This is a genomic window from Streptomyces sp. NPDC090045, from assembly GCF_044747975.1.
Classification (GTDB): domain Bacteria; phylum Actinomycetota; class Actinomycetes; order Streptomycetales; family Streptomycetaceae; genus Streptomyces.
The window spans coordinates 61,161-117,506 of the sequence record NZ_JBIVFA010000010.1 but is presented as its reverse complement, the minus strand read 5'-3'; the positions used below and the strand labels follow the sequence as shown (position 1 = coordinate 117,506).

The following is a 56,346-nucleotide window of genomic DNA, read 5'->3' as shown; positions in this document are numbered from 1 at the left end:
GTGTGCGCAGCCATCCGACCGCCCGGCATCCCCGGTGTCCAGCCTGTATCGGCATCCGGATGTCCCACGGCGCCGTCGCCCCACCCCGCCCGACCCCGGCGAGACATCCCGTCTCGCCACGCCCTTCGGGGTATGCCCGCAGGTCAGCCCGGCGTGGCGGACGTCCACCGCTCGGATAAGTGGTCGGAACCCCGCCGATCCTTTGCTATTGTTGTCCATGTCGCCGCGGGAAACCGGGGCCGACCACCTGGTCCGGGTGGCGGAATGGCAGACGCGCTAGCTTGAGGTGCTAGTGCCCTTTATCGGGCGTGGGGGTTCAAGTCCCCCCTCGGACACAAGCGAGAACCCCACTTCGGTGGGGTTTTTGTCGTTCCAGGGAGTGATACGCCGAGCTGAAGGCCACTCGGTGTGACGGAAGGGTCGGATAGCCTCCGGGTGTCCCGCACCCGCCCGTTCCGTGGAGGAACCGCACGCCATGGCCAAGCTGCTCTACAGCGACACGACGCTCGCTGTGTCCCACCTCGTGAACGACGTCGAGCGCGGAACCATAGCCCTGCCCGAGCTGCAGCGCCCGTACGTCTGGCCGGCGGCGAAGGCGCGTGACCTGTTCGACTCCATGTACAAGGGCTTCCCCGTCGGCTCCCTGCTGTTCTGGAAGACCGGAGCCGAACCGGGCGCCCGCCAGATCGGCACCGAGACCAAGCAGGCCGTGCCGCAGCACCTCATCGTCGACGGGCAGCAGCGGCTCACCTCCCTCTACGCCGTGATCACCGGTGCCGAAGTGCTCCGGGACGACTTCACCACGCGCCGGATCCGCCTCGCGTTCCGGCCGACCGACGCCACGTTCGCCGTCACGGACGCCGCCGTCGAGAAGGATCCGGAGTACCTGCACGACATCAGCACCCTCTGGGCGCCGAACAACCGGAAGAAGGTCGTCCGGTCCTTCCTGGAGCGCCTCGCGGAGAAGCGGGAGCTGGACGAGGAGGAGAAGGACCGCCTGGACACGGCGCTCGACGACCTCCACGGCCTCGGCAACTACCAGTTCAAGATCGTCGAACTGTCCGAGACCATCGACGAGGAGGAAGTCGCCGAGATCTTCGTCCGGATCAACAGCAACGGCGTCACCCTCAACCAGGCGGACTTCATCCTCACCCTGCTGTCCGTGTTCTGGGAGGAGGGCCGGCGCGCCCTGGAGGACTTCTGCCGCGAGGCCCACCAGCCGAGCCTCGACGAATCCTCTCCCTTCAACTGGCACATCCAGCCCGAGCCTTCCCAGATGCTCCGCGTCACCACGGCGCTCGCCCTGCGCCGCGCCGTCCTCAAGCAGGTCTACGTGGTCCTCCGCGGCAGGGACCTCGACACCGGCAAGCCCTCCGCCGACCTCCGCGAGGAGCAGTTCGGCCGCCTCCAGGCAGCACAGAAGCAGGCACTGGACCTGACGAACTGGCACGAGTTCCTGCAGTGCCTGGAGCGTGCGGGCTTCCGCGGAAGCAAGATGATCAGCTCCGCCAACGCCGTGATCTACACCTACGCCCTCTGGCTGGTCGGCCGCGTCGACTACCAAGTGCCGCTCGACCGGCTCCGCGAGACCATCGCGCGCTGGTTCTTCATGGCGCACACCACCAGCCGCTACTCCGGCTCGTTCGAGACCCGGGTGGAGCAGGACCTCGCCCGCCTGTCCGGCGTGGCCGCCGGCGACGCCGATGCCTACCTCGCGACGTTGAACAAGGTCGTCGACGACACCCTCACCCAGGACTACTGGGCCATCACGCTGCCCAACAACCTCGAGACCGCTGCCTCGAAGTCCCCGGCGCTCATGGCGTACATCGCGGCGCTCAACATCCTGGACGCCGACGCCCTGTTGTCCACGGGGAAGGTGCGCACCCGTCTCGATCCGGCGATCACCGCCAAGAAGGGCATCGAGCGCCACCACCTCTTCCCGAAGAACCACCTGAAGAACAGCGGCATCACGGAGACCCCGCGGATCAACCAGATCGCCAACATGGCCCTGGTGGAGTGGAGCGACAACATCGCCATCTCCGATCAGCCGCCCGCGGAGTACTGGCCCGCCCAGGTCGCCGCCAAGCAGATCCCCGGCGACCGGCTGGCCCGGCAGCGCCACTGGCACGCGCTCCCGGACGGCTGGGAGCACATGCCGTACGACGAGTTCCTCGCGGCCCGCCGCACCCTGATCGCCTCGGTGGTCCGCGACGCCTTCACCAGGCTGAGCGAATCCACGCGGCAGACCGCTCCGGGGCACTGAGCCGGGCCCGGCCCCGGACCGTTCACGTGCCCAGGACCACCAGGCCCGACGGGGTGGTCAGGCTGCCCGGGGTGACCGAGGTGAAGGTGTGGGGGAGGGAAAGGCGGGGCCGGTCGGTGTGCGGGGCGGCGTCGAAGAGGTAGGCCGCCGCGGTCGTGGTGTCGCTGACCAGATGGGGGCCGCCCGCGGCAGCCGTGGCTCCGGTCAGCGGGGTGCGGAAGAGGCGGCGGAGGTGGCGCAGGGTCTCCGGGGTGACCGGGGCCCTCATCGGCGGGGGCTGCGCCGGGGGCTCGGCCGCGGGAGCGTCCGCGGGAGCCGGGGTGTCCGGGGGGATCGCGCCGGTCAGCAGCAGTGCGAGGAGCACCGGGACGGCCTTGCGGCGCAGGGCCGCGGTGGCCTCGGGCAGCCGGTGGGCATGGGTCGCGGGCAGGGAGAGCGCGAGGCTCCCGGCCGCGCCGCCGGCGGCGATCGGGACCGCCGAGCAGACGACTCCGGGGGAGTACTCGAGCAGGTCGAAGACGGGCGCGCCCGGTGCGACCGCGTCCAGGGCGGAGAACAGGGCCCGGCTGTCGGTGATGGTCTGCGGGGTGAGCCGGGCGGGCCGGTGCCGGGCCACGTGGTCGGCGCGGCGGTCGTGGTCGAGCTGGGTCAGCAGGCACTTGCCGACCGCGCTGGCGTGCGCGGCGGCCCGGAAGTCGACCCACTCCCGCACCGGCGGGGTCGCGGGCCCGTCCGCCATCTGCGTGATCCGCACCTCCCCGCCGGCGTACCGGCTGAGGTACACCGCGGCGCCCGCACTGTCCCGGGCCAGGGCCAGGGTGCGCTGGAGCTGGCCGGCCAGGCCGTGGCAGCCGGGGGCGGCGAGCCGGTCCAGGGCGGGCCCGCGCCCGTACACCCCCGCGCCCGCGCGGTACGCGTACTCCTCCTCGCACAGCATCGACAGGAGCCGGCGCAGCTCCGCCTCGGCGAGGCCCGACTCCCGTGCGAGCCGGGCGGCCCGCACCCCCAACGGGTGCTGCTCCAGGACGCGTACGACGGCCAGCGCGCGGCGGGCCTCCGCCAGGGCCTCGCCCGTCCCGCCCTGGACGACGGTCCCGCGGGCCGCCGCCGTCAGCGCCGGGTGGCGCAGCGGTCCCGCGGACGGCCGGCCCGCGGCCGGCGGGACCGGGGCCGCCGGAGCCGGGACGGTCGCGGTCACGGAGACGGGCGGCGCCAGGAAGGCGCTCAGCACCGCGGACAGCCCCGGCCGCGGCAGTGGCACCGCGCCCAGGTCGGGGTCCTCGAACTGGTCGACGTAGCGCAGCACGGCGGCCTGCGCGCACAGCCGGACCTCCCGCAGGTCCCGCCGGCCGCCCGGCCGGAAGCCGCGGCGGCCCAGCTCGCGCGCCCAGTGCCGGGCGTCGTGGTGCTCACCGCGCCGGGAGTGGTCGAGGAAGAGGCAGTACGCGGCCGCGGCGGTCGGCGGGCTCCCGGAACCGGCGGCGAACTGCCACCAGAAGCGGGCGCCTTCGCGCAGCCCGGCGAGGTGCAGCAGGCAGCCGAAGACGACCGCGCCGGCCAGGTCGGTGCGCCCGCCGGTGCGGAAGGAGTCGAGGTGCGTCCCGGCCTTCGGCGCGCACACGGAGGCCAGGCAGACGGCCTTGAGGTCGCGCCGCGCCCGTTCGACGTCGAGCGGGCAGTCCCGGGCCGGGTCGCTCCAGCCGTAGGCCGACCGGCGACGGGCCCGGTGTCCGGGGACCGGCCCGTGCGGTGTGGCGCGCAGCAGCCGGGCCTCGGCCGCGCCGAGGTCGTAGTACCGGTAGCGGTCGCGGACGCCCGCCCGGGCCAGGAAGTCGGCGAGCGAGCGGGGGGTCGGGTCGCCGTTCTGCCGCTCCTGGGGCTCGTACCGCTTCATGAGCCGGCTGATTCGGCTGATTCGGCTGATGCGGCGGACGTGTCGAGGAGGCGCGCGAGCCGCCGGTGGGCCTGGCCGAGGTGGGAGCGGACCGTGGCCTCGTCGACGCCCATCACCGAGGCGGCCTCACCGGGGGTGCACTGGAGCCCGTACCTCAGGAGGACCGCGTCGCGCTGCCGCTCGGCGAGCCGGGAGACGGCGGAGTAGAAGCGGATGGCGTCGGTCAGCACCTCGTACTGGTCGGCGTGGGCCTCCTTGAGGGCGGCCTCGAAGGCGCTGATGTCCATCGGCTCGGGCTGCTGCTGCCAGGGGTGGCGCCGGTGCTGCCGGTCGACCAGGCAGTGCTTGAGCACGGTCCACGCGTAGGCGTCGAGGCGGTCCATGTGGAGCATGCGGAGCCACTCGCCCATGATCGAGTCGAAGGTGGCGTCCACCGCCTCCTCCGCCGCCGCGTCGGAACCCAGCTGCAGATACGCGAAGCGCATGTACGCGGGCCGCCGATTGGCGTGGAAGGCCCAGTACGACAGGCGCGCCGTCGGACCCCACTGGCTCATGGGAGTCGGCCGCCGACGCCGGCTCGGTAGTCCCACGGCCCCACCGGACTCCTCCGGTCCGCCATCGTTCACCGCTCCACCTCCATCCCCTGTGCGCAGAACAGGAAAGCAGCGCGGGCGCACTCGGAGGGCGCAGAGAAGAAAGCTGGAGGCATTGCGTCGGCAATGATCGAGCCATGATCGATCTTGATCGCGCAGGGCTCCAGCCAGCGCATATGCATATGCCCGCTGCCGGTGCCGCCGGACCTCGGGTCCGGTGCCCTGCCGTCCGCCTGTACCATGGGCCCGATCGCGAGGGCCGTGACGGAGAGGTCACTGCCCTCGCTTTTGCGTTATGTCCCCCATGAACAAATGCGGCGCGTGGCCTTTCGGCGGTTCGATACGATGAACCGCACTCACAGTCCGTCACGTCACGTGGTACCGCACAGAGGAAATGGAGCATCCGAGGATGGCTCGACACCTGATCACCAGCGCGCTTCCGTACATCAACGGGATCAAGCACCTGGGCAACATGGTCGGGTCGATGCTTCCGGCGGATGTGTACTCCCGGTACCTCCGCCAGCGCGGCCACGACGTCCTCTACATCTGCGCCACCGACGAGCACGGCACCCCCGCCGAACTCGCCGCCAAGGAGGCCGGCATCTCGGTCGCCGAGTTCTGCGCGCAGGCCCACGACGCCCAGAAGGCGGTCTACGACGGCTTCGAGCTGTCCTTCGACTACTTCGGCCGCAGCTCCTCCGCGCAGAACCGCGAGATCACCCAGCACTTCGCGCGCAGGCTCCAGGAGAACGGCTTCATCGAGGAGCGCGCGATCCGGCAGGTCTACTCGCCGGTCGACGGCCGCTTCCTGCCGGACCGCTACGTCGAGGGCACCTGCCCGCACTGCGGCTACGACAAGGCCCGCGGCGACCAGTGCGAGAACTGCACCCGCGTCCTGGACCCCACGGACCTGATCGAGCCCCGCTCGGCCATCTCCGGCTCCACCGAGCTGGAGGTCCGCGAGACCAAGCACCTCTTCCTCCTGCAGTCCAAGCTCCAGCACGAGGTCGAGGCCTGGGTCTCCGAGCACGAGGAGGAGTGGCCGCAGCTCGCCTCCTCCATCGCCCGCAAGTGGCTGACCGAGGGCCTGCACGACCGCGCCATCACCCGCGACCTCGACTGGGGCGTCCCGGTCCCGGCCGACACCTGGCCCGACCTGGCCGCCGAGGGCAAGGTCTTCTACGTCTGGTTCGACGCCCCGATCGAGTACATCGGCTCGACCAAGGAGTGGTCGGACCTGGACCCGGCGAACCGCGACTACAAGTCGTGGTGGTACGAGGCCGAGGACGTCCGCTACACGCAGTTCATGGCCAAGGACAACGTCCCGTTCCACACGGTGATGTTCCCCGCCACCGAACTGGCCACCCGCGAGCCGTGGAAGAAGGTCGACTACGTCAAGGCCTTCAACTGGCTGACGTACTACGGCGGCAAGTTCTCCACCTCGCAGAAGCGCGGCGTCTTCACCGACCAGGCGCTGGAGATTCTCCCGGCCGACTTCTGGCGCTACTTCCTCATCGCCAACGCGCCCGAGTCCGACGACTCGTCCTTCACGTGGGAGCACTTCGCCGCCACGGTCAACAAGGACCTCGGCGGCACCCTCGGCAACTTCGTCAACCGCGTCCTGACCTTCTCCCGCAAGAAGTTCGGCGACGAGGTCCCCGCCGGCAGCCCGGCCGGCGAGGCCGAGGCCAAGCTGGGCGAGCAGATCGCCGAACTGCTGGCCGAGTACGAGGGACACATGGAGTCCCTCCAGTACCGCAAGGCGGCGGCCGCGCTGCGCGCCCTGTGGTCGGCCGGCAACGCCTACCTGGACGAGAAGGCCCCCTGGCTGGAGGTCAAGACCGACCTGGACGGCGCGGCCCTCACCCTGCGCACCGCGATGAACCTGATCCACCTCTACTCGGTGGTCTCCGAGCCGTTCATCCCGGCCTCGGCGCGCGCCATGCGCTCCTCCTTCGAGCTCGCCGACGACACGGCCACCTGGGTCACCCCGGAGCAGGCCCGCTCCCTGGACGCGGTCCCGGCCGGTACGCCGTTCACCGTGCCGCCGGTGCTCTTCGCGCGGGTCACCGAGGAGGACCTGGAGTCCTACCGCGAGCGCTTCGGCGGTTCCCCGGAGGCCTGAGCCTTCAAGTGACGACACCGTGAGGGGCGCGGCCTTCGGGCCGCGCCCCTTTCGCGTGCCCGCCGGGCCGGGCACGGTAGGGAAAACCCCACCGCACAGTGTCCACCTGGGCGTGCAGACCCGGTGGGGGCCGCGCGGCTGGAATGGGTCCATGACCCTTTCCCGTACCGCCCGTTGGACCGCGGGCTGGCTGCTCGCGGCCGCCTGGGCGCTGTCCTTCCCGCTCCTGTCCCCGCTGGAACCCCACCGGCTGTGGGGCTGGTGCGCGGCCTGCGGGTACCTCGTCGCCGCCGCGGCCACCGCCCTGGGACGCCGCCGCACCGCCCTCGCCGCCGTCGCCGTACCGCTGCTGTGGCTGGTCCTGACCGGCCGGGGACAGTCGGAAGTGATGGTCATCGAACGGTCCGGGCGGCTCCTGCTGGAGTCCGGCCGGCTCTACGTCGACCGGCCCGGGGCCGTCGGGGAGTACACGCCGTACCTGCCGGGCATGGCCCTGCTCGGCATCCCGCGGGCCCTGCTCGGCGGCGGGGACGGCTGGGCCGTCCGGCTGCTGGGCGATGCCCGGATCTGGTGCGCGGCGGCCCTGTTCACCGGCCTGTGGGCCGGGCGGAGGCTGCTCGGAGCGGCCCGCTCACCGCTGCTTCCCGTGCTCGTGGCCTCGCCCCTGGTGGCCATGCCCCTCGCCGTGAGCGGGGTGGACCTGCCGCTGGCCGGGCTGTGCTGCCTGGCGCTCGCCGCCGCGGCGTCGGGCCGGCCCGTGGTGGCCGGCGCGGCCCTCGCCGGGGCGTGCGCGCTGAAGTGGACGGCGCTGCCCGCGGTGGCCGTCGCGGTGGCCCTGCTCGCCGCCTGCCGGGGCGGTCGGCCGGCGGTGCGCTGCGGACTGACGGCGGCGGTCGGCACGGCCGTGCTGGTGCTGCCCGGTGCGCTGCTGCAGCCGGGCGAGCTGTGGCGGCAGGTGTTCGCCTTCCCCACCGGGCGTGCGGAGGTCGCGACCCCGGCGGGCAGCCCGCTCCCCGGACACCTGCTGGCCGAACTGGGCTCCTGGGGCTGGTACCTGACGACGGCTCTGCTCGTGCTGGGCGGCCTGGCCGTGGCCCTCTCACTGCTGGTCCGGCCCCCGCGCACGCTGGTCGCGGCGGCGGACCGCCTCGCGATCGGCCTCACCACGGCCTTCCTGCTGGCCCCCGCGGGCCGCTTCGGCTACCTGGCGCTCCCGGTGCTGCTGGCCCTCTGGTCCCGCACGGTCGCCGCGCCCGCGCGCCCCACCCGTATCGTGGCGGGCTCCCGGCAGCCGGGAATGCTTCCGGCGGTGGTGCGCGGGTCCGGGGGCGGCTCCCGGCGGTAGCCGGGGAGCGGGATCCGGAGGAGACGGCCTATCCGTCGGCGCCGCGCAGGTGGGCCAGGACCGCGAGGACGCGGCGGTTGCCCTCGGTGGCGTCCAGGTCCAGTTTCGTGAAGATGCTGGACGCGTGCTTGACGACCGCGGCCTCGGTGATGAACAGCCGTGCGGCCAGGGCCTGGTTGTTGAGGCCCGAGGCCATCAGGGTCAGCACCTCGCGCTCGCGCGGGGTCAGCCGGGCCAGTGGCCGGTCCTCGGAACGGCGGCTGAGCAGGACCCGTACCACCTCCGGGTCGATGACGGTCTGGCCGTCCGCGACCCGCTGGAGGGCGTCCAGGAACTCGGCCACCTCGCCGACGCGGTCCTTGAGGAGATAGCCCAGCCCGGCCGCCGAGGCACCGGTGAACAGCTGCGTGGCGTAGGCCGTGGCGATGTACTGGGAGAGCACGAGCACGGGCAACGAGGCGTCCCGGGAGCGGAGTTCGAGCGCCGCCCGCAGGCCTTCGTCGCGGAAGCCGGGCGGCATCCGCACATCGGTGACGACGGCGTCCGGCCGCTCCGCCTCCACCGCCCGTACGAGCTCCTCGGCGCTGCCGACGGCCGCGAGGACCCGGTGGCCGCCACGGGTGAGGAGTTCCGTCAGCCCGGCGCGCAGCAGGACGGAGTCCTCGGCGAGGATCAGCCGGAGCACGGGACCTCCACGCGCAGTTCGGTCGGCCCGCCCACGGGACTGGACACCACCAGTCTGCCCTTCAACATCGCCACCCTGTCCGCGAGTCCTGCCAGGCCCGCCCCCGCGCCGGGGTCGGCGCCGCCGCGGCCGTCGTCGGTGACGGAGAGGGTGAGCCGGTCGCCCTCGACCCTACCCGCGACCGCGATCCGCGAGGCGCCGCTGTGCTTGGCGGCGTTCGCGAGGGCCTCGGTGACCGTGAAGTAGGCGGTGATCTCCACCGGTTCGGGCAGCCGGGGCAGGTCCAGGTCCACCGTCACGGGCACCGGGTGGCGCAGGGCCACCTCGGTCACGGCCGCCGCGAGCCCGTGGTCGGTGAGCACCTGCGGGTGGATGCCCCGTACGAGGTCGCGCAGTTGCTCCAGGGCCACCTTCGCCTCGCCGCGGCCCCGCGCGACCAGCGCGGCGGCCTCCGCGGCCTGCGGCAGTCCCCGCAGTTCCAGCTCGGCGAGGCCCAGGGTCATGCTGAGCGCGACCAGCTGCTGCTGGGCGCCGTCGTGCAAGTCCCGCTCGATGCGGCGCCGTTCGGCCTCGAAGGCCTCGACGAGCCGGACCCGGGAGCGGGTGAGCTCCAGGACCCGGTCGGCCTCCTCGCGCGGCCCGAGCAGCCGGCGCACGGTCGCGACCTGAGCCCACGCGAGCAGGGCTCCCGCGTACGCGGCCACCACCAGCCCGGCCAGTCCGGCCGCCGTACCGCCCAGGCCCTCCAGCGGGCCGGACACGGGCCGGCCGGGGATCAGCATCACGTGGTCCGGGGCGATGGCCCAGACGGTGACCGGGGTCGCGACGAGGATCAGGGAGAACGCCACCAGCGCGATCACGAGGAACCCGGCCGCGCCGAAGGCCGGCCCGAGCAGGGCGGCGTACCCGAACTCCCGCCAGGTGGCCCGCTCGCGCAGCCGCGTCCGCAGCCAGGCCGCGGGCCCGGCCCCGGCGAGCGAGGCGTGCGGGTCCGCCACGTGCACGGGCTCCACGCACCGCAGCCGCCACCGCTCCAGCGCCCCCAGCGGCACCCCGGCGACGACCGCGCAGAGCAGGAGCAGCAGCCCGATCCCGGCCACCGCGAGCACCACCCCGAGACCGACGAGCAGTCCGAGGACGACCAGGACCGGATAGCCGATGAGGAATCCGCCGCCCGCGTACGCCCAGCACCGCCAGGGCCACCACGAGACCAGGAAGCGCAGGGGCCGGCGCATCGCCGCCCGGACGGCGACCGGTGGTTGGGCAGACGGTGGCTCGGCCGCCGCGGCGGCGAGGGGGAGGGAGTCGGACATGTGACCCCAGTCTAGGAGGTGCCGGCCGGTACTCTCCGGGTTCGTCGCTCAGCCGGTCCGTACGAAGGTCCGTACCGCCGTGTCGAAGTAGCCCCGTGCCTCGCCGGAACGTCCGACCGGCGACGAGACCCAGACGTCGTACAGCCGGCCGCCCTCCTCCCAGCACAGGTCGCGGGTCTGCCGGGGGCCCTCGGCCGGCGAGAAACCGTTCCAGGTGAACAGCCAGAGGGCGGCCTCGTGGCCGTTGTGCGTGCTGGCCGTGACCCCGGCGTCCCGGTAGCCGGGGTTGTTGGACGGCCCCTTGGCGTGGGCCCGTTGGTGCACGGCGAGCGGCCCGCCCGACTCCGGATCGGCCACCTTGATGCCGATGCGGAAGGTCTCACCGGGGGACATGTAGAAGATCCGGGGACCCTCGACTTTGCGCGTGAAGCCGAGGGGGACGGCGAGCGAGAAGCCCTCCGGGTCCTCGGCGACCCGGTAGCCGGCCGGGGCGCCCTTGTCGTCGGAGGACGGGGAGACCGGCTGCGGCGCCGCCGGCGCCGCCGGCGCCGCCGGGGTCACCGTGGGGGCGCTGGGGGAGGGCGTGGGGGTCGTGGACGAAGGGGTCGTGGGTGCGGGGGCCGGGGAGGTGGCGGCCGGGTCCGGGGCCGAGCTGCGGCCGCCGGCAGTCCCGCTCGTGGAGGCCTGTCCCCGGCGTTCGTCGTCGTTCATGAGCAGCGCGGCGGCGGAGACGCCCGCCCCGGCGATCGCGGCCACCAGCAGGCCGGCGATCAGCGCGGCCGCCGGCCGCCGCTTCCCGGGTGCGGGGACGGGTGCGGGGGCTGCCGCTGCCGCGGGCGCGGTCACGGGCGCCGTCGCCGGCACGGGAGCCGCCGTCGGGACCCGCGGCGGAGCCGGTGGCGGTACGGGAGCCGGTACGCGCGCCGGTACGGGCGCAGGCGCGGGTACGGCGGTCCCGGACACGTCCTGCGTCGGCGTGTACTCCGGCGCCGCCGCCGCGTACGCCCGCAGCAGCCGCTCCGCCTCCTCCGCGCCGAGCCGCTCGGCGGGATCGCGCTCCAGCAGCCCCTGCACCACCGGCAGCAGCGGCCCGCACGCGGCGGGCGGCCGGATCTCGTCGTAGACCACCGCGTGCAGCACCCCGCCGAGCGAGTCCCGCCGGAACGGCGACGCGCCGCTCACCGCCGCGCAGAGCAGGGCGCCCAGCGACCACAGGTCGGACTCGGGCCCCACCGGCGCCTGCGCGGACATCCGTTCGGGCGCGGTGTACTCCGGGGAACCGACGAAGGCTCCCGTCGAGGTCAGCGTCGTCGCGCCCGCCACCTGCGCGATCCCGAAGTCGGTGAGCACGGGCCGGCCGCCCGGCGCCTCCAGCAGGACGTTCGCCGGTTTGATGTCCCGGTGCAGCACCCCCGCCGCGTGCGCCGCGCGCAGGGCGCCGAGCAGGGCGATCCCGATCCGGGCGCCCTCCGCGGGGTCCACCGGGCCGCTGCGCGCGAGCCGGTCGGCGAGGGAGCCGCCCTCGACCAGCTCCATGACGATGTACGGGCGTTCGTCGTCCTCGACGATGTCGTGCACCACGATGATGTGCGGGTGCTTGAGCTGAGCCGCTGCGCGGGCCTCGCGGAGCGTGCGCTCGCGCTGGAGCCGGGCCTCGTCCTCGGACAGCGCGGGATCGAGCGCCACCTCCTTGACGGCGACGCACCGGCCGAGCAGCTGGTCGGTGGCGCGCCACACGATGCCCATGCCGCCGCGGCCGAGCTTGGCGTCCAGCCGGTAACGCCCGGCGATCAGTCGGGCGTTCTCCCCCTGGGTCCCCATGGCGCCATCATGCCGCATCGCTGCCGCGGGCCGGGGCCGGGCGCACGCACGAGTGGAGGCACGAGCGCACGCACGAGCCCGACGCGCGACCGGGTGACATGACCCGGCGTCAGGGTCACCGATCCGTCCGCGGCGTGTCGAAGGCGGGCCTTGATCGTTTCTTCAGCGGTGACCTTTGCATCTGCTGCGGATTTCGGGAGGACGCGCGTGACCGCTTGGCAGTACTTCGCCGGGGCGGGGCTGGTGGCGGCGCTCTGCCCGCTGCACGGCCACGTGGCGGTCGCGGGTGACGGCCACGGCCGCGGCGCCCGCGTGGACCTGTGCGTGCCGATGAAGGGACCGCAGCCGAAGGGGCCACAGCCGAAGGGGCCGGTCGCCCTGCCGTCCGGACGGCCCTCGGTGCGGGCGGCCGTGCCCGGAGCCGACCGGCCCACCGTGCACCACCCGGGGCGGATGCCCGCGCCGGCCGTCGCCGTGCCCGCACGGCCGGCGCGGCCGGGACTGCCCCAGCCGGCGGAGCCGCCGGTCGTGCCGGCTCCGGCGGCGCCCTCCGCGGAGGCCGGGGCCGGGGACGCGGAGCCGCCGGGGCCCGCGCCGGATCCCGGGGGCGCAGCCTCAGGAGCGCCCGCCGACGCACCCGCCCCGCCCGCACCCAGGGCCGCCGCCGCCTCGCGCGTGAGTGCCTTCCACGTGCGTCCGTACCGTGCGGTGGTCCTGGAGCGGCGCGGCCCGAACGGAATGTCCACCGTGATGCTCATGGTCGTCGTCACCACCCCGGCCGTACTCGCCGCGGCCGCCCTGCGTCCGCGCTCCAAGGGCCGCGGCTGACGGCCCGTTCCAGGAGCCGCGGCCGCCCGCCGCGCCCCGTCGACCCCACCCACCCCACCCACCCCACCCACCCCACCCACACCGGGAGAATCCACGTGTCCGAATGGCTGGTCCTGGCCATTGCCATGGCGCTCGTCTGCGCCGTCGTCCTCGCCATCACCACGATCCGGCACCGCCGGGCCGCGGATGACGAGGACACCAGCGAAACCCCCGACGTCATCGAGTACATGACGATGATGGTGGGCGTGGTCTACGCCATCGTGCTGGGCCTGGCCATCGCGGGCGTCTGGGAGGCGCGCGGCGCCGCGGAGGACAGCGTGCGCCGCGAGGCCCAGGCGCTGTACGAGGTCACCCAGCGCGCCGACGTCTATCCGGCCGCGGTCCGCGACCGGATCCGCGGCGAGGTGGACGCGTACGTCTCCCACACCGTCGCCGTGGACTGGCCGCTGCTGACCTCCGGGGAGGGGGCGTCGGCCGAGGGTGCTCAGCTGCTGGGCAAGCTGCGCAGCGACGTCACCCACCAGAGCCCGGCCACCGAGCTCCAGGCGCAGGCCTACCAGCCGCTGCTGGACCACATCGCGGCCGCCGACGACGCCCGCCACTCGCGGACGCAGAGCTCCGAGTCCACGCTGCCCAGCGTGGTGTGGTTCGGGCTGCTGGTCGGCGGGGTGGTCACCGTCGGGCTGATCTTCACCCTGCAGATCCGCCGCTCCGGGCGGGAGCTGCTGCTCGCCGGACTGTTCAGCGCGCTGATCGTGTTCCTGCTGTTCATGGTGTGGAGCTTCGACGCGCCCTACGGGCGGGACGGGATCGACTCCGCGGGGCCGTTCCAGGACCTGTTCCCGAAGACGGCGGTGGCCGCGGCCCGCTGAGCCCGCAGGGGCGCCCGCTACACCGCGACCTGCTGACGGACCGCCTGCACCACCGGTGAATGCCGCAGGGCGTGGGAGATCCGCAGCAGGTCGCGCGGTCCGTCGGCGGTGTCGGGCAGGGTCTCCTCGTCCTCGCCGATGATCCTGCCCTCGGGGTCCGCGGAGCGGGCCCGCACGGCGGCCGCGACCATGGCGGCGTCGGCGACCGCGCGGGCGGTCTCCTCGTCGGCCCCTCCGGTGACGGCGCTCTCGTAGGCGCCGTCGCGCAGGCCCTTGTCGAAGTAGGGGCCCAGGTGCAGGAAGCCGTCGTGGATGTCCGACTCCCGCTGGATCACCCGCAGCTCCGCCGCGGACCACCAGGCCATCTGCACGGACGGCGTGCCGCTTGGCGCGGAGATCTGCACCTCCTGCCACAGCGCGCCGAGCCGGCGGTACGTCGCCCAGGTCTGCCAGTGGTCCGACAGCCGCTGGCAGACCAGCGGGACCACGAAGCCCATCGCGCTGATCAGCGCGCCCAGGGCGGCGAGCGGCGGGGCGACGTAGGTGCTCAGGTCGTCGAGGTCGTGGCCGAGCCAGCGGGCGACCACCGAGGAGATCTTGGTGGCGTCGTAGGTGAGGTTGAAGATGTAGCCGGAGACGATGATCATCAGGCCGACCCGCAGCCAGCCGCGCACCTGCAGGGACCAGCGCCAGCACAGGACCACCATCACCACCGCGGCCACGTGGTGGGCCAGCAGGTAGAGGGCGATCATCATCCCGATGTACGGGGTGTTCGCGTAGAAGGTGTCGAAGTCGCGCAGCCGCTCCACCGGGGTGTCACCGAGGGCGAACAGCACGATCAGGGCCACGATCACGAGGCTGTAGCCCGTGATCCAGCGGCGCGACACGCGCCGGGTCTGTTCGGGCGGTCCGCCGCGCCAGTTGACCATCAGGACCAGGCAGGAGGCGCTGAAGGCGGTGATCAGGCAGTACACCAGGGGGGCCGAGACGTTGACGATCCCGGTCCAGCGGTTGACCGCCGCGATGGTGGGCGGGGCCGCGAAGAAGAACACCGCTCCCGCAAGAGTCAGCAGGGCGACGACCGAACGCAGGAGCGGGTCGCGCCAGTTGTGCCGCAGGGCCGGCAGCTTGAAGGCGAGTGAGATCGCCATCGCGGCCGCCGGTATGTAGTAGTCCTCGCCGTTCAACGGTCTTTCCTGTGCCCCCGGTAGCCCAGCGATGCCTCGATGCGGCCCGCCAGTTGGTCGCGCTGGACCGGAGCCCGGTGCCCGGCCGATCCCGCCAGCCAGTTCCGGCAACGACTGCCCAGCAGTAAGCCGAAGGTTTCGGCCTCGGTCTCCTCCTGTACGTCGGCGCGCGTGCGCGCCGCGACGCGGCGGACGGTCTCTCCGATGTCCGCCTCGTCGGTCAGCAGCCGCGCGGCGACGGCGGCGCCGTCGACGTGGTGGCTGCAGTGGCCGGCCTTCATGTGCCACAGCTCGTGGCCCAGGATGACCAGTTGGTGGTCGGGCGCGGTGCGTTCCTCGATGACCACGAGATCGCGGTCCGCCATGTCGAGCCAGAGGCCGCTCGCCGTCCGCGGGGGGAACGAGGCCATCCGGAAGTCCACCCGTCGGCCGCGGTGTCTGCTCATGCCCTCGCAGAGGGCAGCGTAGAGGTCCACGGGTTCCACGGGTGCGGTCAGCCGGATGCCGGCCACCAGCTCCCCGCACAACCGCCGCTGCTCTCTGCCTATGCTCACCGTTCTCCCCGTCGGCGCGGATCCGGATCAGGACTCAAGGATCAGACCCAGACTTTCGACTGGGTCAGGATTCGTTCGGTTTTACGCTTTCGAGGAGCATGTCCAGCCATTCGGTCACCTTGTCCCGGTGCTTGTCGCTGGGCAGTTGGGCGGCGCGCCAGGCGATGCCCCGCACACCGTGGTTCTGGAGGAGTCTTGCCAGCGGATCGCCCGCCGAAGCGGCCGCGGCCGGTACGGTTTCCCGCGCGCGCCCCGCGAAGTCCTGCAGCAGCTGTTGCTCGGTCCGCTGGAGCGCGTCGGTGAGGGCGTCGGCGTCGTGTGCCGTGAGGAACCCGGCGTGCACCCCGAAGAAGCGCTGGATCGCGTCGCAGTGCTCCATGGTGGGGCGGCGGTCGCCGTTGATCAGGGCCCCGGCCTGCTGCCGCGACATGCCGGCGCCGTCCGCGATCTCCTGCTGCGTGTAGCGGCGGCCGTTGGGTTTGACCCGGGTGCGCCGCAGCAGGTCGAGGCGCTGGAGGAACCGGGTCTGCAGATCGGGTTCGCCGGCCGGCCTGCCGTCGAGGAGGGTCTTGACCACGTCCGTGGGCACGCCGGAGGCCTCCGAGAGCCGCCGCAGGTCGAAGACGTGGTTCGGGTCGCGGCCCATCTTGCCCGCGAGCTCGGCGACGCGCGTGATGGTGGCTGCCAGGGGTGCGTTGGCCACCGCGACGGGAGCCGGGAAGCCGTCTGTCACCAGTGGTTCTCCTAGATCGCGCGAAGTCGGTACGGCACATGGTCGGCTTCTGGAATCTAGCCGCTCTCGCCCGGAAGGGCTAGAACGTGCCACAGCTGTGGCGGGAATGAGCTGTCAAGAGGCTGGAATTGCCACAATAGTTGACACTCGAATGAAGTCGGTAGCAGGATCGCCACACGGAAATGAAGATCCAGACCGGAGGAGGGGGAGCTCTCGGTGCCACATCTCGCAGCGGTGGGCCCGTCCGATGGCCTCGCCCGAGCCGGTGAGGAGCGCCTGGCGGGCGAGGAGTCCGCACGCGGCGCCGTGCGGTCGGAGCGACGCAAGGAGATTTTGCGCCAGCGCCGCGAGGAGCTGGGGCTGAGCCAGGAGGACCTCGCCGCCCGGCTGCGCATCAGCGTGCGTGCGTACGGAAACTGGGAACGCGGCCTCGTCAAGGAGTGGACGGACCGCAAACTGCTCGCCCTGGCCGAGGCCTTGGAGATGAGCGAGCGGCAGTGCTTCTGGCTGTTCCGCGTCATGGTCGACCGCGACCCGCCGCCCACGTGGCGGGCCGCCGAGGAGAACCGGCTCCCCGAGGACCCCGCGCAGCGCGACTACTTGTGCGACTACGCGGCCCTCATGGAGTCGGCGCCCTACCCGAGCTTCCTGGTGGACCACCGCTGGGACGTCGCGCTCACCAACTCGGCCTTCGACCAGCTCTTCCAGTCCGTACGGCCGCACCCGACGGCCCTGCCGGACGACAACTTCCTGCGCTTCGTGCTGTTCCATCCGGACGCGGCGGGCGTGCTGGAGGACCACGAACCGGCCTGGTGCGTACCGCTGCTGGCCCAGTTCGCGGCCGCGCTGGCCGCGGCTCCGGAGGACGAGGGGCTGCGCAGCATCCGCCAGGAGGTGGCCCGTGACCCGTTCATGGAGGCCGCCTACCGGTACGGGGTGCCGCACTGGCTGAGCATGCGCGGGGCCGAGGCCGCCGAGATGGACGGGGCGGTGCGCAGCGTGCGCCACCCCGACCCGCGGTGGGGGCTCGCGCGCTGCCGGATGGTGGCCGAGACCAGCCGGATGCTCGACGCGATGGGGCTCACGCGGATCACCCTGATCCTGTCGGCGCCGCAGGGCGTGCAGATGGGTCCCGTGCGAGGTGGCGCCGGGGTCGTGCACCAGCAGGGTGCCCGGCTGCGCGCCGTGCCGTCGCTGGGGGAGTGACCGGCCGGGGCAGACTGGTGCCGGCGGGTGCGCGCCACGGGCTCCGTGTCGCCGATCGTGTCAACGATCGTGGCACTGGAGCCCCCGGAGCCGCCGCCGGCACGATCGTGGTGCGGGGAACGGCCACGGGAGCTGCCACTGTCACCGGCACCCGCCGTGGCAACTGCACCGGCACGGGCGAAGGGCGGTAGGGGCGTGCGGCTGACGATCCTCGGAGGGGGCGGTTTCCGGGTACCGCTCGTCTACGGAGCACTGCTCGGCGACCACGCCGAGGGCCGGGTGTCCCATGTGACGCTCTACGACGAGGACCCGGCGCGGCTCACCGCCATGGCCCGCGTCCTCGACGACCAGGCCGCGGCCGCCGGCGTACCGGACGCCCCGGCCGTCACCGCCACCGGGGACCTCGACGAGGCCCTGCGCGGGGCGGACTTCATCTTTTCGGCCATTCGCGTCGGCGGCCTGGACGGGCGCGCCGCGGACGAGCGGATCGCCCTGGCCGAGGGGGTGCTCGGCCAGGAGACCGTGGGCGCGGGCGGCATCGCGTACGGCCTGCGGACCGTGCCGGTGGCCCGCGCGATCGCGCGCAGGATCGCCCGCACCGCCCCCGAGGCGTGGGTCATCAACTTCACCAATCCGGCCGGGCTGGTCACCGAGGCCATGGCCGAGGAGCTCGGCGAGCGGGTGATCGGCATCTGCGATTCCCCCGTGGGCCTGGGCCGGCGCATCGCCCGGCTGCTCGATGCCCGGCCGGGGGAGGCCTGGATCGACTACGTGGGCCTCAACCACCTGGGCTGGGTGCGCGGGCTGCGCATCGGCGGCCGCGACGAACTGCCCCGGCTGCTGGCCGACACCAAGGCCCTGGAGTCCTTCGAGGAGGGCCGGCTCTTCGGGGCCGAGTGGCTGCGCTCCCTCGGCGCGATCCCCAACGAGTACCTGCACTACTACTACTTCAACCGTGACACCGTACGGGCCTACCAGGAGGCCGAGCAGACCCGCGGGGCCTTCCTGCGCGACCAGCAGCGCGGCTTCTACGCCGAGGCCGGCCGGGCCGGGCAGCCGGCCGGGGCGGCGCTGGCCGCCTGGGACCGGACCCGGGCCGAGCGCGAGGCCACGTACATGGCCGAGAACCGCGAGGCGGCCGGCGTCGGGGAGCGCGAAGAAAGCGACCTGGAGTCCGGCGGGTACGAGAAGGTCGCGCTCGCGCTGATGCGGGCCATCGCCCGGGACGAGCGGGCCACCCTGATCCTGAACGTCCGCAACGGCTCGACGCTGTCGGTCCTGGACGCCGCGGCGGTCATCGAGGTGCCCTGCCTGGTCGACGCGAACGGCGCCCACCCGGTCGGCGTAGAGCAGCTGCCGCTGCACGCGGTGGGACTCGTGACGGCCGTCAAGGCGGTCGAACGCGAGGTCCTGGCGGCCGCCGCGAGCGGCTCGCGGGCGGACGCGGTCAAGGCCTTCGCGCTCCACCCGCTGGTGGACTCCGTGGCCGTGGCGCGGCGGCTGCTCGACGGGTACGCGGCGGAGCACCCGGGGCTGGCCTACCTGCGCTGAGGCCCGGTCCACCTGCGTCGATTCCGGCGGGCGGTTCCCCCGTACGGCTCAGTGCCGCATGCGCCGCGGCGGGCGCGCTGTGACAGTGCGAGGGTGACCACTGCCCCCGCCACGGCCCCCGCGCCCCCCGAGATCGACCGGCGGCAGCGCAACATCATCTTCGGCACGATCATGCTGGGCGTGCTGCTCGCGGCACTCGACCAGACGATCGTCGGCACCGCCCTGCCCACGATCGTGGGGGACCTCGGCGGCGGGGACCACATGTCGTGGGTGGTGACCTCCTACCTGCTCGCGGAGACCGTGTCGACGGTGCTGGTGGGCAAGTTCGGCGACCTGTACGGCAGGAAGCTGATCTTCCAGATCTCCGCGATCATCTTCATCAGCGGCTCCTTCCTGTGCGGCCTGTCCAGCAACATGACCTTCCTGATCGTGTGGCGCGGCGTCCAGGGCATCGGGGCCGGCGGCCTGATGGTCACCGCCATGGCACTGATCGCCGACGTGGTGCCCCTGCGCGAACGCGGCAAGTACCAGGGCATGATCGGCGCCGTCTTCGGCGTCGCCACCGTCATCGGACCGCTGCTCGGCGGCTTCTTCACCGACCAGCTGAGCTGGCGGTGGTGCTTCTACGTCAACGTCCCGATCGCCATCCTCGTGGTCGTCGCGGCCGCCAAGACGATCCCGGTGGTACGGGCCTCGGGCAAGCCGGTCATCGACTACCTGGGCATCGCCCTCGTCGCGATCGGCGCGAGCGCGCTGATCCTGGCCACCAGCTGGGGCGGGAACGAGTACGCCTGGACCTCGCCGGTGATCATCGGCCTGTTCGCGGGCGGTGCGGTCGCGCTGGCGCTGTTCTGCCTGGTCGAGACGCGGGCCGCCGAACCGATGCTGCCGATGCGGCTCTTCGGCAATCCGGTCTTCGCCGTGTGCTCCGTACTGAGCTTCGTCGTCGGGTTCGCGATGCTGGGCGCGATGACGTTCCTGCCGACCTACCTCCAGTACGTCGACGGGGACTCGGCCACCATCTCGGGCGTCCGGACCCTGCCCATGGTCTTCGGACTGCTGATCGCCTCCGTCTTCAGCGGCAACGTCACCAGCAAGACCGGCCGGTACCGGATCTTCCCGATCGTCGGCAACGCGGTCATGGGCGTCGGCCTGTACCTGCTGTCGCGCATGCAACCGGGGACCAGCACCCTGCTGGAATCGCTGTACATGTTCGTGCTCGGCACGGGCATCGGCCTGTCGATGCAGGTGCTCACGATCGCCGTGCAGAACACCGTCGACTACGCCGACCTCGGCACCGCCACCTCCGGGGTCACCTTCTTCCGTACGCTCGGCAGCGCCTTCGGGACGGCGGTCTTCGGCACGATCTACGCGAACCACCTGGGGCCCGGACTGGAGGCGGGGGTCGCGGAGGCGGCGCGGGTCACCGGGCAGGACCCGGCGCTGCTGGCCGAGGCCGCGTCGACCCCCGAAGGGGTGCACCGGCTCAGCCCGGAGGCCGCGGCGCCCATCATCGACGCGTACGCGGAGGCCCTGCACACGGTGTTCCTCTGGACGGTGCCGGTGGCGGTCTTCGGGTTCGTCGCCGGGCTCTTCCTCAAACAGGTCAAGCTGCGCGACACCGCCCGGGCCGGCTCCACGGACATGGGCGACGGTTTCGGCTCTCCGGCCACGGCCAGCGGGGATTCGGCCAAGCTGCTGGAGCTGGCGGTCGGCAAACTCGTACGGAACATGGGGCGGGAGACGGCACGCGGGATCTTCGAGGCCTCCGACACCCGGCTGGACATCGCGGGCGCGTGGGCGGTGATGCAAGTGGAACTCATGACCCGGACGGTCGGCACCGCCAGCATCGGGCTGATCGCCGCACGCCGGTCGCTGCCGCCGGAGGTGCTGCTCCCGGTCTTCGACCGGATGACGGAGGAGGGCTACCTCAGCCGCGAGGCCGGCTACTTCTCCCTCACCCGGGCCGGGGAGCGGGAGGCCGCCGTCATCTCGGCGGCGTGGGCCCAGTGGCTCGGCGACCAGCTGGAGAAGGACCGCGGGCGCCCGCGGAGCGCCGAACTGCGGGTGGCGGCGGACGCGATCGCGAGGCGGCTGCTGGCCGAGGACCTGGGCGAGGGGAACTTCGCGCCGCGGGTGGTGGTGCGGACGTAGCGCGGCGGGCGCCGTGGCGAGCACGGCGGCGAGCACGTGCCGGAATCGGAACCTCCGCACGCTGCCGGACATCCTCTCCATCGACACGTGTGGAGCACGGGGACGGGAGCGGACATGGGAATCACACTGGCCGAGGAGATCGTGCTGTTGTCCCTGGACGACGGGTCCGGGCAGGCGCGCGAGCGCCAGTCGGCCGGCTGGGCCGCGGCGGGCGCGATCCTGCTCGAACTGGTCATGGCGGAGCGGGTCTCGGTGGCCGGCAAGTACCTGGAGCTGCGGGACACCACGCCGACCGGGGAAGAACTGCTCGACGGCCGGATCGTGTCGATGGAGACCTGGCTGCGCGGCCGCGCCAGTCGCCGGGTGACGGACTGGCTGACCAGGGAGCAGCCCAAGGCGGTCGGCGCCGTGCTGGAGCGACTGGTCGGGCGCGGCCTGGTGACGGCGGAAGTGCACAAGGTGCTCGGGATGTTCCCGCAGCGGCGCTACCCCGAGACCGACGGCACCGCCGAGCGCGCGCTGCGGGAGCGGCTGCACGCCGTCGTCATCGACGGCGCCGAACCGGACGGGCGCACGGCCGGCCTCATCGCGCTGATCCACTCGACCGGGCTGCACCGGCTGGCCTTCCCCGACCGGCGCCGCGAGGCGGTGGCCCCGAGGACGGCGGAGATCGCCGCCGGCCAGTGGGCGGCCGACAGCGTCCGGACGGCCATCCGCGACGTGCAGGCCGCGATGGTGGCGGTGACGGCCGTGACGGTGGCGACGACGTTCACGGTGTGAGGCCGGTCCCGTACCTTCCGGGGCTCTGGTGGCCGCGGTCGGTACGGGGCCGTCAGTGCGGGGCCTCAGGCGGTGCGGGGCCTCAAGTGGTGCCGGGCCTCAAGTTCTGCCGGGCCTCAAGTGGTGCCGGGCCTCAGGCGGTGCCGGACGGACCCGGGCTCGCAGTCGGATAGTCGTACGAGGGGACGTGCGGCAGGGACGCGAGGTCCGGGCGCCAGGTGCGCAGCACGGCCGCCGAGGGGGCGTACAGGGCCGAGGGGATCTCGGCCGGCGCGAACCACTGCCAGCGGGCGATCTTGTGGGGCTCGGTGACGGCGGGGACGCCTTCCGCCGAAGTGGTGACGGCGGCCGCCGTCAGCCGGGTCACGCCGGACTTCGCGTCGATCTGGACGGACAGGACGCGGATGCCCTCGGGGGCCGCCCGCAGATCCGTCTCCTCGGCGAGCTCCCGGGCCGCGGCCTGCTCGAAGCCCTCCCCGGGGTCGACCTTGCCGCCGGGCAGCTCCCAGCGGCCGTCGTGCGCCTGGCCGAGCAGCACCCGGCCGTCCGGGCCGATGACGACCAGCCCCACGCCGACGACGGCGTTGGGCTGCGGCACGGCGCGCTCGGGACGTTCTCCGGCGGTGGTCATGGGCGTCCTTCCGGTGGAGTGGTGGGCCGGGCGCGGACGTGGATCCGTTCGCCCTGGGGGCCGAAGAGGCTGAGGAACTCCGCTGCCTGCGGTCCCGCGTTGAAGAAGGCGTGCGGGGTGCGCGTGTCGAACTCGGCGGCCTCGCCGGGGCCGAGGACGAGGTCGTGCTCCCCGAGCAGCAGCCGGATGCGTCCGGACAGCACGTACAGCCACTCGTAGCCCTCGTGGACCTTCAGTTCGGGCTCGGGCGGCGGGCCTTCGAGGGGCGGGAGGATCTGCTTGAAGGCGTGCACCCCGCTGAACTTGCGGGTCAGCGGCACGTAGGTGCTGCCGTGCCGGACGAAGGGGCGCGGGCGGACCCGGGGGTCCCCGGTCTCCGGGGCGCCGACCAGCTCGTCGAGCGCCACCCGGTGCGCCCTGGCCAGCGGGAGCAGCAGCTCCAGAGTCGGCCTGCGCTGCCCGGACTCCAGCCGGGAGAGGGTGGAGAGGGAGATTCCGGTGGTCTCGCTGAGCTGGGCCAGCGTGGTGCCGCGCTGCCGGCGCAGGGCGCGCAGCCGCGGGCCCACGGCGGTGAGCACGCCGGCGAGTTCCTCGTCCTGCTCCTCGGTGGCCATGGCTCCATTTGCCACTTCGGCAAGAACATTTGTCAAGCGGGCGCCTGTGAGCGGACCCTCGGGGACATGGACAACGCACGGGACTCAAGGAATTCAGGCGACGCGGGGGACGACGTGTTCGACGTGGTGGTCGTGGGCGGCGGGGCCGCCGGGCTCGCCGCGGCCCTGACGCTGGTCCGGGCCCGCCGGTCGGTGCTGGTGATCGACTCCGGCAGCCCGCGCAACGCGCCGGCCGCGCACCTGCACGGATACCTCGGCCAGGACGGGGAGAGTCCGGCCGCGCTGCTGGCCAGGGGACGGGCCGAGGTGACCGGCTACGGCGGTGAGATCAGGCAGGGCACGGCCATCGCCGCGGACCGGCTGCCCGGCGGGGGCTTCCTGGTCCGCTGCGGGGACGGCTCGACCGTACGGGCGCGGCGGCTGCTGGTCGCCACCGGTCTGGTCGACGAGCTTCCTTCGGTGCCGGGCCTGCGGGCGCGCTGGGGCCGGGACGTGCTGCACTGCCCGTACTGCCACGGCTGGGAGGTACGGGACCTGCCGCTCGCGGTGCTGGCCGACGGACCCCTCGCGGTGCACCAGGCGCAGCTCTGGCGGCACTGGAGCGGGCGGACGACCCTGCTGGCACACACCCGGGGGCTCACCGGCGCGGACCGGGAACTGCTGGCCGCCCTCGATGTCCGGGTCGTCGAGGGCGAGGTCACCGGCCTCGCGGTCGAGGAGGACCGGCTGACCGGGGTGACCCTGGCCGACGGCGCCGTCGTGGAGTGCGGGGCCTTGGTGGTGGCCCCGCGGTTCACCGCGCGCTCGGGCGTCCTGACCTCTCTGGGCCTGCCGACCACCGCCGTGGAGCGGGACGGGCACGTGGTCGGCACCTGCGTCGAGTCCGACCCGGCGACCGGTGCCACCGCGCTGCGCGGGGTGTGGGCCGCAGGCAACGTGACCGCTCCGATGGAGCAGAGCGCGGGCGCGGCCGCGCAGGGGGTGCGGGCGGCCGTGGCCGTGAACGCCGACCTGATCGAGGAGGAGGCCCGCCGGGCCGTGGAGGTCCACCGCGCGGGTGCGTGAGGGCCGAAACGAGGCGGGGCGCACAGCTCGTATCGGACAACCGTGCGGGTTTCGGCCGCCGCCCGTCCGCGCAGGCTCTGGACGGTGTGATCGTCGTACGGTCCGACGGTCCAATGGTTCGGGGGGACGCTCCATGGCACACGTACTCGTCATCGGCGGAGGACTCGGCGGGCTGGCCACGGCCCTGCTCGCGGCGCGGCACGGACACACGGCGGAGCTCTTCGAGCGCGATGCGCGCGCTCCGGGCACCGCCCTCGACCGCGATTTCTTCGGCTGGCGCCGGCCGACCGTACCGCAGGCGGTCCAGCCGCACGTGCTGCTCGGAGCCGCCCGCACCGTCCTGCGGGACGAACTGCCCGACGTCTACGCGGAGATGCTCGCACTCGGCGCCCGGGAGCGGCACGAGCTGGACTGGTTCGAGGTCCGGCCCCCCGCCCTCCCCGGCGACGAGGACCTCGTCATGCTCCAGGCCCGGCGCATCGTGCTGGAGAGCGCGCTGACCACGGTCCTGCGCGCGGAGGCGGGCGTCGTCGTCCGGTACGGGGAGCCGGTCACGACACTGACCACCGTCCCGGGGCCGGCCGAGGCCCCGGAGGTCCACGTGACGGGAGTGACCACCGAGGCCGGGAGTTACGAGGGGGACCTCGTCGTGGACGCGGGTGGGCGGCGCGGGGGTGTCGAGCGCAGGCTGGCCGAGGCGGGCTGCCGGCCGCCCGTCGTGGAACGGCACCGCACGGGGCTCGCGTACTTCTGCCGCTGGTACCGGCTGCCCGAGGGCATGGACGAGGGGCCGCGCCGGCCGTGGGCGGTGACCGGCGGGGCCTTCGCCGGATGCGCCGTGTTCCCGGCCGACAACCGGGTCTTCGCGGTGACGCTGTTCGTGCACACCTCGGACACCACCCGCTCGGCGCTGCGCGACCCCGCCGTCTTCGAGCGGGCGGCCCGCGCCTTCCCGCCCGGTGCGGCCTGGCTGGCCCTGGGGGCCGAGCCGCTGTCCGACGTACGGGCCACGGCGAGCCTGGACAACCGGTGGAGCGCGCTGGTCGACGAGCGGGGCCCGGTGGTGACCGGGCTGGTGCCGGTCGGCGACTCCATCACGCACACCAATCCCACCCTGGGGCAGGGCACCTCGCTCGCGCTGTGGGCCGCGCACAGGGTGGCCCGTACGGCGCACCGGGACCCGGGATCGGCCCGGTTCGCCGTCGGCCACCACGACTGGGCGGTGCGCACGCTGAAGCCGTGGTTCGACTTCCAGGTGGTCGCCGACGCGGCCATCGGGGAGCGCTTCGCGACGCGGGCCGGGCGTACGGGGACGGCGCGGGAGGTGGCCGCGCTGTTCGACTGCGCACTGGAGGACCCCGAGGTGATGCGGGCGCGGGCGAGGGTCCGGCACCTGGCCGAGCCTCCGGAGCGCGCGTACGCGGATCCGGAGATCAGGGCCCGGGTGGCGCGCTGGCTGGCCGCGCGGCCGGACTACGTCCCGCACGAGGCGGGGCCGGACCGGGCGGAGTGGGAGAAGCTGACGGCGGGGGCGGGGTGGGCCGCTCAGCCGGCGGAACCGCCCGTACCCCCGGCGCCGGTGGTTCCGGCGGCCGGGCCGAGTACTTCGGCGAGGTCATAGCCGACGACCTCCTCCAGCTGGGTGTAGGTGCAGCTCTCCGGTGCCCGGTCCGCCCGCCAGCGGTGGAACTGTGCGGTGTGCCGGAAGCGGTCGCCCTCCATGTGGTCGTACTTCACCTCGACGACGCGCTCGGGGCGCAGCGGCACCCAGGAGAGGTCCTTCTTGCCGGTCCAGCGGCTCTGCGCGCCGGGCAGCCGGGCGCTCTCGTGGGCGGACTCGTCCGCCCAGGCGGCCCACGGATGTCCGGCCGGGTCGGGCATCCGCAGCGGTTCGAGCTCCTCCACCAGCTCGGCGCGGCGCTTCATGGGGAAGGCGGCGCAGACGCCCACGTGCTGGAGGGTGCCGTGGGCGTCGTACAGGCCGAGGAGCAGCGATCCGACAATCGGACCGCTCTTGTGGAAACGGAAACCCGCGACGACGACGTCGGCGGTACGTTCGTGCTTGATCTTGTACATGAGGCGGGCATCGGGCCGGTAGAGGAGATCGAGCGGTTTGGCGATCACTCCGTCGAGCCCGGCGCCCTCGAACCGCTCGAACCACTCCTGCGCGAGCGCGGGATCGGTGGTCGCGGGCGCGAGGTGGACGGGGGGCCGAGCGGTGGAGAGGGACCGGATCAGGGCGGCGCGGCGGTCGGCGAGCGGCGTGTCGAGGAGCGACTCGTCGCCGAGCGCGAGCAGGTCGAAGGCGACGAAGCTGGCGGGGGTGGTCTCGGACAGCAGGGCGACACGGGACTGCGCGGGATGGATCCGCTCGGTCAGCCGGTCGAAGTCGAGCCGCCCGCCGTGAACGATCACGATCTCGCCGTCCACGACGCAGCGGTCGGGCAGATTGCCCTTCAGTGCCTCCGCCAGCTCGGGAAAGTACCGGGTCAGGGTCTTGCCCGTGCGGCTGCCGATCTCGATCTCGTCGCCGTCGCGATGGACGATGGCCCGGAAGCCGTCCCACTTGGCCTCGTACTGCATGCCGGGCGGGATCTTCGCCACGGACTTGGCGAGCATCGGCTTCACGGGCGGCATCACTGGCAGATCCATGCCTTCGATTCTGCGGTGGTACGTCCGGCCGCGCCCGGTATGCGCCCTCGCCCGGGCCCGCCTACCGTGGCGCACATGGGTGCTGCCGGTAATGCGATCGAGCTGGACGCGGGCGGGCGGACGGTACGGCTGTCCAGCCCGGACAAGGTGTACTTCCCGGAGCGCGGCCTCACCAAGCGGCACGTGGCCGAGTACTACCTGGCGGTCGCGGACGGCATTACGCGGGCCCTGCGCAACCGGCCCACGACCCTGGAACGCTTCCCCGACGGGGTGGAGGGCGAGTCCTTCTTCCAGAAGAGGGCGCCGAAGAACCTCCCCGACTGGATCCCGACCGCCCACATCTCCTTCCCGAGCGGCCGCTCGGCCGACGAGATCTGCCCGACCGAGCCGGCCGCCGTCCTGTGGGCCGCCAACCTGGGCTGCCTCACCTTCCACCCCTGGCCGGTGCGCCGCGAGGACACCGACCGCCCCGACGAACTGCGCATCGACCTGGACCCGCAGCCGGGGACCGACTACCACCACGCGGTGGCGGCCGCCCACGAGCTGCGCGCCCTGCTGGAGGAGCTGGGCCTGCGCGGCTGGCCCAAGACCTCGGGCGGCCGCGGGCTGCACGTCTTCGTGCCGATCGCCCCGCGCTGGACCTTCACCGAGGTCCGCCGGTGCGCCATCGCCCTCGGCCGGGAACTCGAACGCCGGATGCCGGGCAGGGTCACGACGGCCTGGTGGAAGGAGGAACGCGGCGAGCGGATCTTCGTCGACTACAACCAGACGGCCCGCGACCGCACGATCGCCTCCGCCTACTCCATCCGCCCCCGCCCGCACGCCCCGGTCTCGGCGCCGCTGCGCTGGGACGAGGTGGACGACGCCGAGCCGCGCGACTTCGACATCGTGACGATGCCGGCCCGCTTCGCCGAACTGGGCGACCTGCACGCCGACATGGACGAACACGCCTTCGCCCTGGACCCCGTACTGGAACTCGCGGCCCGCGACGAACACGAGCACGGCCTGGGCGACATGCCCTACCCCCCGGACTACCCGAAGATGCCGGGCGAGCCCAAACGCGTCCAGCCCAGCCGCGCCAAGCACGAGGACTGACGTCCGCCCTGACTGTTCGGCAGGGCCGCCTGTCAGTGGGGCGTGCGATGCTCGAAGAGGACGGAGACGACGGTCACGCAACCAGCTTGCCGGCGCGGGGCCGTGACGGGGTGTTGATCAGGCGTTGATCGGACGTCCATCGGGGGCGGCCAGTATCTGCGGCATGTCTATGAACACCACTGCCGCAGCAACGGACACCGCCTGGTACGAACTCGCCCTGTGCGCCCAGACGGGCCCCGGCTTCTTCTTCCCGGAGCCGGGCTCGTCGCTGCGCGACGCGAAGCGGCTGTGCGGGGCGTGCGAGGGGCGGGCGGCGTGCCTGGAGTACGCCCTGGCCAATGACGAGCGCTTCGGCGTCTGGGGCGGCCTCTCAGAAGCCGAACGCCTCGCCCTCCGCCCCCGCCACTGATCAGGTCCGGGTCCCCTTGCCACTCGCCCGCACCAGCCCCACCCGCCGTGCGAGGTCGAACCCCTCGCCACCGCACTCCTCGCGGCGCGGCGTGTGGGGTACGACCCGCACGGGATAGTGCCCCCCGACGGGCGAGACGACCCCACCGAAGCGAGGGTCCCCTGCGAACCAGATCCGGTCCGGGTGGGCGTTGTCCAGCTGTGTGAGCGTCACAGGGAACGGGACGAAGCGGAACGTCGCCGTGAAGTCCTCCCGGAACGGGATGACGACGGTCCCGGGGCTCCCGGGTGGCCGGGTCGGGTGCTGGCACGGCCACTCTCGCCAGGGGTAGGCCTGCAGGACGGCGGCGACGCGCCGCCGCCTGACGTAGGCGATGACCACCCAGGGAAGGAAGGGTGCCACGATCGTGATCATGAGGGCGAAGCCTGTTCCCGCGTGCGGGATCAGGTCGATGGAGGCCAGCGCGATAAGCGGAGGGCCGCCGAGGCTGAGCACCCATCCGAGGCGACGGATGGCCAACCGCTTGTAACCGACCACCGTTGGAGGGTGGTCCCATGCCGTCTTGGCGAGTGTGAGACTCACAGGAGCACCTCCAAGATGCGTGAGGTCCCGGTTGTCTTGGGAGCGCTCGGTTCGGGGTCGGTGAACAGGATGGTGTGCGCCACGGCTTCGATGATGTCCGTGTACGCGCCGGCATGTTGGGTGGAGGCGCTGGTCAGATCGATCACCAGCACGTGGAGCCCGTCTGGATGCACGGTCGCGACCCTGGCCTGAAACAGTTGCTGCTCCACATCGGGCACGGAAATGATCCCGGCGACCAGGCAGCACGGGAGGGCTGATGGCAGATCGACGAACCTGCGGACGGAGCTGGTCCACAGCGGGGAACCGGCGATGGCCAGGGCTGTACGCGCCACGGCGAGCCGAGGGTTGGGCTGATCGACCTGCCGGATGGTCAGAGAGAACAGCGAGGTGGTCAGGCCGTTCGGCTCCTCGGGATGAAGGCCGATCGCGGTGTGTACGACACTGTGCCCTGCCAATTCCTCAAGGCCGTCCATGAGCCGGGAGAGATCGTGTTGGGCATCGGGGCTGTCCAGCGCCTCGGCGACGGCGTGCAACGAGGCCCTGTCACCGGGGCCGATGTCGTGGAAGCCCGGGGGCAGGCGGAACCAGACCGGCGGGCTGCTGCGCTGATGCGTCATGGCCTCAGCACCGACCACGCGTGACCTGTCTTCCTGATGGCTGAGGGGGCGTCGTCCAGAACACCCCGGGCGCCGTCCACCCCTGTCGTGGTGTGTTCGAGCGTTTCGTTGTCAGGCGCGTAATCGAGTACGGCGGTGACGGCACCTGTCGCGGCCACGCCCACGCCCACCCGGTCTCTGGTGTCCTGAGTTGCTGACCGCAAGGCCCATCCGGTGAGGGGGCTTTCGACCTGTCGCAGGTCATCGGCCGTCGACCACGTCGTGCTGCGGAAGGAGGATGATCCTGCGCTCAGGCCGGTCAGGGCGCTGGCTTCGGGGGTGGCGGCCATGGCGGCGCGGGCGGCCAGGGTGCCGGCCTTGGCGCCCGAGGCGACCGCGGCGACGCCCGGGACCGTGCCGGCGGCGTCGCCCAGGAGGGTCACGCCGCTCTTCCAGAAGTCCGCGTCGAACTCGCCCTTCGTGGCCCCGTCCACCAGCGGTTTGCGGAACTTCGGGTCCGCCAGGTGCGTGGTCAGGGCCGCCAGCGACAGGCCGCCCGCCACCAGCATCACCGCCAGGCCCGCGGGCGGGCAGAACAGTGCCACGCCGGCGCCGACCGCGCCCAGGATCGCCGACGCGTTCGACAAGGCGTCGCCCGGGTCCTCCACGATCTTGTGCCAGATCGAGGCCAGCAGGCCCGGTTCCTTCGGGGCCAGCCGGTCCGTCGCCGCGGTCAGGGTCCGGGCGACGCGGCTCGCCGCTGCCGCGTGTTCGGCGGCGAGTTCGCGGGCCAGGCGGCGGGCGTCGGAGAGGGCTTCGTCCGTCTTGGCCGCGGCGGCCTCGGCCTCGTAGCGGGCGGCCAGTGCGCGGTGCGAGACCAGGGTGTCGTGCCAGCCGGTGAGCCGGCGGGCGGCCTCCGCGAGGGAGGTGTGGGCCGCGCCCAGGTAGCGGGGGAGGTCCTGCGAGAGGGAGGCGCGGAAGGCGGTCGCGGCCTCGCCCTGCCACTGCGAGCTGTGGGCGACGAGGTCCTTCACGACGCGGGAGGCCTCCCCGAGGGACTGCGCCGACGCGCCGAGCGTCTTCGTCAGGGCCAGGACGGCGGCCGGACTGCCGGGCGCCGGGTCGAAGCCCAGTGCCGCGTGGTCAGCCATGCGCGGCCGCCACCCGGGCGAAGGCCGCGCGGACGGCCTCCTCCAGCTCCGCGTACTCCGCGGCGCTGCGGTCCACGCCCTCCCGCACGGTCTTGACCCGTTTGGTCAGCTCCCGCGTGCCGTGGGCCCACCGTTCCTGGAAGCCGTCGCACGCCGCGTCGAGATCGGCCGTGCCCAGCTGGTCGGGCCGTACGTGGTCCAGTGCGCGCCGGGCCTCCCGCAGGGAGACCAGCGAGGAGTCCAGGGCGCGCGTCAGACGGGTCAGCTGGTCGATGTCCACCTGGAGCGAGGTCATGACGCGAAACCCTGGCAGAGCACGGCTCTGCCAGGGCAATCGGTATCACTCGCCCGAGCGAGCGGAAACAGGTCAGCCCTGGCGGGCCGCGATGCGTGCCGCGCGGGCGGCCAGGCGCTCGTCGAACTTGCGGGCCTCGCTGTCCAGGCCGTTCATGAAGAGGCCGAGCTCCTCCTGGGCCTTCCGGCCCTCGGGGCCGAGGCCGTCGATGTCCATGATCTTCAGGAAGCGGATCACGGGGCTCAGCACGTCGTCGTGGTGGATCCGCAGGTTGTAGACCCCGCCGATCGCCATCTGCGCGGCCATCCGCTCGAAGCCGGGCATCCCGTGTCCGGGCATCCGGAAGTTGACCACGACGTCCCGGACGGCCTGCATGGTCAGGTCCGGGGCGAGCTCGAAGGCCGCGCCCAGCAGGTTGCGGTAGAAGACCATGTGCAGGTTCTCGTCCTGCGCGATGCGCGCCAGCATCCGGTCGCAGACCGGGTCACCGGACTGGTGGCCGGTGTTGCGGTGCGAGATGCGGGTGGCGAGCTCCTGGAAGGCCACGTACGCCACCGAGTGGAGCATGGAGTGGCGGTTGTCGGACTCGAAGCCCTCCGACATGTGCTGCATGCGGAACGCTTCCAGCTTGTCCGGGTCCACGGCGCGCGAGGCCAGCAGGTAGTCGCGCATCACGATGCCGTGGCGGCCCTCCTCGGCCGTCCAGCGGTGCACCCAGGTGCCCCAGGCGCCGTTGCGGCCGAAGAGGCTGGCGATCTCGTGGTGGTAGCTGGGGAGGTTGTCCTCGGTCAGCAGGTTCACGACGAGCGCGATCTTGCCGATGTCGGTGACCTTGGACTGCTTCGGGTCCCAGGCCTCGCCGTCCTCGAAGAAGCCCGGGAAGTTCCGGCCGTCGCTCCACGGGACGTACTCGTGGGGCATCCAGTCCTTGGTGACCTTCAGGTGGCGGTTGAGCTCCTTTTCGACCACCTCTTCCAGCGCGAACAGCAGCTTGGCGTCGGTCCACGCCTCCGAGCTGCCGAGGTGGGGAGAGGTGATCGTCACGGGTACTCCTGGGTGCAAAGCGAATTACCTACGGTTCCGTAGCCTACGGAGTCGTAGGTTAAGCGCGCCATCAAGGCCAGCCAAGCCCCGGGCAGGTGTATGTCTGGTTACATCCAGTTATCTGTGCAGTTTATGGGCGCTCTGAGAGGCGGCAGAGGGGGTGAAATCACGCCGTCAGGTGGATCGAAACTTTTACCTTTGACGGCCGGAACGGGTTCCGCTTCGCCGCCGCCCGCGGCATCGGGCGTCCGCGGGCGGCGGCGGAGCGGGCTCGCTCACTCGTGCCAGAGCGTCTCGCGGACCTCTTCGGCCGTGGTCGGCCGCAGCTCGCCGTCCAGCAGCAGCCACCGGGTGACCCCGATCGACTCCAGGAACGGCACGTCGTGGCTCGCCACCACCAGGGCGCCCTCGTAGGACTCCAGCGCCTCGGTCAGCTGCCGCACGCTCGCCAGGTCGAGATTGTTCGTCGGCTCGTCCAGCATGAGCAGCTGCGGGGCCGGCTCCGCCAGCAGCAGCGCCGCCAGCGCCGCCCGGAACCGCTCGCCGCCCGACAGGGTGCCGGCCGGCCGGTCCGCCCGGGTGCCCCGGAAGAGGAAGTGCGCGAGCCGCGCCCGGACCAGGTTGTTCGTGGCCTGCGGGGCGAACCGCGCCACGTTCTCCACGACCGACCGGCTCTCGTCGAGCACGTCCAGCCGCTGCGGCAGGAACCGCGTGGTCACATGGGTGAGGGAGGCCCCGGACACCGGCTCCAGCTGCCCCGCGATCGTGCGCAGCAGCGTGGTCTTCCCCGAGCCGTTGCGCCCCACCAGGGCGATCCGCTCCGGACCCCGCAGCTCCCACTCGCCCGGTACGCAGGCCCCGTGGGCCAGGCGCAGATCGCTCAGGGTCAGTACGCGGCGCCCCGGCGGGACCTGGGTGGCGGGCAGCCGGATCCGGATCTCGTCGTCGTCGCGCACCGCCTCCACGGCCTGGTCCAGGCGCTCCTTCGCCTGCGCCAGCTTCTCGCTGTGCATGGTCCGGTGCTTGCCGGCCGACTCCTGCGCCGCCCGCTTGCGCGCACCCATCACGATCTTCGGCTCGCGCTTGTTCTCGAACATCTTCTGGCCGTACCGCTTGCGCCGCGCCAGTTTGACCTGGGCGTCGGCCAGTTCGCGCTTCTGCCGCTGTACGTCGGCCTCCGCGACCCGGACCATCCGCCCGGCGGCCTCCTGTTCGGCGGCGAGCATCTCCTCGTAGGCGGTGAAGTTCCCGCCGTACCAGCGGACTTCGCCGTCGCGCAGATCGGCGATCTGATCGACCCGCTCCAGCAGTTCCCGGTCGTGGCTGACCACGAGCATCACCCCGGACCAGGACTCGACGGCCGCGTACAGGCGGCCCCGGGCGCGCAGGTCCAGGTTGTTGGTGGGCTCGTCCAGCAGCAGGACGTCGGGACGCGCGAGCAGCAGCGCGGCCAGCCGCAGCAGCACGGACTCGCCGCCCGAGAGCTCGCCGACGGTGCGGTCCAGGCCGATTCCGGCGAGACCGAGCTGGTCGAGCGTGGCCAGGGCCCGCTCCTCCACGTCCCAGTCGTCGCCGACGGCGGTGAAGTTCGCCTCGGTGGCCTCGCCCGCCTCGATGGCGTGGAGGGCGGCGCGGGCGGTGCGGATGCCGAGCGCCTCGTCCACGCGCAGCGCGGTGTCGAGGGTGACCGTCTGGGGGAGGTGGCCGACCGAGCCGGTGACGGAGGACTGGCCCCCGGTGGGGGTCAGTTCACCGGCGATCAGCTTCAGCAGGGTGGACTTCCCGCAGCCGTTGAGTCCGATCAGGCCGGTGCGGCCGGGGCCGACGGCGAGTTGGAACCCGTCGAAGACGGGAGTTCCGTCGGGCCAGTCGAAGGACAGGGCGGAGCAGGTGATGAAAGCAGGGGTATGGCTCATGGAGGCCTCCAGGTTGCGTGAGTGGTGCGTGCAACGCGGGGAGACAGCCGACGCTCAGCCGGTGACGACGGGGGTCACGGCGGTCGGTGGCCGGTGTCTCGAACCTCAGAAGAGCAACGTCCTGCTCCGTTTCGACGGCAATGTGGCGTCAACGAAGCTACGGGCGGCCGGAGCCGCCCGCAATCGAATAACCGGCGGCGGGTCAGCAGGTGTCGCGCATCAGCTCGGCCAGGCTGTGGTCCATGTCGAGGTAGAGGTGCTCCAGGCCCGGCGGCACCACGGTCGCCGCCCGCTCCAGGAAGCGGTGCAGCTCGGCCGTCAGCATCAGCACGATCGCGACGCCCTCCGCCGCGTGGAACTCGATGGTCGTCCGGTCACCGTCGTACGGGCGCACGCGTACGTCGCCACGACCCGACGGGCGGTCCAGTCCGGACTCCAGCAGTTCGCGGGAGAAGGTCCACGACACCTCGACCCCCTCCAGCGTCGCCGGGGCGGGGAAGGCCATCCGCACGGCGAACGGATCCGCACGGTCGTAGCAGAGGGTGACGGGCACGGTCTCGACCTTCGGCGCGGTTGCGACCAGACGGGCCTGTGCGGCCTGCTCGATGACAGTGATCAAGGCTCACTCCCTTGCGGCGGATCTGCTGCCGGGCCGTGGGGTGGAGCCCGGCAACCCGATAGACGCCGGAATCGGCAAATCCGTGCATGGGCCGTTGCGTGAGCTGTGTCACCGATTGGCCGGAACCACTCTGTGTGATCGCACAGAGTGACCGGGTGGAGGGATGTGCCGGAAGGCGGCCCCCGCGCCGCGGGGGCGCCGGGGAGCCTCCGAGAAGGGCTGATTACCGATCACTCCACAGGCCCAACGAGCCTCATCCGGAGCATCAGGACCGCATAGAGGGAGGAAGCGACGGCCATGCCGACCGGCAGGGAGAAGTCGAGGCCGCCCAGGGCCGCGGCGACCGGCTGGGTGTAGAGCGTGTCGACGCAGACGGCGGCCGCGGCCACCCCGGCCGCGAGCGCGAGGGCGCCCGCCGGGTTGACGCCGCCGGTGTACCAGAAGGGGCTGCCGGGGGTCTCGTCGGCGAGGGCCCGGCCGTCGTAGCGGCACCGGCGCAGCAGGATGTCGGTGGCGTAGACGGCCGTGACGGGGCCGATCAGGACGACGATCAGCTGGAGCGAGTTGCTGACGGTGTCGAGCAGGTTGGAGACGAGCAGGCCGTAGAGGGTCAGGGCGACGGCGACGGCCCCGTCGAACAGGACGCTGACGGAGCGGCGGATGCGCAGGCCCACGGCCTGCAGGGCGAGTCCGGCGCTGTAGGCGGTCAGGGCGTTGACGGAGATGGTGCCGAGGATGAGCGCGAGCAGGAAGACGGGGTAGAACCACCCGGGCAGGATCCGCTCCAGCGCGGCCTGCGGGTCGCTCATGTCGACCGCGGTCGCGGCGAGCGCGCCGAGGGAGCAGACGACGACGCTGGGCACGATGGCACCGAGGGCGGTCCAGCCGGCGATCGCCCCGCGCGAGGAAGCGCGGGGCAGGTACCGGGAGAAGTCGGCGCTGGTGGTGTACGACAGCGGACCGGAGGCGATGAGGGTGGTCCCCGCGAGGAGCACCGCCCAGAGGGAGGCGCCGGTCAGGGGCGGGGCGGGCCGGTAGGAGAAGTCGGTGTGCGCGAGCACGGCGACGGCGACGACGGTGAACGCGGCGGCCAGGGCCAGGGTCATCGGGAGGTAGAGCTTCATGATCATCGCGTGCCCGTAGACGCTGATGGCCAGGGTGAACGCGGCGATGGTCACGATGACGCCCGCCTTGACGGCGGTGTTCGCCGTGATGCCGGCCTGCTCCACCAGGGCGAAGGCGGCGGCCGCGGCGGCGGCCAGATTGAGGGCGAAGTAGCAGACGGAGACCAGCCAGCCGCCGACCGCGTTCATCACGCGGTTGCCGATGACGCCGTACATGGCCCGGGTGATCACCTCGCTCGGTGCGCCGGCGGCCGGGCCCGAGGTGGCGAGCAGGCCGGTGAGCAGCCAGAACAGATTGCCCACGACGATCACGGCGACGGATTGCCACAGGCTCAGGCCCATGAGGACCAGCGCGCCGCCGATCACCAGGCTGAGGTAGTTGACGTTCGCGGCCGCCCAGACGGCGAAGAGGTCCCGGGGGCGGCCGTGGCGCTCGGAGTCGGGGATGTGGTCGATGCCGTGGGCCTCGATGCGGGTGGCCCGCTCCGGGGCCGGCGCGGTCGGTTCGAGTACTCCGGGAACCGGTGCGGACCGGGAGGCGGGTCGGGGATCGTGGACGCCATGGGGGACCTCCGAGTGCTGGGCGTATCCGCCTCGCTTGCTTATTGGTCGCACACTCAATAACATCCCCGGTATGTCGTCAAGCGTCCAGCGCAAGCGAATTCGCAAGTCACCGGAGGCCCGCCGGGCCGAGATCGTCGACACGGCGGCCGCCGTCGCGCTGGCCGAAGGGCTGGAGTGCCTCACGCTGCGCCGGATCGCCGACGAGCTCGACGTCCGGCCGGGGCTGATCAGCCACTACTTCCCCTCGGTGGAGGACCTGGTCGCCGAGGCCTTCGGGACGGCCGCCGGGGCCGAGCTGGAGGTCTTGCTGCCGATCGGGCCCGCCGGGTCGGACCGACGGGAGGCGCGGGGGGAGTCGGACGGCCCGGATGCGCCGACCGGGTCGGATGCGGCGGGCGGGCCGGGTGGGTCGACCCCCACGGAGCGGCTGGCGCGGTTCTTCGCCCGCACCTCGGGGGAGGCCTACGACTCCATCAGCCGGCTCTGGATCAACGCCCGGCACCTCAGCCGCTACCGTCCCGTCCTGCGCGACCGGGTCGCCGAGCAGGAGGCCGCGTGGCGCGGCCGCCTCGAAGGCGTGATCGAGGAGGGCGTTGCGCGGGGCGAGTTCCGTACGGAGGACCCGTACGTGACGGCCATTCAGATCCTGATCGTCCTCGACGGACTCGGCGTCCACGCCAACACCGAGGACCGCGGGCGCCCCGAGGCGGTGACCCGGATGGCCGTCACCACCGCGGAACGCGAACTCGGCCTGCCCCGCGGCGCCCTCACCCGCGAGCCCTGACCCCTTCCCCGCCCCCGTCCCACCCCGCTGGAGGCTCCGTGCGTACCCGTCTCGTCCTGCTCAACGCCCGCCTGCTCGACCCGGCCACGGGCGGGTTCCTGCCGGACACCGCCCTGGCCGCATCGGGCGGGCAGATCACCGCGCTCGGCGACAACACCCGTATCCGGGCCCTCGCCGACGCCTCGACGACGGTGGTCGACCTCAAGGGGGCCGTCGTGACCCCCGGCCTGGTCGACGGCCACATCCACCCCGTCTCGGGCGCCGAACTGACCCACGGCCTGGACCTGTCGGGCTGCACCGACCTTGAACAGGTACGTGAGACCCTCGCCGCCGGCGTACGCGGCCTCGCGCCCGGCGCCTGGCTGACCGGCTGGGGCCTGGACCCGAACGCCTTCGGCGACCACCCCGTGGAGAGCGCCCCCTTCGACTCCGTGCTCGACGGCGTCCCCGCCACCCTCCTGCTCTTCGACGCGCACTCCATGCTGGCCAGCCGGCGCGCCCTCGAACTCGCGGGGGTCGACGGACCGCGGACCTTCGACCAGGCGTCCGCCGAGGTGGTCTGCGACGCCGACGGCCGGCCCACCGGCCTGCTCCTGGAGGACGCCGCCTGCGAACTCGTCGAGCGCATCGCCCCGCAGCCCACCCGCGAGGAGCGCCGCGACCGACTGGCCGCCGCCCTGCGCAGGATGGCCGCCGCCGGGCTGACCGGCGGCCACGCCATGGACGCGAACGGGGACAGCCTCGCCTTCTACGCCGAACTCGACGAGGCCGGTCGACTGCCGCTGCGCCTGCGGGTCGCACCCTGGTGCCAGCCCGGGACCGATGCCGACGGAGTGCGCGCGCTCATCGCGCAACAGGGGGCCGGCGGCCGGCTCTGGCACACCGCGGGCGTCAAGATATTCATGGACGGCACCATCGACAACGGCACCGCCTGGCTCGAACGCCCGGACCGCAACGGCGAGTCCACGCACGCCTTCTGGCCCGACCCCGAGGTCTACACGCGGATCGTGGGAGAGTTCCACCGGGCCGGCGTGCCCACCGCCACCCACGCCATCGGCGACGCCGCGGTACGGCACGTCCTCGACGCCGTCGAGAAGGCCCGGGCCTCCGGCGGAAACGGAATCGGGAACGGGATCGGGAACGGGTCCATGGTCGGGTCCGGGTCCGTGGCCGCGCCCGGGATGCGCCACCGGGTCGAGCACATCGAGACCGTTCCCGACGACACCCTGCGCCGGTTCGCCGAGCTCGGCGTGATCGCCTCCGTACAGCCCACCCACTGCTGCGACTTCACCCGGGCCGACCACACCGACAACTGGTCCCGCCGCCTCGGCGAGGAGCGCGCCTCGCGTGCCTGGCGCTGCCGCGACTTGTGGGACTCCGGGGCCATCGTGGTCCTCGGCTCGGACTGGCCGATCGCCCCGTACCCGCCGCTCGGTGTCATGGGCGGCGCCCGCCACCGCCGCCCCAGCCGCGACCTCACCCAGGACCCGCACGGACCCGAGCAGGCCCTCACCGCCCTCCAGGCCCTCCGGGGCATGACCGTCAACGCCGCCTACGCGGCGGGCGAGGAGCACCTGGCGGGCCGGATCGCCCTCGGCCACCGCGCCGACCTGACGGTCCTCGCCGACGACCCGCTCACCACGGCGGCCACCGAACTCCCGGACCTGCCCGTGCTGCTCACGGTCCTCGACGGCGGGGTGACGCACCGCGACGCGAGCCTGTGACTCCGGTGGACAGGGGGCGGGGCGGGGCCGGCGAGGCGCTCTGGACGGCGCATCCGGGGGTGCGTTAGCTTCCGGCGCCATGAGACTTCTGGGAGTTGGAGTGGGCCTGTGCGCGGCGGCCCTGATGGTGGGGGCGCTGGCCGCCCCCGCCCACGCCGGGGCGGACGCGGCCGGGGAACCGTCCGCCGGGGCCCCGCCGGCGCAGGACTTACGCGGCGCCGGCTGGGCGCTGAAGGACACCGGGAAGGACGTACGCTTCCGCGGGCTCGCGGCCGTCAACCGGGCCACGGCCTGGGTGGCCGGCTCCAAGGGGACGGTGCTGCGCACCATGGACGGCGGCCGCAGCTGGCGTGACGTTTCGCCACCCGGCGCGGTCGCCGAGGGCCTGGAGCTGCGCGACATCGAGGCCTTCGACGCGCGGCGCGCGGTGGCCCTGTCGATCGGGGAGGGCGAGGCCTCCAGGGTGCTGCGCACCGAGGACGGCGGCGCGACCTGGACCGAGACCTTCCGCAACCCCGACCCGCGTGCCTTCTACGACTGCCTGACCTTCTTCGACGCCCGCCACGGCCTGGCGATGAGCGATCCGGTGGACGGCAGGTTCCGCATCCTGTCCACGGACGACGGCGGGCGCAACTGGCGGGTCCTGCCGGCAGCGGGCATGCCCGAGGCGCTGCCCGGCGAGGCGGGCTTCGCCGCGAGCGGCCAGTGCCTGGTCAGCGCCGGCCCGCGGGACGTCTGGCTGGCCACGGGCGGCGGGGCGAGCGCGCGGGTCCTGCACTCCGCGGACCGCGGTCTGACCTGGCGGGTCGCCGAATCCACCGTCCCGGCGGGCGATCCGGCGCGCGGGGTCTTCGCCCTCGCCTTCCGCGACCGTACGAGGGGACTCGCGGTCGGCGGCGACTACCGCACCGGGCAGGCCTCCCCGCAGGCCGCGGCCGTCTCCTCCGACGGGGGACGCACCTGGCGGCAGGCGGCGGCCCCGCCGCCCGCCTACCGCTCGGGCGCGGCCTGGTTCCCGTACAGCCGGGGGACGGCCCTCGCGGTGGGGCCGACGGGCACGGACGTGACCACGGACGGCGGCCGCAGCTGGCGGCCACTGGAGCCGGGCTCCTTCGACACGGTCGACTGCGCGGCGGACACGGGCTGCTGGGCGGCGGGGGAGAAGGGGCGGGTGGCACGGCTGGAACGGCGCTGACCGCACATGCCCTCCACCGTCCCCGCCGTCGCGCCGGCTACGCCACCGGGTTCTCGCGCACCGTCGCCAGGTCCGACGAGGTCTTCGTGGCGATGAACTCGGTGATGCGGTAGGCGCAGACGCCCGCCACCGTGAAGGGGTCCTCGGCCGCGATCCTCTCGATCTCGGCCCGGGACACCCCGCCGGCCAGGATCACGCCCCCGTCGCGCGGGACCTTGCGCCCCGACGCGAGGAAGACGCCCGCGGCGTAGTAGCCGTCCAGCCAGGCGATGTGGGCGTCCATCTCCTCTTCGACGGCCTCGAGGGGTGCGGTGTAGGAGAGCTCCATGACGAACATGATCGCCAGGCTACTCTCGCTCCATCATGACGAGTGTGAACACCCCCGCCGACGAGGCCGAGGCCCGGGCGATACAGGACGAACTGCGCCATCAGGTCGTGCTCACCGAGCCCGGCCCCGCACCCGGCCGCGGGCTGGTCGCGGGAGTGGACGTGGCCTACGACGACGAGCGCGACCTGGTCGCCGCCGCGGCCGTGGTGCTCGATGCCGCCACCCTGGAGGTCGTCGAGGAGGCCACCGCCGTCGGGCACGTGAGCTTCCCGTACGTGCCCGGGCTGCTCGCCTTCCGCGAGCTGCCGACCGTACTGGCCGCCCTCGACGCCCTGACCACCGGGCCCGGCCTCGTCGTCTGCGACGGCTACGGCCTCGCCCACCCGCGCGGCTTCGGCCTCGCCTGCCACCTCGGCGTGGTCACCGGGCTCCCGACGATCGGCGTCGCGAAGAACCCGTTCACCTTCACCTACGAGGAACCGGGCGCCCGGCGGGGCGACGCCGCCGCGCTGCTCGCGGCCGACGGGGCCGAGGTCGGGCGGGCGCTGCGCACGCAGGACGGGATCAAGCCGGTCTACGTCTCCGTCGGGCACCGGGTCTCCCTGGACAACGCCTGCGCGCACGCACTGGCCCTGAGCCCCCGATTCCGGATCCCCGAGACCACCCGGCACGCCGACTCCCTGTGCCGCCGCGCCCTGCGCGAGGCAACCGCCTGAGCCACCGCAGGGTCCACCGCAGGGTTCACCGCACGCGTCAGCGGGCGTCGGCCACCCGGAAGGCGATCCCCGCCTTCTGCAGGCGGGCGATGAGGGCGTCGCCCATCGCCACGGCCGTCGTCAGCTGTCCGACGGCCTCCGGCAGGGCGTCGTAGGCCAGGCACAGCGCCGACTCGGCCAGCATCTTCGCGGTCTCCGTGTAGCCCGGGTCGCCGCCCGACACCTCGGTGAGCACCCGCCGGCCGCCGCCCTCGCCGACGAACCGGAGGCTGAACCAGCTGCGCGCACGGCGTTCCGCGTCCGGCCCCAGGCCCGGCTCCCAGCGGTTCATCAGCCACTGCCGGGCCGGCGGCACCTGCGCCAGGGCCACCGTCGCGCCCAGCGCCGCCGTACCGCCGACCGCGACCGGCAGGTGCTTGACGGAGGCGTAGTGCCGGTAGCGGAAGTCCGGGCCGTACCGCTCCAGGGCGGCCGCCGATCGGGCCACGATCCGCGGGTCCAGGGTGGGCAGCGGCATCGCCCAGGTGCCGGTCTCCCGGCTGAACCGCGGCGCACCCACCGGCCCGCGGGCCCGCCGGCCCAGCAGCCGGGGCTCGTGCAGCCGGCGCTGCCGGGCGGCCGCCACGGTCTGGGGGCCGCGGGACAGCGCGGTCAGCGCGGAGGCCAGGGTCCCGCCGGAGAAGAGGGCGTTGGACCGGACGAACCCGTCCACCGTCAGCGGCACGCCCTCCGGCAGCTGCTTGACCGTGAAGTAGGCCCCGAGGTCGGCGGGGATCGAGTCGAAGCCGCAGGCGTGGACGAGCCGCGCTCCGGTCTCCCGGGCCCGCGCGTCGTGCTCCACGTACATCCGGTCCACGAACTCCGGTTCGCCGGTGAGGTCCACGTAGTCCGTGCCCGCCTCGGCGCAGGCGGCCACGAGCTCGGCCCCGTACCAGACGTACGGTCCCACGGTCGTGGCCAGCACCCGTGTGGAGGCGGCGAGTTCGCGCAGGGCGCCGGCGTCGGCCGCGTCCGCGCGCAGCAGCGGCAGCCCCGCGCACGCCGGATCGATCGCGGCCAGCCGCTCGCGCAGCCGTTCCAGCTTCGCGAGGTCCCGGCCGGCGAGGGCCCACCGGCAGCCGGCGGGCGCGTGCGCGGCCAGGTACTCGGCGGTGAGCGCCCCCACGAACCCGGTGGCGCCGAAGAGCACGACGTCGTAGGCCCGTTCCGGTCGGTCCTGCGGGACCCGTGCGTTCATGAGCGCTCCTCCCAGGTGGTGGCGGTGGTGCCGGTGGCCGAGGCTAGCGTGACGCCCGGCCGCCCGTGCGAGCAGGTGCGCCGAGAACCGCCCGCGGCGGGCACCGCCCGCGACGAGAACTGCCCGCGGCGGGAACCGCCCGAGACGAGAACAGCCCGAGACGAGAACAGCGCCCCGGGAACGGCCTTGCGGCCGCGCCCGGGGCGCTGCGAGAACCGCCGGTCGGCGGATCAGCCCTGCTGGTACAGGCCGAAGAGGTCGACGACGAGGTCGATGTCCTCCCAGCCCTGGTTCCAGAAGTCGACGATGCCGTTGGCCCCGGTGCTCGCCTGGACCAGGTTCGGGACGGTGTCGCCCTTCGTCCAGTTCAGGTTCGAGGAGTTGGGCGGCGTCGGCCAGGTCTCCGTGCCGTTGTCGTAGTCGTCGATCGTGTTCGGGTCCGGGGTGACCGTGAGGAACCCGTCGCCGTTCGTGTTCGTGACCGTGGAGTTCATCACGAAGCCCGTGATGCTCGGCTCGCCGAACGAGAGCGGCATGTAGACGTAGCTACGGGCGCCCAGCGGGCCCCAGGCCCACTGCTGCGCGTCGCGGGTGTCGAGCAGACGCTCCGGCTCGAGCGGCACGAAGGCGCTCGTGCTGTCCTTGCTGTAGTAGCCGACGACGTCGACGACGACGTCGGTGCCCGCCCAGGCGCCGTTGAAGACGCTGATCTTGCCGTCCGCACCGACGGGCACGATCACCGAGTTGGCGATCGTCTGACCGGGGGTGAAGTTCAGGTTCGACGCGGTCGGGGTGGCGCCACCGCTCGGGAAGACCGACAGGTGGCCGGCCTCCTTCGGGTTGGTGACCGTCACGTTGAGCGCCACGGCGGTGATGCCCTGGGGCACGCCGCGCAGGCCGCCGATCTGGGTGGAGAACGTCTTGCGGCCGCCGAGCTGGCCCCTGACCGTGCCGAGGCCCTCGCGGGTGTCGACGAAGCGGGACGGAGTGATCGGGGTGTAGCCGCTGGACGCGGTGGTGCTGAAGTAGCCCGTGACGTCCGCGATCAGGTCGACCGACTGCGAGCCGCGGTTGGCGAGCTCGACGTAGCCGTTCTTGCCGACCGGCACGATGACCAGGTTCGGGACGGTCTGGCCGGCCTTGAAGTTCACGTTCGACGTGGTCGGACGGGTGGTGCCCTCGGCGAAGGCCGTGATGTGGCCGGCGCTCGTGGTGTTGGTGACGGTGATGTTGAGGACCACGGCGGTGACCCCGGCCGGGATCCCCCCGTTGCCGCCGACCTTCACGCGGGTCGAGGTGTACGGGGCGACCTTGCCCTTGGCCACGCCGGTGCCGTCGCGGGTGTCCAGCAGGCGGGTGGGCGCGTACGGGGTGAAGTCCGTGCCCTGGGTGACGAAGGTGACGTCGTTGACGGCCGAGACGGCGTTCGCGGTGTCCTTGACGGTGACCTTGATCGGGTACGAGCCGACCTCGGCGTAGGTGTGGGCCGTGGTCAGCGTGGTCTCGCCGGAGGCGCTGAGCACGTCCGTCTTGCCGTCGCCCCAGGCGATGGTGACCTCGAGCGTGCTCGGGGCGCTCGTGATGACGGTGTCCAGCTCGACCCCGTGCGCCGAGGTGCCGTAGGCGTACACGCCGACCGCGAGGTCGGGGTTGGCGGCGATGGACGGCGCCTGCTGCGCGGTCGCCGCCCCGGCCTTGCCGGCGGGCAGGGCCTTGCGGACGGAGCGCTCGGCGGGGCTGGAGAAGGCGTGGCCCTTCGACTTGGACCCCTTGGTCTTGCCCAGGTCCAGGTCGGGAACGGTCGCACCGTGAGCGTCGGGCTGGGCCGGGTCGGCCTGTGCCACGCCCGGGATGAGACCAACGCCTGCCGCGATGGCGGCGGCGGAAATTACAAGTCGGCGACGGCGCACCGGCCCCCCATTATCTCTGGTTGAACGCTTGAACAAGTTCGAAAGCGTGTTCAGAGTACACAGTCGCGCGGCGATTGATCAGGGGGGTGGCCCTACATCCCGACCTTGCTTTTCCCGCCCTCGACACGCCGGTGCCGGGCGATACCGGCCCAACCCCGCACGGGGGCTTGTGCTCGGTGGAACACGTTCCTAGCATCACCGGTGTTACATCAGTTGTGTCACACAGTCGCACACCACGGACACGATCCACACCGGAGACGCTGGGGGCTCGATGGCAGTGACAGGGAACGGCGGCCGGGACGCCGGCGCGGACGCGGGCGGGCGGGGTCCGCTCGCCGGCCTGCGCGTCGTCGAGCTGGCGGGCATCGGTCCCGGACCGTTCGCCGCCATGCTCCTCGCCGACCTGGGCGCGGACGTCGTACGGGTGGACCGGCCCGGAGGCGGCGGGCTCGCGGTCGACCCCGCCTACGACCTCACCAACCGCGGCAAGCGCTCCGTCCTGGTCGACCTCAAGTCCGCCGACGGGCCCGCCCGCGTCCTGGACCTGGTCGAGCGGGCCGACGTCCTCGTCGAGGGGTTCCGCCCCGGGGTCGCCGAGCGGCTCGGCGTCGGCCCGGCCGAGTGCCACGCCCGCAATCCGAAGCTCGTCTACGGGCGGATGACCGGCTGGGGCCAGGAGGGCCCGCTCGCGCAGACGGCGGGGCACGACATCGCGTACATCGCCGTCACCGGCGCCCTCGGCATGATCGGCAACCCGGGAGAGCCCCCGGCCGTCCCCGCCAACCTGGTCGGGGACTACGCGGGCGGCTCGCTCTACCTCGTGATCGGGGTCCTCGCCGCCCTCCAGCACGCCCGGACCACCGGCACCGGCCAGGTCGTCGACGCGGCCATCGTCGACGGCACCGCCCACCTCACCGCCATGATCCACGGGATGATGGCGGCCGGCGGCTGGCAGGACCGCCGCGGGGCCAACCTGCTCGACGGCGGCTGCCCCTTCTACGGCACCTACGAGACCTCCGACGGCGGGTACATGGCGGTCGGCGCGCTGGAGCAGCAGTTCTACGACACCTTCGTGGACCTCCTCGGCATCACGGACCGGGCCCCGGCCCGCAAGGACATCGCCCGCTGGGGCGAGCTGCGCGAGGTGGTCGCCGCACGCTTCAGGACCCGTACGCGCGAGGAGTGGACGGCGGTCTTCGAGGGCACCGACGCCTGCGTGGCGCCCGTACTCTCCCTGCGCGAGGCCCCGCACCACCCGCACCTGGCCGCCCGCGGGACCTTCACCGACTTCGGCGGGATGGTCCAGCCCGCCCCCGCGCCCCGGTTCTCCGCGACCCCGGCCGCCGTCACGGGAGGCCCCGCCCAGCCGGGGGCGCACACCGAATCCGTGGCCGCCGACTGGGACGTACCGGCCCTGCTCCCGAAGGACGCCTGATGGAACTGTCGATGATGCTCGACTACGCCGGTGACCCGCGGGAGGCGGCGGACCGGGCGGCCGAGCTGGAGAACGCCGGCCTCGACGCCGTGTGGGTGGCGGAGGCCTGGGGCTTCGACTCCCCGACGATCATGGGCTACCTCGCCGCACGCACCGAGCGGCTGAAGATCGGCTCGGCGATCCTCAACGTCTACTCGCGCACCCCCGGCCTGATCGCCCAGACGGCCGCCGGACTGGACGCGCTCTCCGGCGGCCGGGCGCTGCTCGGCCTCGGCGCCTCCGGCCCGCAGGTCGTCGAGGGCTGGCACGGGAAGCCGTACGACAAGCCGCTCGGCCGCACCCGCGAGACCGTCGGGCTGTGCCGACGCATCTGGCGCCGCGAGACCATCGACCACCACGGCATCACCGACATGCCGCTGCCCCCGGAGCGGGGCACCGGGCTCGGCAAGCCACTGAAGATCCTCACCCGGCCGGTGCGCGACACGATCCCCGTCTACATCGCCTCGCTCGGCCCGGCCAACGTACGCCTGACCGCTGAGATCGCTGACGGCTGGCTGCCCACCCTCTTCATCCCCGAGAAGGCCGCGGCGGTGTGGGGCGGACCCCTCGCCGAGGGCGCGGCGAAGCGGGCGCCGGGGCTCGGCCCGCTGCAGACCGTCGCCGGGGGGCTGCTCGCCATCGGCGAGGACGCGGCCGCCGTACGGGACCTGGCACGCCCGCAGATCGCCCTGTACGTCGGCGGCATGGGCGCGGTCGGCAAGAACTTCTACAACGACCTCGCCGTGGCCTACGGCTACGAGGAGGAGGCCCGGAAGATCCAGGAGCTCTACCTCTCCGGCCGCAAGCGCGACGCGGCCGCCGCCGTACCGGACGAGTTCTGCGAACTGATGACCCTGTGCGGGCCCGAAGGCTACGTGCGCGAGCGCGTCGAGGCCTTCCGGGAGGCGGGCGTCACCATGCTCAACGTCACGCCCGTCGGCCCCGAGCCGGCCCGGCTGATCGAAACCGTCAAGAACTGGCTTTAGGGAGCCGACCGATGAAACGCCAGATCTTCGACGCCGACCACGAGGCGTTCCGCGAGACCGTGCGCACCTTCCTCACCAAGGAGGTGCTGCCGCACTACGAGCAGTGGGAGAAGGACGGCATCGTCAGCCGCGAGGCGTGGCGGGCCGCGGGCCGGCAGGGGCTGCTCGGCCTCGCCGTCCCCGAGGAGTACGGCGGCGGTGGGAACACCGACTTCCGCTACGCCGCCGTGATCGCCGAGGAGTTCACCCGCGCGGGCGCCCCGGGGCTGGCCATCGGCCTGCACAACGACATCATCGGGCCGTACCTGACCTCGCTCGCCACCGAGGAGCAGAAGCGCCGCTGGCTGCCCGGCTTCTGCTCCGGGGAGACCATCACCGCCATCGCGATGACCGAGCCGGGCGCGGGCTCCGACCTCCAGGGCATCCGGACCACCGCCGAGGACCGCGGCGACCACTGGGTGCTGAACGGCTCCAAGACCTTCATCTCCAACGGCATCCTCGCCGACCTGGTGATCGTGGTCGCGAAGACCACCCCCGAGGGCGGGGCGCACGGACTCTCGCTGCTGGTCGTCGAGCGCGGCGCGGAGGGCTTCGAGCGCGGCCGCAACCTCGACAAGATCGGCCAGAAGTCCCAGGACACCGCCGAACTGTTCTTCCACGACGTACGCGTCCCGAAGGAGAACCTGCTCGGCGAGCTGAACGGCGCCTTCGTCCACCTGATGACCAATCTCGCGCAGGAGCGGATGGGCATCGCGATGGCCGGCATCGCGGCCGCCGAGTACCTGCTGGAGATCACCACCCAGTACGTGAAGGAGCGCGAGGCCTTCGGGCGCCCGCTGTCCAAGCTCCAGCACATCCGCTTCGAGATCGCGGAGATGGCCACCGAGGTCGCCGTCACCCGGACCTTCCTCGACCGGTGCATCACCGACCACTCGAACGGCGAACTGGACCACGTGCACGCCTCGATGGCCAAGTGGTGGGCCACCGAACTGCAGAAGCGCGTCGCCGACCGCTGCCTGCAGCTCCACGGCGGATACGGATACATGACCGAATACCGGGTCGCGCGGGCCTTCACCGACGGCCGGATCCAGACCATTTACGGCGGCACGACCGAGATCATGAAAGAGATCATCGGCCGCTCCCTCCTCGGCTAAGACCCAGACCTCCCGAAAGGCTTGACCAGTGAGCACCGAAGCTTACGTATACGACGCGATCCGCACCCCGCGCGGCCGCGGCAAGGCCAATGGCGCCCTGCACGGCACCAAGCCGATCGATCTCGTCGTCGGGCTCATCGACGCCCTGCGCGAGCGCAACCCCGGCCTGGACCCCGCCACCATCGACGACATCGTGCTCGGCGTCGTCGGCCCGGTCGGCGACCAGGGCTCCGACATCGCCCGGGTCGCGGCCATCGCCGCCGGTCTCCCGGACACCGTGGCCGGCGTACAGGAGAACCGCTTCTGTGCCTCCGGCCTGGAGGCCGTCAACCTGGCCGCCGCCAAGGTCCGCTCCGGCTGGGAGGACCTGGTCCTGGCGGGCGGCGTGGAGTCCATGTCCCGCGTCCCGATGGCCTCGGACGGCGGCGCCTGGTTCAACGACCCGATGACGAACTGGGACGTCAACTTCGTCCCGCAGGGCATCGGCGCCGACCTGATCGCCACGATCGAGGGATTCTCCCGGCGCGACGTGGACGAGTACGCGGCCCTCTCCCAGGAGCGCGCCGCCGCCGCCATCAAGGACGGCCGCTTCGCCAAGTCGGTCGTCCCGGTCACCGACCGCAACGGCCTGGTCGTCCTGGACCACGACGAGTTCGTCCGCCCGGGCACCACCGCGGACACCCTCGCCAAGCTGAAGCCCTCCTTCGCGGACATCGGCGAGCTGGGCGGCTTCGACGCCGTCGCGCTGCAGAAGTACCACTGGGTCGAGAAGATCGACCACGTCCACCACGCGGGCAACTCCTCCGGCATCGTCGACGGTGCCTCGCTCGTCGCCATCGGCTCCCGCGAGGCGGGCGAGCGCAACGGACTGACCCCGCGCGCCCGGATCGTCTCGGCCGCCGTCTCCGGATCCGAGCCCACCATCATGCTCACCGGCCCCGCCCCGGCCACCCGCAAGGCCCTCGCCAAGGCCGGTCTGACCATCGACGACATCGACCTGGTCGAGATCAACGAGGCCTTCGCCGGCGTCGTCCTGCGCTTCGTCAAGGACATGGGCCTGTCCCTCGACAAGGTCAACGTCAACGGCGGCGCCATCGCGCTCGGCCACCCGCTCGGCGCCACCGGCGCGATGATCCTCGGCACGATCGTCGACGAGCTGGAGCGCCAGGACAAGCGCTACGGCCTCGTCACCCTCTGCGTCGGCGGCGGCATGGGCGTCGCCACCATCGTCGAACGCCTCTGAACCGTCCTGTATCCCCGCCCCCCGGACCTTCCGAAACGAAAGCAGTGACCATGAGCGAGTCCACCACGATCCGCTGGGAACAGGACGAGACCGGCGTCGTCACCCTGATCCTCGACGACCCGGGCCAGTCCGCCAACACGATGAACCAGGCCTTCAAGGACTCGATCGCGGCGATCGCCGACCGCGCCGAGGCCGAGAAGGACTCCATCCGCGGCATCATCTACACCTCCGCCAAGAAGACCTTCTTCGCGGGCGGCGACCTCAAGGACATGATCCGGCTGCGCCCCGAGCACGCGCAGCTCGCCTTCGACACCGGCACCGAGATCAAGCGCTCGTTGCGCCGCATCGAGACCCTCGGCAAGCCCGTCGTCGCCGCGATCAACGGCGCCGCCCTGGGCGGCGGTTACGAGATCTGCCTCGCCTCCCACCACCGCGTCGCCCTCGACGCCCCCGGCTCCAAGATCGGCCTGCCCGAGGTCACCCTCGGCCTCCTCCCGGCCGGCGGCGGCGTCACCCGTACCGTGCGCCTGATGGGCATCGCCGACGCGCTGCTCAAGGTGCTGCTCCAGGGCACCCAGTACAACCCGAAGCGCGCCCTCGACAACGGTCTGGTCCACGAACTGGCCGCCACCCCCGAGGAGATGCTCGCCAAGGCGCGCGCCTTCATCGACGCGAACCCCGAGTCGAAGCAGCCCTGGGACGTGCCCGGCTACCGCATCCCGGGCGGCACGCCGTCGAACCCGAAGTTCGCCGCCAACCTCCCGGCCTTCCCGGCCAACCTGAAGAAGCAGCTGAACGGGGCCCCGTACCCGGCCCCGCGCAACATCCTGGCCTGCGCCGTCGAGGGCGCCCAGGTGGACTTCGAGACCGCGCTGACCATCGAGGCCCGCTACTTCACCGAGCTGGTCACCGGCCAGACCGCCAAGAACATGATCCAGGCCTTCTTCTTCGACCTCCAGGCCGTCAACGCGGGCCGCAGCCGCCCGCAGGGGATCGAGCCGCGCCAGGTCCGCAAGGTCGCCGTCCTCGGCGCCGGGATGATGGGCGCGGGCATCGCGTACTCCTGCGCCCGCGCGGGCATCGAGGTGGTGCTGAAGGACGTCAGCGCCGAGGCCGCCGCCAAGGGCAAGGCGTACTCCGAGAAGCTCCTGGACAAGGCCGTCTCCCGGGGCCGGAGCACCGAGGCGCAGCGCGCCGAGCTGCTCGCCCGGATCACCCCGACCGCGGACGCGGCCGACCTGGCGGGCTGCGACGCCGTCATCGAGGCCGTCTTCGAGGACACCGCCCTCAAGCACAAGGTGTTCCAGGAGATCCAGGACGTCATCGCGCCCGACGCACTGCTGTGCTCCAACACCTCCACCCTGCCGATCTCCGGCCTCGCGGAGGGCGTGAAGCGGCCCGCCGACTTCATCGGGCTGCACTTCTTCTCGCCCGTCGACAAGATGCCGCTCGTCGAGATCATCAAGGGGGAGCAGACCGGGGACGAGGCCATCGCCCGCGCCTTCGACCTGGTCCGCCAGATCAACAAGACCCCGATCGTGGTCAACGACTCGCGCGGCTTCTTCACCTCCCGCGTCATCGGCCAGTTCATCAACGAGGGCGTGGCCATGGTCGGCGAGGGCATCGAGCCCGCCTCCATCGAGCAGGCCGCCGCCCAGGCCGGCTACCCGGCCAAGGTGCTCTCCCTGATGGACGAGCTCACCCTGACCCTGCCGCGCAAGATCCGCAACGAGTCCCGCAAGGCCTTCGAGGCCGAGGGCCGGACCTGGACCGAGCACCCCGCCGACACCGTCATCGACCGGATGGTCGACGAGTTCGGCCGCCCGGGCCGCAGCGGCGGCGCCGGCTTCTACGAGTACGACGAGACGGGCAAGCGCGCCCGCATCTGGCCGGGCCTGCGCGAGCACTTCGCCAAGCCGGACGCCGAGATCCCCTTCGAGGACATGAAGGAGCGGATGCTCTTCTCGGAGGCGGTCGACACCGTCCGCTGCCTCGACGAGGGCGTCCTCACCTCGATCGCCGACGCCAACATCGGCTCCATCATGGGCATCGGCTTCCCGGCCTGGACCGGCGGCGTGATCCAGTACATCAACGGCTACGAGGGCGGCCTGCCCGGCTTCGTAGCCCGTGCGCGCGAGCTCGCCGCCACCTACGGCGAGCGCTTCACCCCGCCGGCGTCGCTGGTCGCGAAGGCCGAGCGGGGCGAGACGTACGCGGACTGACCGCGCGGCACCCCCGGGACCGCCCCTGAGCGGGCCCGGGGGTGTCCTTCCGGTCAGCCCTCGAACGCGGCCAGGCGGGCGAACAGTGCGTGCTGCCGCGCGCCGTCCGGAGCGGACCAGCCGGCCAGCACCCGGCACCCCGCGCCGTCACCGGCGGGAGCGGGACGCAGCACCCGGCACACGGTCAGGGTCGACACCGGGCCTTCCTGCATCATCGGGCCCACGGTGACGAGGCTCGCGTCGGCGGTGTCCGTCACGGCCCCGGGGCCGGTCAGGCCCTGCGGCACCCCGGCCCCCTCGGTACGGACCTCGACCGCAGGGTCGGGGATGCCGCTCTCGTTCTGGTCCTGGGCCGTCGTGCGTCCGGCCAGCAGGGCCAGCAACTGCTCGACCAGGACGAAGTCGTGGGCCCCGTCGTAGATCCAGCGACGGCCCAGCACACCGTGCTCGGAGGTGCCGATCAGGCCGTCCGCGGCGGACGCCAGCGGCGCCCCGCGGTACGTCATCGGGACCTGGTAGGTGACGGGGGAGTCCCCCGAGGTGTCGGTGACCACCATGAACTCGATGCCCACATCGCCCGCGGGGTCGTCGAGCCGGAAACCGCCGGCCTTGGCGAGCACCGGTGCGTCCCCGCCCCGGTACCAGGGCTTCGACGGCATCCAGGCGGCGAGGAGTTCGAGCTTTCCGGGTGACATGGTGGTGCGGTGAATGACTGCCATGATCCATAACCTACCGGGGTGGCAAGGGGGTTGACCGGCGGCCCGGCCCCGGTCACGGGGGCGCGGTCACGGGGTGTTCCCGGACGGCGATCCTGGCCAGCTTCGTCAGCATCATGCCGTTGCGCACGGCAACGAGATAGTCCACCGGCAGCCCGTGCATGCGGGTGCCGGGACCCCGCAGCGGATGCCAGTCGAGGGTGAAGAGCGTGTTCCCGCCCCAGGGGTCCAGGTTCATGGCGATGCGGGCCGCACCGAAGGGCTCGGCCCGGGCTTCCAGCTCCAGGCGCCGCTGCGGTTCGCAGACGCGGACGACGCACGTGTCGTCGAGGGTCAGCGGGCCGGCGCCGACGCGGACCCGCAGCCGGGCACCCACGTCGGGCCAGTGCGGGTCCGCCGCGAGGACCTCCCGGGTTCCCGTCACCCACTCCCCGTAGCGGTGCCCGTCGGCCAGGAGGCGCCAGACCTCGGCGGGCGGGCTCAGGATCAAACGGCGGTTGCGCGCCACGGCGGTCACGCTCCTTCCGGACGGTGGCCGGGCCGTCGCGCCGCCCTGCCCACACCCACCCTCACGCCGTACGCCCGCTCCCGCAGTCCGGCAGACCCGTACGGCTGTCACGGACACCGCCCGGCCTGTCCGGCGCCGGTCCGGTGCCGGACCGGGACCCGTCAGCCGGGCTCCGAGACGAAGGCCGCCCGCAGCTCCTCCCGCAGGGACCGCTGGAAGGCCGTCACCAGCGCCTGGACCACCATCGGCTGCATGTGCGCCGACAGCGCCTTCATCGACTCCACCCGCTCCGGATCGCTCTCGTCCCGCGTGAACGGCCCCCACACCTCGTCCCGGAACAGCGCCGTCAGCTCGTGCGCGGCCGACCTGGTGTGCTCCAGCAGCACCTTGCGCGCCGCCAGGATCGTCTCGTGCGCGATCGGCACGTCCAGCAGCGCGACCCCCAGCCGCAGCAGCCCCACGTCCACCCGGAACCCGTCGCCCGAGGCGGCGAGCACGTTCATCGCCGTCAGCCGCCGGACGTCGGTGTCCGACAGGCTCCGCCCGGCCCGCTTCTCCAGCTCCTCGCGCGAGACCTCCTGGGCCGCGTCCGGGGCCCAACTGGCCACCATCGCACGGTGGATCGCCAGGTCGTGCGCGCTCAGGTCGTCGGGCAGCGCGTCCAGATAGCGCTCGATCGCGGACAGGGTCATGCCCTGGTGCTGGAGCTCCTCGATCAGCGCCAGCCGGGACAGGTGCTCCGGCCCGTAGTGCCCCACCCGACGAGGACCGATCACGGGAGGGGGCAAAAGCCCGCGGGTGCTGTAGAACCGTACGGTGCGCACGGTGACGCCCGCCCTGGCCGCCAGCTCGTCGACGGTGAGCATCGGCTCGGTTGCCTGGTCGGCCATCGTCTGCGCCTCGCTCTCTGCTCCACAGCTTGGGTTCAACAGTATTGCTGTCGCACCAACGATGTGAAACGGCCAGGAGCTGCCCATGACCACGAACCTGCGACTGCCCGGACGACCCGAAGAGATCACCCTCCCCGCCCTGCTGGCCCGCAACGCCGCCGAGCACGGGGACCTCCCCGCCCTCTCGTGGCGCGCCGGCCCCGACTCGGCCGACTGGGCGACCCTCACCTGGAGCGAGGTCCGCCGCAAGGTGGCCGTCCTCGCCTCCGGCTACGCCGCCCTCGGTGTCGAGCGCGGCGAGCACGTCCTGATGATGATGGGCAACCGTCCCGAGCACTGGCTCAGCGACCTCGCCCTCGTCCACCTCGGCGCCGTGCCCGTCACCGTGTACGGGACCTCCGCGCCCGAGCAGATCGCCCACATCGCCCGCCACAGCCGGGCCCGGGTCGCCGTCGTCGAGGGCGCCCGCGAACTCCTGCGGTGGGAGCCGCTGCTGGCCGACCCCGGCGTGCCCCTGGAACGCCTCGTCGTGGCCGAGGCCGCCGACGCGGGCGGGCACTCCACGTACGGCTCCCTGCACGCGAGCGGGGCCCGGATCCACCGCGCCGACGCCTTCGAGAAGGCCTGGCGGGAGACGCGCCCCGAGGACCCGCTGACCGTCGTCTACACCTCCGGCACCACCGGCGACCCCAAGGGCGTGCGGCTGACCCACCGCAACCTCATGCTCCAGGCGATCCGCCTCGACCGCCACGTCGACCTGCCCGAGCACGCCGAGCACCTCTGCTACCTGCCCTTCGCGCACATCGCCGAGCGGGTCCTCGGCATCTACCTGCCCCTGCTGCGGGCCGCGCACGTACGGCTGTGCGCCGACCCCACCGCCGTCGCGGGGGCGGTCCGCGAACTGCACCCGGTGCAGTTCTTCGGCGTGCCCCGGGTGTGGGAGAAGCTCGCCGCCTCGGTCCGCGCGGTCCTCGCGCAGCTCCCCGAGGCGCAGCGCACGGCCATCGAGGCCGCGAACGACCTGGCCCGCGCCCGGGCCGGCCACCGGGAGCGCGGTGAGGAGGTGCCGGCCGCGCTCGAAGCCTCGTACGCCGGGGCGAAGGAACAGGTGCTGGACCCGCTGCTGCGCCTGGCCGGCCTGGACCGGCTGGTCTGGACGGCCAGCGCGACCGCACCGATGCCGATCGACGTGGTCCGTTTCTGGGCCGGCTGGGGCGTCACGATCATGGACGCCTGGGGGCTCACCGAGACGGCCGGCGTGTGCACGGTCAACAGCCCGGACGGCTTCCGGCTCGGCTCGGTGGGCCGCCCGATCGAGGGGCTGGAGCTGAGGCTCGCCGAGGACGGGGAGATCCTCACCCGCGGCGCGACCGTCTTCGGCGGCTACCTGCGGCCGGACGGCACGGTGGAGAGCGCCTCCGACGCCGATGGCTGGTTCCCCACCGGGGACGTGGGCCGCCTCGACGAGGACGGATTCCTCTGGCTGACCGACCGCAAGAAGGAACTGATCATCACCTCGAACGGCAAGAACGTCTCGCCGGCGCTGGTGGAGAACACCGTCAAGGAGCACCCCCTGATCGGCCAGGCCATGGTCCACGGCGACGGCCGCTCCTACCTCGTCGCCCTGCTGGTCCTGGACCCCGAACTGGCCCCGGTCTGGGCCGCGGCCCGCGGCATCGAGCCCGCCACCCCGGCCGCGCTCGCCGCACACCCGGCCGTCCGGGAGGAGATCGCCCGCGCGGTCGAGGCGGCCAACGCCCGGCTCAACCGGACCGAACAGATCAAGCGGTACCGGCTGCTGACCGAGGAGTGGGGCCCCGACACGGGAGAACTCACCCCCTCCCTCAAACTCCGCCGCCGCGTGATCCGCGACAAGTACGGCGCACTGATCGACGGACTCTACGAGGAACCGTACGAGGCCCCGTGACGGGCTGAACGACGCCACCGCACCCGGGGGGACGGTCCGGGTGCGGTGCGCGGCCGCCAGCGGCCGATCAGCGGGTAGTGGCCGGAGAGGGACCGAGCGGGTGCTCACCGCCGCAGCCGAATCGGCGAAACGTTCGGGCAGCGTGCACATCGATCAGCAGAGCGGGTGCTGCCATCGCAGGTCTGCGGAGCCGCCGATCCAGTACGTGCGTGAGCGCACGGTGACCTTGGCGAGGCCGGTCCCGGTGGCCAGGGACCCGATGGTGGCGAGGACGATGCCGCCGGGCCGGGCCTGGCGAACCCACGTGTAGGGGATGCGCCGGACACCGCAGGTGGCGATCACACGGTCGTACGGGGCGCGGCGGGGCAGGCCGAGCAGTCCGTCCCCTGTGACGGTCCAAGTGGAGAACCCGGCGGTCTCCAGGGCTGCGTCGGCGCGCGCGGCGACGGCCAGGTCGACCTCGATCGTGGTGACGTTGTCCTCGCCCGGGCGGTGGCACAGCAGGGCCGTGGAGTACCCGGTCCCGGTGCTGATCTCCAGCACGCGGTGCCCGTCCTCGATCTCCAGTTCCTCGATCATCTCCAGCACCAGCTGCGGGACGGTGGACGACGAGGTAGGGATGCCCGGTACCGGGCCCGGCGTCTGGTCGGCAGTGAGGTGGTTGTCGAGCTGCGTGACGAGGGACTCGTCGGAGTACGCAATCCTGACCCACTCCGCCGGGTCGGTACCGGCGGCGGTGACCGGCCGCCAGAGCCCGTTGCCGGCGGGCAGGAAGACGCCCGGGTTCAGGAACCGCTCGCGGGGGCGGTCGCGGACCTCGGCAGTAGGCACCTGCTCCGGGACCGGGCCGGGGCCGTGCCGGCGCAAGCCCTCGTGCGATCGGGCCAGCGCATCACCGAGATCGCGGGCCTGTTCGAGGGTGAGGTCGGTCCCCTGGACGTGCTCGCCGTCCAGGTCGCCGGCCACCCTCTGTCCGAGGCCACGGCCCACCACCTGCTCACTCACACCGCCGGGCTGCCGCTGCGAGCCGATCTGAGGAACCTCTACGGCACCGCCCCCCAGGACATCCGC

General features: G+C 72.7%; 47 protein-coding genes, 1 tRNA gene and 3 pseudogenes (1 of these 51 cut by a window edge). 25 read left to right on the top strand and 26 right to left on the bottom strand.

What is annotated here, in order from left to right; all coding sequences use genetic code 11:
* Positions 1-250 precede the first annotated feature (250 nt).
* Both ACIPYQ_RS25540 and ACIPYQ_RS25535 read left to right on the top strand, forming a co-directional pair.
* A tRNA-Leu gene (locus ACIPYQ_RS25540) sits at positions 251-335 on the top strand.
* 140 nt (positions 336-475) lie between these two features.
* Entirely contained in the window at positions 476-2,263 is a 1,788-nt protein-coding gene (locus ACIPYQ_RS25535) for a DUF262 domain-containing protein (protein WP_401255317.1), read from the top strand.
* A gap of 343 nt (positions 2,264-2,606) precedes the next feature.
* Here ACIPYQ_RS25535 and ACIPYQ_RS25530 read toward each other — a convergent pair.
* Both ACIPYQ_RS25530 and ACIPYQ_RS25525 read right to left on the bottom strand, forming a co-directional pair.
* Positions 2,607-3,326: pseudogene (locus tag ACIPYQ_RS25530) on the bottom strand (IclR family transcriptional regulator C-terminal domain-containing protein); the annotation flags it as partial.
* Between the two features lie 827 nt (positions 3,327-4,153).
* Positions 4,154-4,711 carry a sigma factor-like helix-turn-helix DNA-binding protein gene (locus tag ACIPYQ_RS25525; RefSeq protein ID WP_401255314.1) on the bottom strand — a complete coding sequence of 186 codons (558 nt, stop codon included), beginning with the start codon at positions 4,709-4,711 and terminating at the stop codon, positions 4,154-4,156.
* A 448-nt stretch (positions 4,712-5,159) separates the two neighbouring features.
* On the opposite strand from ACIPYQ_RS25525, the gene metG reads away from it, so the two are divergent.
* Together metG and ACIPYQ_RS25515 are read left to right on the top strand one after the other, a co-directional pair.
* Positions 5,160-6,875, top strand: a complete 1,716-nt coding sequence (gene metG, locus ACIPYQ_RS25520) for a methionine--tRNA ligase (protein WP_361751785.1) — start codon at positions 5,160-5,162, stop codon at positions 6,873-6,875.
* Positions 6,876-7,026: 151 nt separating this feature from the next.
* On the top strand, positions 7,027-8,220 hold the full coding sequence (locus tag ACIPYQ_RS25515; protein WP_401255310.1) for a glycosyltransferase 87 family protein: 1,194 nt from the start codon (positions 7,027-7,029) through the stop codon (positions 8,218-8,220).
* A 28-nt stretch (positions 8,221-8,248) separates the two neighbouring features.
* Here the strand turns inward: ACIPYQ_RS25515 and ACIPYQ_RS25510 are convergent, their stop codons facing one another.
* The 3 genes from ACIPYQ_RS25510 to ACIPYQ_RS25500 are packed head-to-tail and all read right to left on the bottom strand — an operon-like array spanning position 8,249 to position 12,039.
* Entirely contained in the window at positions 8,249-8,905 is a 657-nt protein-coding gene (locus ACIPYQ_RS25510; protein ID WP_401255307.1) for a response regulator, read from the bottom strand.
* The gene (locus ACIPYQ_RS25505) at positions 8,893-10,218 is read right to left on the bottom strand and encodes a sensor histidine kinase (protein WP_401255304.1); all 1,326 of its coding nucleotides are present in this window, start codon (positions 10,216-10,218) and stop codon (positions 8,893-8,895) included. Before ACIPYQ_RS25505 ends, ACIPYQ_RS25510 begins: the two co-directional genes overlap by 13 nt.
* Positions 10,219-10,266: 48 nt before the next feature.
* Complete coding sequence (locus ACIPYQ_RS25500) at positions 10,267-12,039, bottom strand: serine/threonine-protein kinase (RefSeq protein WP_401255301.1); 1,773 nt, start codon at positions 12,037-12,039, stop codon at positions 10,267-10,269.
* Between the two features lie 207 nt (positions 12,040-12,246).
* Between ACIPYQ_RS25500 and ACIPYQ_RS25495 the strand changes: the two genes are divergently transcribed.
* The gene (locus ACIPYQ_RS25495) at positions 12,247-12,867 is read left to right on the top strand and encodes a hypothetical protein (RefSeq protein WP_401255298.1); all 621 of its coding nucleotides are present in this window, start codon (positions 12,247-12,249) and stop codon (positions 12,865-12,867) included.
* Between the two features lie 95 nt (positions 12,868-12,962).
* Positions 12,963-13,739 carry a hypothetical protein gene (locus ACIPYQ_RS25490; RefSeq protein ID WP_383572403.1) on the top strand — a complete coding sequence of 259 codons (777 nt, stop codon included), beginning with the start codon at positions 12,963-12,965 and terminating at the stop codon, positions 13,737-13,739.
* A gap of 17 nt (positions 13,740-13,756) precedes the next feature.
* Here the strand turns inward: ACIPYQ_RS25490 and ACIPYQ_RS25485 are convergent, their stop codons facing one another.
* The 3 genes from ACIPYQ_RS25485 to ACIPYQ_RS25475 all read right to left on the bottom strand — a co-directional run bounded on the left by ACIPYQ_RS25485 (position 13,757) and on the right by ACIPYQ_RS25475 (position 16,213).
* Complete coding sequence (locus ACIPYQ_RS25485; protein WP_401255294.1) at positions 13,757-14,926, bottom strand: MAB_1171c family putative transporter; 1,170 nt, start codon at positions 14,924-14,926, stop codon at positions 13,757-13,759.
* On the bottom strand, positions 14,923-15,480 hold the full coding sequence (locus tag ACIPYQ_RS25480; protein WP_361751801.1) for a toxin-antitoxin system, toxin component: 558 nt from the start codon (positions 15,478-15,480) through the stop codon (positions 14,923-14,925). Before ACIPYQ_RS25480 ends, ACIPYQ_RS25485 begins: the two co-directional genes overlap by 4 nt.
* A gap of 64 nt (positions 15,481-15,544) precedes the next feature.
* A complete protein-coding gene (locus tag ACIPYQ_RS25475) occupies positions 15,545-16,213 on the bottom strand; it encodes a helix-turn-helix domain-containing protein (protein ID WP_401255290.1) in 669 nt (222 codons plus the stop codon).
* 216 nt (positions 16,214-16,429) lie between these two features.
* On the opposite strand from ACIPYQ_RS25475, the gene ACIPYQ_RS25470 reads away from it, so the two are divergent.
* From ACIPYQ_RS25470 to ACIPYQ_RS25455, 4 genes are all read left to right on the top strand, one after another.
* On the top strand, positions 16,430-17,419 hold the full coding sequence (locus ACIPYQ_RS25470) for a helix-turn-helix domain-containing protein (RefSeq protein ID WP_401255287.1): 990 nt from the start codon (positions 16,430-16,432) through the stop codon (positions 17,417-17,419).
* A gap of 195 nt (positions 17,420-17,614) precedes the next feature.
* Positions 17,615-18,970 carry a 6-phospho-beta-glucosidase gene (locus ACIPYQ_RS25465; protein ID WP_401255284.1) on the top strand — a complete coding sequence of 452 codons (1,356 nt, stop codon included), beginning with the start codon at positions 17,615-17,617 and terminating at the stop codon, positions 18,968-18,970.
* 171 nt (positions 18,971-19,141) lie between these two features.
* On the top strand, positions 19,142-21,124 hold the full coding sequence (locus ACIPYQ_RS25460; protein ID WP_401255771.1) for an MDR family MFS transporter: 1,983 nt from the start codon (positions 19,142-19,144) through the stop codon (positions 21,122-21,124).
* Positions 21,125-21,238: 114 nt separating this feature from the next.
* Positions 21,239-21,904, top strand: a complete 666-nt coding sequence (locus ACIPYQ_RS25455; protein WP_401255281.1) for a GPP34 family phosphoprotein — start codon at positions 21,239-21,241, stop codon at positions 21,902-21,904.
* Between the two features lie 133 nt (positions 21,905-22,037).
* On the opposite strand, the gene ACIPYQ_RS25450 is transcribed toward ACIPYQ_RS25455, so the two are convergent.
* Positions 22,038-22,535 carry an NUDIX domain-containing protein gene (locus tag ACIPYQ_RS25450; protein WP_361751813.1) on the bottom strand — a complete coding sequence of 166 codons (498 nt, stop codon included), beginning with the start codon at positions 22,533-22,535 and terminating at the stop codon, positions 22,038-22,040.
* Positions 22,532-23,149: an XRE family transcriptional regulator gene (locus ACIPYQ_RS25445; RefSeq protein ID WP_361751815.1), complete on the bottom strand. Its 618-nt coding sequence runs from the start codon at positions 23,147-23,149 to the stop codon at positions 22,532-22,534. The genes ACIPYQ_RS25450 and ACIPYQ_RS25445 overlap by 4 nt, the downstream gene beginning before the upstream one ends.
* Before the next feature lie 66 nt (positions 23,150-23,215).
* Between ACIPYQ_RS25445 and ACIPYQ_RS25440 the strand changes: the two genes are divergently transcribed.
* Both ACIPYQ_RS25440 and ACIPYQ_RS25435 read left to right on the top strand, forming a co-directional pair.
* A complete protein-coding gene (locus ACIPYQ_RS25440; RefSeq protein ID WP_401255277.1) occupies positions 23,216-24,214 on the top strand; it encodes an NAD(P)/FAD-dependent oxidoreductase in 999 nt (332 codons plus the stop codon).
* 133 nt (positions 24,215-24,347) lie between these two features.
* Positions 24,348-25,835 (top strand): NAD(P)-binding protein, encoded by a 1,488-nt coding sequence (locus ACIPYQ_RS25435; protein WP_401255274.1) that lies wholly within the window; start codon positions 24,348-24,350, stop codon positions 25,833-25,835.
* Here ACIPYQ_RS25435 and ACIPYQ_RS25430 read toward each other — a convergent pair.
* The gene (locus ACIPYQ_RS25430) at positions 25,760-26,866 is read right to left on the bottom strand and encodes an ATP-dependent DNA ligase (protein ID WP_401255271.1); all 1,107 of its coding nucleotides are present in this window, start codon (positions 26,864-26,866) and stop codon (positions 25,760-25,762) included. The two genes, ACIPYQ_RS25435 and ACIPYQ_RS25430, sit on opposite strands and share 76 nt — an antisense overlap.
* Positions 26,867-26,941: 75 nt before the next feature.
* Between ACIPYQ_RS25430 and ligD the strand changes: the two genes are divergently transcribed.
* Positions 26,942-27,961: a non-homologous end-joining DNA ligase gene (gene ligD / locus ACIPYQ_RS25425; RefSeq protein WP_401255268.1), complete on the top strand. Its 1,020-nt coding sequence runs from the start codon at positions 26,942-26,944 to the stop codon at positions 27,959-27,961.
* A 163-nt stretch (positions 27,962-28,124) separates the two neighbouring features.
* Positions 28,125-28,370: a WhiB family transcriptional regulator gene (locus tag ACIPYQ_RS25420; RefSeq protein ID WP_319721373.1), complete on the top strand. Its 246-nt coding sequence runs from the start codon at positions 28,125-28,127 to the stop codon at positions 28,368-28,370.
* Here ACIPYQ_RS25420 and ACIPYQ_RS25415 read toward each other — a convergent pair whose 3' ends face one another.
* The 8 genes from ACIPYQ_RS25415 to ACIPYQ_RS25380 form a co-directional block, all read right to left on the bottom strand.
* Positions 28,371-28,952 carry a hypothetical protein gene (locus ACIPYQ_RS25415; protein ID WP_401255265.1) on the bottom strand — a complete coding sequence of 194 codons (582 nt, stop codon included), beginning with the start codon at positions 28,950-28,952 and terminating at the stop codon, positions 28,371-28,373.
* Complete coding sequence (locus ACIPYQ_RS25410) at positions 28,949-29,569, bottom strand: hypothetical protein (RefSeq protein ID WP_401255262.1); 621 nt, start codon at positions 29,567-29,569, stop codon at positions 28,949-28,951. Before ACIPYQ_RS25410 ends, ACIPYQ_RS25415 begins: the two co-directional genes overlap by 4 nt.
* Complete coding sequence (locus ACIPYQ_RS25405) at positions 29,566-30,699, bottom strand: hypothetical protein (RefSeq protein ID WP_401255259.1); 1,134 nt, start codon at positions 30,697-30,699, stop codon at positions 29,566-29,568. Before ACIPYQ_RS25405 ends, ACIPYQ_RS25410 begins: the two co-directional genes overlap by 4 nt.
* Positions 30,692-30,994: a hypothetical protein gene (locus ACIPYQ_RS25400; RefSeq protein ID WP_401255256.1), complete on the bottom strand. Its 303-nt coding sequence runs from the start codon at positions 30,992-30,994 to the stop codon at positions 30,692-30,694. The genes ACIPYQ_RS25405 and ACIPYQ_RS25400 overlap by 8 nt, the downstream gene beginning before the upstream one ends.
* A 72-nt stretch (positions 30,995-31,066) precedes the next feature.
* Positions 31,067-32,038 (bottom strand): acyl-ACP desaturase, encoded by a 972-nt coding sequence (locus ACIPYQ_RS25395; RefSeq protein WP_401255253.1) that lies wholly within the window; start codon positions 32,036-32,038, stop codon positions 31,067-31,069.
* 275 nt (positions 32,039-32,313) lie between these two features.
* Positions 32,314-33,954 carry an ABC-F family ATP-binding cassette domain-containing protein gene (locus ACIPYQ_RS25390; protein WP_401255250.1) on the bottom strand — a complete coding sequence of 547 codons (1,641 nt, stop codon included), beginning with the start codon at positions 33,952-33,954 and terminating at the stop codon, positions 32,314-32,316.
* Between the two features lie 202 nt (positions 33,955-34,156).
* On the bottom strand, positions 34,157-34,573 hold the full coding sequence (locus tag ACIPYQ_RS25385; RefSeq protein WP_361751837.1) for an SsgA family sporulation/cell division regulator: 417 nt from the start codon (positions 34,571-34,573) through the stop codon (positions 34,157-34,159).
* A gap of 230 nt (positions 34,574-34,803) precedes the next feature.
* Complete coding sequence (locus tag ACIPYQ_RS25380) at positions 34,804-36,312, bottom strand: purine-cytosine permease family protein (RefSeq protein ID WP_401255246.1); 1,509 nt, start codon at positions 36,310-36,312, stop codon at positions 34,804-34,806.
* Between the two features lie 19 nt (positions 36,313-36,331).
* Here ACIPYQ_RS25380 and ACIPYQ_RS25375 point away from each other — a divergent pair, with 19 nt between their 5' ends.
* From ACIPYQ_RS25375 to ACIPYQ_RS25365, 3 genes are all read left to right on the top strand, one after another.
* Positions 36,332-37,045 carry a TetR/AcrR family transcriptional regulator gene (locus tag ACIPYQ_RS25375; protein WP_401255243.1) on the top strand — a complete coding sequence of 238 codons (714 nt, stop codon included), beginning with the start codon at positions 36,332-36,334 and terminating at the stop codon, positions 37,043-37,045.
* A gap of 38 nt (positions 37,046-37,083) precedes the next feature.
* Complete coding sequence (locus ACIPYQ_RS25370; protein WP_401255240.1) at positions 37,084-38,769, top strand: amidohydrolase; 1,686 nt, start codon at positions 37,084-37,086, stop codon at positions 38,767-38,769.
* Positions 38,770-38,848: 79 nt separating this feature from the next.
* Complete coding sequence (locus tag ACIPYQ_RS25365) at positions 38,849-39,964, top strand: WD40/YVTN/BNR-like repeat-containing protein (protein WP_401255237.1); 1,116 nt, start codon at positions 38,849-38,851, stop codon at positions 39,962-39,964.
* A 37-nt stretch (positions 39,965-40,001) separates the two neighbouring features.
* Here the strand turns inward: ACIPYQ_RS25365 and ACIPYQ_RS25360 are convergent, their stop codons facing one another.
* Entirely contained in the window at positions 40,002-40,301 is a 300-nt protein-coding gene (locus ACIPYQ_RS25360) for a YciI family protein (RefSeq protein WP_361751841.1), read from the bottom strand.
* Between the two features lie 26 nt (positions 40,302-40,327).
* Between ACIPYQ_RS25360 and ACIPYQ_RS25355 the strand changes: the two genes are divergently transcribed.
* Positions 40,328-41,008 (top strand): endonuclease V, encoded by a 681-nt coding sequence (locus ACIPYQ_RS25355; protein WP_401255234.1) that lies wholly within the window; start codon positions 40,328-40,330, stop codon positions 41,006-41,008.
* Between the two features lie 37 nt (positions 41,009-41,045).
* On the opposite strand, the gene ACIPYQ_RS25350 is transcribed toward ACIPYQ_RS25355, so the two are convergent.
* Positions 41,046-42,245, bottom strand: coding sequence for a saccharopine dehydrogenase family protein (locus ACIPYQ_RS25350; protein WP_401255231.1), 1,200 nt, complete (start codon positions 42,243-42,245; stop codon positions 41,046-41,048).
* A 230-nt stretch (positions 42,246-42,475) separates the two neighbouring features.
* Positions 42,476-44,089, bottom strand: coding sequence for a PKD domain-containing protein (locus tag ACIPYQ_RS25345; RefSeq protein ID WP_401255228.1), 1,614 nt, complete (start codon positions 44,087-44,089; stop codon positions 42,476-42,478).
* Positions 44,090-44,426: 337 nt separating this feature from the next.
* Between ACIPYQ_RS25345 and ACIPYQ_RS25340 the strand changes: the two genes are divergently transcribed.
* From ACIPYQ_RS25340 to ACIPYQ_RS25320, 5 genes are read left to right on the top strand one after another with little or no spacing between them, the layout of a single operon-like run.
* Positions 44,427-45,590 carry a CaiB/BaiF CoA transferase family protein gene (locus tag ACIPYQ_RS25340; protein ID WP_401255225.1) on the top strand — a complete coding sequence of 388 codons (1,164 nt, stop codon included), beginning with the start codon at positions 44,427-44,429 and terminating at the stop codon, positions 45,588-45,590.
* A complete protein-coding gene (locus ACIPYQ_RS25335; RefSeq protein ID WP_401255223.1) occupies positions 45,590-46,615 on the top strand; it encodes an LLM class F420-dependent oxidoreductase in 1,026 nt (341 codons plus the stop codon). The genes ACIPYQ_RS25340 and ACIPYQ_RS25335 overlap by 1 nt, the downstream gene beginning before the upstream one ends.
* An 11-nt stretch (positions 46,616-46,626) precedes the next feature.
* Entirely contained in the window at positions 46,627-47,769 is a 1,143-nt protein-coding gene (locus tag ACIPYQ_RS25330; protein ID WP_361751853.1) for an acyl-CoA dehydrogenase family protein, read from the top strand.
* Between the two features lie 28 nt (positions 47,770-47,797).
* Entirely contained in the window at positions 47,798-49,012 is a 1,215-nt protein-coding gene (locus ACIPYQ_RS25325) for an acetyl-CoA C-acetyltransferase (RefSeq protein WP_401255219.1), read from the top strand.
* 50 nt (positions 49,013-49,062) lie between these two features.
* Complete coding sequence (locus ACIPYQ_RS25320) at positions 49,063-51,234, top strand: 3-hydroxyacyl-CoA dehydrogenase NAD-binding domain-containing protein (protein ID WP_401255216.1); 2,172 nt, start codon at positions 49,063-49,065, stop codon at positions 51,232-51,234.
* Positions 51,235-51,287: 53 nt separating this feature from the next.
* Here ACIPYQ_RS25320 and ACIPYQ_RS25315 read toward each other — a convergent pair whose 3' ends face one another.
* The 3 genes from ACIPYQ_RS25315 to ACIPYQ_RS25305 all read right to left on the bottom strand — a co-directional run bounded on the left by ACIPYQ_RS25315 (position 51,288) and on the right by ACIPYQ_RS25305 (position 53,348).
* Entirely contained in the window at positions 51,288-51,953 is a 666-nt protein-coding gene (locus tag ACIPYQ_RS25315; protein ID WP_401255213.1) for a 1,4-alpha-glucan branching protein, read from the bottom strand.
* Between the two features lie 52 nt (positions 51,954-52,005).
* Positions 52,006-52,458: an SRPBCC family protein gene (locus tag ACIPYQ_RS25310; protein WP_401255210.1), complete on the bottom strand. Its 453-nt coding sequence runs from the start codon at positions 52,456-52,458 to the stop codon at positions 52,006-52,008.
* 161 nt (positions 52,459-52,619) lie between these two features.
* Complete coding sequence (locus ACIPYQ_RS25305; protein WP_401255207.1) at positions 52,620-53,348, bottom strand: MerR family transcriptional regulator; 729 nt, start codon at positions 53,346-53,348, stop codon at positions 52,620-52,622.
* An 85-nt stretch (positions 53,349-53,433) separates the two neighbouring features.
* Between ACIPYQ_RS25305 and ACIPYQ_RS25300 the strand changes: the two genes are divergently transcribed.
* On the top strand, positions 53,434-55,275 hold the full coding sequence (locus ACIPYQ_RS25300) for an AMP-dependent synthetase/ligase (protein WP_401255204.1): 1,842 nt from the start codon (positions 53,434-53,436) through the stop codon (positions 55,273-55,275).
* A gap of 216 nt (positions 55,276-55,491) precedes the next feature.
* Here the strand turns inward: ACIPYQ_RS25300 and ACIPYQ_RS25295 are convergent.
* Positions 55,492-56,142, bottom strand: a pseudogene (locus tag ACIPYQ_RS25295) (methyltransferase); the annotation flags it as partial.
* A gap of 87 nt (positions 56,143-56,229) precedes the next feature.
* On the opposite strand from ACIPYQ_RS25295, the pseudogene ACIPYQ_RS25290 reads away from it, so the two are divergent.
* Positions 56,230-56,346 (top strand): annotated as a pseudogene (locus ACIPYQ_RS25290) (serine hydrolase) (its annotated part continues 63 nt past the right edge of the window); the annotation flags it as partial.

Coding starts and splice junctions, on each gene's coding strand:
- ACIPYQ_RS25435 (WP_401255274.1), top strand. CDS start 24,348: ATGGCACACGTACTCGTCATCGGCGGAGGACTCGGCGGGCTGGCCACG.
- ACIPYQ_RS25450 (WP_361751813.1), bottom strand. CDS start 22,535: ATGACCACCGCCGGAGAACGTCCCGAGCGCGCCGTGCCGCAGCCCAAC.
- ACIPYQ_RS25405 (WP_401255259.1), bottom strand. CDS start 30,699: ATGGCTGACCACGCGGCACTGGGCTTCGACCCGGCGCCCGGCAGTCCG.
- ACIPYQ_RS25335 (WP_401255223.1), top strand. CDS start 45,590: ATGGAACTGTCGATGATGCTCGACTACGCCGGTGACCCGCGGGAGGCG.
- ACIPYQ_RS25300 (WP_401255204.1), top strand. CDS start 53,434: ATGACCACGAACCTGCGACTGCCCGGACGACCCGAAGAGATCACCCTC.
- ACIPYQ_RS25460 (WP_401255771.1), top strand. CDS start 19,142: ATGCTGGGCGTGCTGCTCGCGGCACTCGACCAGACGATCGTCGGCACC.
- ACIPYQ_RS25315 (WP_401255213.1), bottom strand. CDS start 51,953: ATGGCAGTCATTCACCGCACCACCATGTCACCCGGAAAGCTCGAACTC.
- metG (WP_361751785.1), top strand. CDS start 5,160: ATGGCTCGACACCTGATCACCAGCGCGCTTCCGTACATCAACGGGATC.
- ligD (WP_401255268.1), top strand. CDS start 26,942: ATGGGTGCTGCCGGTAATGCGATCGAGCTGGACGCGGGCGGGCGGACG.
- ACIPYQ_RS25390 (WP_401255250.1), bottom strand. CDS start 33,954: ATGAGCCATACCCCTGCTTTCATCACCTGCTCCGCCCTGTCCTTCGAC.
- ACIPYQ_RS25350 (WP_401255231.1), bottom strand. CDS start 42,245: ATGAACGCACGGGTCCCGCAGGACCGACCGGAACGGGCCTACGACGTC.
- ACIPYQ_RS25410 (WP_401255262.1), bottom strand. CDS start 29,569: ATGACGCATCAGCGCAGCAGCCCGCCGGTCTGGTTCCGCCTGCCCCCG.
- ACIPYQ_RS25515 (WP_401255310.1), top strand. CDS start 7,027: ATGACCCTTTCCCGTACCGCCCGTTGGACCGCGGGCTGGCTGCTCGCG.
- ACIPYQ_RS25375 (WP_401255243.1), top strand. CDS start 36,332: ATGTCGTCAAGCGTCCAGCGCAAGCGAATTCGCAAGTCACCGGAGGCC.
- ACIPYQ_RS25505 (WP_401255304.1), bottom strand. CDS start 10,218: ATGTCCGACTCCCTCCCCCTCGCCGCCGCGGCGGCCGAGCCACCGTCT.
- ACIPYQ_RS25445 (WP_361751815.1), bottom strand. CDS start 23,149: ATGGCCACCGAGGAGCAGGACGAGGAACTCGCCGGCGTGCTCACCGCC.
- ACIPYQ_RS25365 (WP_401255237.1), top strand. CDS start 38,849: ATGAGACTTCTGGGAGTTGGAGTGGGCCTGTGCGCGGCGGCCCTGATG.
- ACIPYQ_RS25455 (WP_401255281.1), top strand. CDS start 21,239: ATGGGAATCACACTGGCCGAGGAGATCGTGCTGTTGTCCCTGGACGAC.
- ACIPYQ_RS25420 (WP_319721373.1), top strand. CDS start 28,125: ATGTCTATGAACACCACTGCCGCAGCAACGGACACCGCCTGGTACGAA.
- ACIPYQ_RS25500 (WP_401255301.1), bottom strand. CDS start 12,039: ATGGGGACCCAGGGGGAGAACGCCCGACTGATCGCCGGGCGTTACCGG.
- ACIPYQ_RS25430 (WP_401255271.1), bottom strand. CDS start 26,866: ATGGATCTGCCAGTGATGCCGCCCGTGAAGCCGATGCTCGCCAAGTCC.
- ACIPYQ_RS25340 (WP_401255225.1), top strand. CDS start 44,427: ATGGCAGTGACAGGGAACGGCGGCCGGGACGCCGGCGCGGACGCGGGC.
- ACIPYQ_RS25440 (WP_401255277.1), top strand. CDS start 23,216: ATGGACAACGCACGGGACTCAAGGAATTCAGGCGACGCGGGGGACGAC.
- ACIPYQ_RS25525 (WP_401255314.1), bottom strand. CDS start 4,711: ATGAGCCAGTGGGGTCCGACGGCGCGCCTGTCGTACTGGGCCTTCCAC.
- ACIPYQ_RS25305 (WP_401255207.1), bottom strand. CDS start 53,348: ATGGCCGACCAGGCAACCGAGCCGATGCTCACCGTCGACGAGCTGGCG.
- ACIPYQ_RS25355 (WP_401255234.1), top strand. CDS start 40,328: ATGACGAGTGTGAACACCCCCGCCGACGAGGCCGAGGCCCGGGCGATA.
- ACIPYQ_RS25320 (WP_401255216.1), top strand. CDS start 49,063: ATGAGCGAGTCCACCACGATCCGCTGGGAACAGGACGAGACCGGCGTC.
- ACIPYQ_RS25400 (WP_401255256.1), bottom strand. CDS start 30,994: ATGACCTCGCTCCAGGTGGACATCGACCAGCTGACCCGTCTGACGCGC.
- ACIPYQ_RS25535 (WP_401255317.1), top strand. CDS start 476: ATGGCCAAGCTGCTCTACAGCGACACGACGCTCGCTGTGTCCCACCTC.
- ACIPYQ_RS25360 (WP_361751841.1), bottom strand. CDS start 40,301: ATGTTCGTCATGGAGCTCTCCTACACCGCACCCCTCGAGGCCGTCGAA.
- ACIPYQ_RS25330 (WP_361751853.1), top strand. CDS start 46,627: ATGAAACGCCAGATCTTCGACGCCGACCACGAGGCGTTCCGCGAGACC.